The organism is Calidifontibacillus erzurumensis, from assembly GCF_013303125.1.
Classification (GTDB): domain Bacteria; phylum Bacillota; class Bacilli; order Bacillales; family Bacillaceae_J; genus Calidifontibacillus; species Calidifontibacillus erzurumensis.
This window is the reverse complement of the sequence record NZ_JABTTE010000016.1, coordinates 1-57,671: the sequence shown is the minus strand read 5'-3', so window position 1 is coordinate 57,671 and position 57,671 is coordinate 1. Positions and strand designations below refer to the sequence as shown.

The following is a 57,671-nucleotide window of genomic DNA, read 5'->3' as shown; positions in this document are numbered from 1 at the left end:
TTACAACTTCCTTCTGTTAAACCCATTGAAACTTTAGAACAAGCAGAGGTAGAAGTTTTTTCAGGAAAATTATTAATATTATTCAAAGCCGATAACACCGTTTTATCAGTCGATATTTCAAAAAAACCTCAGCGAAAACCAGAAGAAACTACATTAGAAATAAGTTTCAAAGGCCCCCGTGATAACTTTATTGAAGATATAATGACGAATCTTGCATTAATTCGAAAAAGATTGCCAACAACATCATTTGTTTGTGAAAACTTCGAAGTTGGTAGGCGCACGAAAACAAAAGTATTTCTTCTTTACATAAATGATGTCGCAAATAAAGAAGTTCTTAAGTACATTCGAAGGAAAATTGATTCAATTGATATTGACGGACTTTATAGCAGTACACAACTAGAAGAATTAATAGATGAAAATTTTATTTCCATATTTCCTCGTTATACCAGCACCGGAAGACCTGACTATTCTGTACAAGCTTTGCTAAATGGTCGGTTTGTTATTTTGATTGATGGTGTATCCCATGCACTTATTACACCAGTCAATTTATTCTTTTTGTTGAAAACTGCGGAAGACACGGAAACGGGCTTTTTTTATAATTCTTTTGAAAGATTGATAAGGCTTGTTGCAGTTGCAATTGCAGTTCTTTTACCGGCATTTTGGGTTGCTTTAACTTCATTTCATCAAAATCAAATCCCTTTTACTTTATTAGCAACCATTGTCGAAGCAAGAAAAGGTGTTCCACTCCCAACCGCTTTGGAAGCAATTCTTATGCTGTTATTATTTGAGATGTTTAAGGAGGCTGGAATGCGGCTCCCTTTATCAATTGGACAAACTTTTAGTGTGATTGGCGGTCTAATAATAGGAGATGCAGCCATACGAGCAGGATTAACAAGTCCTGCTATGCTGGTGATTATTGCTGCATCAACGATTGCGACCTTTACACTAGTCAATCAAACTTTAACAGGTGTTGTTTCTTTAATTCGTATTTTTATGATCATTACAGCTTCACTTTTTGGTTTTTTAGGATTGTTCGTTTCACTTTACTTTTTGGCAATCATTATTGGTCGAGTTCACTCATTTGGTGTCCCTTACCTGCAAGTTGCATCAAGACTTAGCATAAAAAACATATTTAAATCAATCTTCAAAGTTCCTGAAAAAACAAATAAAAGTCGGCCAAGTTCTTTGCGCCCATCTGATCAAACGAAAAAGGGTGGCTCAACATGAGTTTTTTTAAAAGGGGTTCTCTTTTATTAATAAATTTTTTGATACTTATTTTATTAACTGGGTGCTGGGACGCGAATGAACCTGAAAGAATGATTTACGTTCATGGATTAGGTGTAGATTATAAAGATGACAGATATTATGTTTATTTACAGATTATTAATCCTTCCTCGCTAGCAAAATCTGAAGCAACTGGAGGGGAAGCGAATATTCATGTTGTCGTTGGACGCGGTGATGGAAAAACAATCAATGATGCTTTCTTTGATGTGTATCGTTCGACGTCACGAAGAATTTATTGGGGACATTTAGCTTATATTATTTTTTCAGAAAATGCACTAAAAAAAGACGGTGCGATCGTAGGGACTCTTGGAGTAATTAGCAGATATCATGAAACACGTTATAATACTTGGATTTATGGTACAAAGGAGCCGTTATTTGATCTGTTAAAAACACTTCCTCAATTAGAAATGTCGATTGCTCTATCGCGCCTTACTGATCCAAAAGCAACCTATAGACAAAATTCACTCATTAATCCAATTACTTTAAGGGAATTATTAATTAAATTAAATGAACCTCCTCATCAAGTCCAAATACCTTATGTTAAATTGACCAAAAAAGATAAGTGGCAAACTGACAAAGAGCCTACACAAGTCGTTGAAATATATGGTGCATTTTTTGTTGCAAATAACAATGTAAAGGATTTTATTATTAATGAAATAAATGGAATAAGATGGACAAACAAAGACGCAACAAGACAGGAAATAACTGTAAACCATGGTCCAACTCATGTTAGTCTACTAGTTGACCAAGTAAAAGTAAAATACAAACCAATCATAAAAAACGGCCAGTTCATTCGTTTTCAGATGAACGTTGAAATTATTAGCAGAATAAGGGAAATTGTTAAAAAAGAACCTTTGAAAAAAATTAATAACAAAGTAAGAAAAAGAATTGAAAATGAAATTAAAGAAACTTTTGTTAGAGGACTTGATAACGATTTTGATATTTTTCGCTTATCTGAAAAATTATATCGCCGAAACGTCCGTATTTGGAAAAAAATTGAACAAAACGGAAAAATACCATTAAATGAGGATAGCTTGGAAGTCTACGTCAAAGTAAAAATTATTCATGGAGAAAGAGATCGTAATATACCTATAACTGAAAAACTATCTGATTAAAAGTGAGGGACGGACATGGTGCCGGAGATGGTACAGGAGAGGGGTCTGGCACCACACCACAGATGGTGCCGCAGACGGTACACCAGAGGGATCTGGCACCCTACCCCAGACGGTGCCGCAGACGGCACACCAGAGGGGGCTGGCACCCTACCACAGATGGTACCGCAGGCGGTACACCAGAGGGGGCTGGCACCCTACCACAGATGGTGCCACAGGCGGTACACCAGAGGGGGCTGACACCACACCACAGACGGTGCCGCAGACGGTACACCAGAGGGGGCTGGCACCGCCATGCAGATATTTCTTAAAAAAGAAAGCACCTTAAACCGATTGATGGTCGGCTTAAGGTGCCTTTTATTGCGCATTTATTTATTATATGTTTTTTTCCTTGCACTGCCAGTACTTGTGCTGCGCCCTCTTCCACTCCGGTTGTGGATTGCTTTCATTCGACTCTTTCCTGTCTCACGTCTACGATTATCTCGTTTTTTCTCTTTTACGATAATTGGTGCTTCTTCTGTTAGATGTACAGGCGTAGTATCAGGTTCTTTTGTTAACAATTTGATCGCTGCAGCAACAACTGTTACTGAATCATGTTCATCAAGCAATTCTTCAGCTAAATGCTTATAAAATGAATAATTCTCATGTTGTATAGTATAAAGAATTTTTTCCGCAGTAATTCTCTTTTGACCTTCTAAAGCGTCATCCAAAGAAGGAATAGGTCTGCGGACCATCGTCCTTTTTGTTATTCGCTCGATATTTTTTAGCTGCCCCATTTCTCTAGGGGTTACAAAAGTATAGGCAAGCCCTGTTTTTCCAGCACGTCCTGTTCTTCCGATCCGGTGAACATAACTTTCCGGATCTTGCGGAATATCAAAGTTATACACATGTGTCACACCAGAAATATCTAAACCACGGGCTGCTACATCCGTTGCTACAAGCACTTCAATAGTTCCTGATTTAAACTTATTCAAAACAGAAGTCCTTTTTGCTTGTGTTAAATCCCCATGAATCCCTTCTGCAGCATAACCTCTTGAATTAAGTGCTTCACTTAACTCATCAACGCGTCGTTTTGTCCGACCAAAAACAATGGCTAGTTCTGGAGATTCCATATCTAATAATCGGGTTAATACATCGAACTTCTTCTTTTCATGCATCTCAATATAATATTGCTCAATATTGGGAACAGTCATTTCTTTTGCTTTTACTTTTATTAAGACCGGATCTTTCATAAAATTCTCGCCGATTTTACGAATCGGATCCGGCATTGTTGCAGAAAACAGCAACGTTTGGCGCTCGGTCGGCACTTCTTTAAGGATAGCCTCAATATCACTAATAAAACCCATATTCAGCATTTCATCTGCTTCATCTAAAACAACGGTCTGTATATTATTCAAACGGATTGTTCTCCGATTTATGTGGTCAATTAAACGACCAGGCGTCCCAACAATAATATGCGGTTTATTTTTAAGAGCGCGAATTTGGCGGTTAATATCTTGTCCGCCGTAAATTGGCAATGCTTTAACCCCTTTAAAATGTCCAATTCGATTCAACTCTTCCGCAACTTGGATTGCCAACTCCCGTGTTGGAGCCACAACAATTCCTTGAATTTGAGGATTTTTCACATCAATTTTTTCAACCATCGGAATACCAAAAGCTGCTGTCTTTCCAGTACCCGTTTGCGCTTGGCCAATGACATCCTTCCCTTTTAATGAGACAGGTATCGTTTCAGCTTGGATTGGAGTTGCTTCCTCAAAACCCATTGCTTGAATTGATTTCATTACTTGTTCGCTAATTCCTAATTCATGAAACATTGTCATGTATTCAAAACTCCCTAACTTCTACAATTTTGCATATTAAGTAATGCTATCATATTTCCATATCTTACGCAAATAAAATAAATATTCAGCAATTGGATTTTCCGTGTTATTCTCAAAACACTACTGATAATCTTGTGAACCATACAATTGAGATAAGATCAATTGTAAATTCACACATGTAAAATACTTACAGACAAATCAGAAACTGTGTTAAAATAATAATTATTATATTAATAAAATGAGGGGATTCAAGACTTTATGAAACCTAAAATAAGTCATTATTTAGCATTAGCGATCGGTGCCATTGCTGTCTCAACATCTGCTATTTTAGTTAAACTTTCATCAGCTCCTGCAGCAATTACTGCTACCTATCGTTTATTACTTGCAGTTTTATTAATGCTGCCATTTTTTTCTTCAAATTATTTACAAGAATTGCGATCTATTGAAAAAAAAGACTGGATATACTCGATCATTGCCGGTGTGTTCCTTGCCTTCCATTTTATTTTTTGGTTTGAATCATTAAATTATACATCTGTTGCCAGCTCAGTCGTACTGGTGACACTTCAACCAATTTTTGCTTTTATCGGAACTTATTTTTTTTATAAAGAAAGATTAACCGTTGTTGCTGTATTAAGTGGACTTTTTGCAATCATAGGAAGCATCATCATTAGCTGGGGAGATTTCCAAGTTAGTGGGATGGCCTTGTTAGGTGATTTCCTTGCGATTGTTGCTGCTATAATCGTTACAGCATATTTCTTATTTGGACAAACAGTCCGAAAACGCCTTTCTCTTTATACATATACATTTATCGTTTATTCAATTAGTTCTATTACTTTAATAATTTATGATCTAATCCTTGGCTATTCTTTTTTTTCTTATCCAATGAAAGATTGGATTGTATTTCTCCTATTAGCAATCATCCCAACCTTATTAGGACATACATTATTTAATTGGGCGATCAAATGGTTAAGCACTTCAACGATTTCAATGACTATTTTATTTGAACCAGTTGGTGCATCCATTTTAGCTTATTTTATCCTAAACGAAAAATTGACCGCTTCTCAATGGGTTGGCGGCACTATTCTAATGACCGGATTATTTCTCTTTTTATGGAAAAAAGAAAGTCAGGAAAAACGGCCAAAAAATCTCAACCAAAACGTTCAAACGTGATGGTAATAGCTTGTGTAAAATCTGCCACAACGCTCATATGTGATCCTTTGTCAAAACACGGATGAATTGCCATCAAAAAAGGAGGCCTTTTATGTTAACGGTTATTAAAAACGGAGAAATTTATTCTCCAGACTACCTTGGAAAAAAAGATATTTTACTTGTTGATAAAAAAATCGGCTATATAAAGGATGATATCAGCTTCTCCACATCGTCCATTGATATTAATATTATTGATGCAACAAATAAAATCATAGTCCCCGGTTTTATTGATTCTCACGTACATATCATAGGCGGAGGCGGTGAAGGAGGTTTTCGAACGCGCACGCCTGAATTGCAATTAACAGATGCAACAACTGCTGGAATTACAACCATTGTTGGCGTGATTGGCACTGATGGGACAACCCGAACGACGCCTGCTTTAATTGCCAAAGCCCGGGCTTTAGAAGAAGAAGGAATCACTTGTTTTGTCCATACCGGTTCTTACCAAATTCCTGTTAAAACTGTTACTGGCAAAATTGAAGATGATCTTATTTTAATTGATAAAATCATCGGCGTCGGAGAGATTGCTATCGCAGACCACCGTTCTTCACAGCCAACTTTTGAAGAAATTGCTAAAATTGCTGCAGCTGCACGAATTGGTGGAATGTTATCCGGAAAGGCTGGAATTGTCAATGTTCACATAGGCGATAGTTTATCAATGCTATCGTTACTTGAAGAAGTAGCAGAAAAAACAGACATCCCGTTGCGTCAATTTTATCCAACTCATATGAACCGTAATCCATATTTATTTGAAGCTGGAATTCGTTTTGCCAAAAAAGGTGGATATGTTGATTTTACAACAAGTACCGTTCCAATATTTTTAGAGGAAGGGGAGGTAAAAGCAAGTAAGGCGCTAAAACAAATGCTTGAAGCAAATGTACCAATAGAGCAAATGACATTTTCTTCTGATGGTCAAGCAAGTCTTCCAGATTTTGATAAAAATGGAGAATTAATCGGTTTAAAAATAGGAAAAGTACAGTCATTATATGATGCTGTCGTTGAAGCAATTTTGGTACATAAAATTCCAATAGAAACGGCCATCCGTGTCGTTACTTCTAACCCTGCATCCATTTTGAAATTAAAACAAAAAGGACAAATTAAAGAAGGATTGGATGCTGATCTTGTCATCCTTGAAAAAAATTCACTCGAAATTGACAGCGTCATTGCTATGGGAAAACCAATGATATTAGAAAAAGAGATTGTTGTGAAAGGGACATTTGAATAGCGCGCTCCGAAAGACTACAAAAGTATAAATTTATAACAAGTAAAAAATTGGGGAGCTGGGGAAAAACTGAATAAATTAGATGTTACCAACTCCAAAACAAATATAAAAAATGGCAGGTGAAGAAAAAGAGATTCCACCACCTGCCATTAATATTTTTCTCAAAAATTCAATCCAAATATATTTTGAATTAGTACCCGAATTAGCCTAAGCTCAGACTTAATGCAATGGAGCATTCCAAACTAGCCAAGAGAATCGATCTAATTTTATTGATAGTCCCTTTTTATCAGCTTTATTGATAATTAATTAAACGTTTATTTTAATTCCTCAATCGAATTAATTTCCATATAACTTGGTACTACTAACCCAATTTTTGTACCTTCAAGATTTGGACCTAAATCTTCAAACTTACCTTGAAATTCTGCAAAGTAGTCGGCATGTGTGACCGGCAGCCATGCGGCCACAGAAGCATCAGCACTGCCATCGGCAATACCTGCCCACATCGCACCTGCTTCCAACTGTGTCAGTTTTACATTATAACCGATGTCTTGTAATACTTTTGCAATGACATTCGTGCTTGCAATTTCACTTGCCCAAGCAACATAAGCAAGAGTTATTTTATCACCATTCACCTTTTCAACACCCGCTGTCCACTCGGCAATTGTATCGGCATTTTCTTCAACCCACTTGGCAGCGGCTTCTTCCTCTTTCATACCTTCTTCAATCATGACCATCACGGCACTCATATCATCAGCAGTCCAATAAAATTGGTCTAAGACTTTATAAGCATTCGGATGGTCTTCTTTAAATCCGTTGCGGACAATGGTATGAATGCTTTCTTCGTCTCCATAGACACCTTTCGGATCATCAAGATATTTCAAATCAAATTTGGCAAACTTCCAATGTGGCGTCCAACCGGTCACAATAATTGGTTCTTCTTTATCATAAGCTTTTTTTAGCGCAGCTGTCATAGCAGCCCCTGAACCTTCAACAAGTTTCCAATCGTTCAAGCCATATTCCTCGATTGCTTTTTCAGTCGCTTTCATAATACCGGCCCCTGGGTCGATGCCGATAATCTTATAATCTACCATTTCACCAACTGAAACTTTCGCACCTTCCCCTGACGTACTTCCAGAATTGTTGACAGAAGTCTCATTCTCAGTACTTTGCGAGCCACATGCCGCTAATCCTACTATGAGAACACTAATGAAGAGTGAGCTTAACCATTTTTTCATCAACCATTTCCCCCTTGTTTATTTTTTCCTATATTTTGAGTAATCCGGTCCAAAACAATGGCAATAATGACAATTGCTAGACCAGCTTCAAAACCAACACCTGTTTTAATTTGGGTAACAGCCCGATAAACATCGGCCCCCAGACCTGGCGCCCCAACCATCGAAGCAATCACAACCATCGATAAGGCCAACATAATACTCTGATTGATGCCAGCCATTATAGTTGGCATTGCCAAAGGCAATTGGACTTTTAGAAGGCGCTGTCTTGTTGTTGATCCGAATGCTTCAGTCGCTTCGATAATATCAGCTGGCACTTGCTGAATTCCTAAGACTGTAAGCCGAATCGTTGGCGGCATTGCAAAAATAACCGAAGCAACAACACCCGGGACGACACCGATATTAAAAAAGAAAATTGCGGGAATTAAATAAACAAACGCAGGCATCGTTTGCATAAAATCTAAAATGGGTGTAATAAATTTTCTTGCAGTGCTTTGCTGAGATGCCCATATACCAACTGGAATACCAATAATAACGGATATAATAACGGAAGTAACGACTAACGCTAATGTATCAAGCATTGGTTCCCAATAACCAAGATTGTCAATTAAATACAAGCCGAAGAAAGTAAATAACCCGATCCCTTTGCTGCAAATCTTCCAAGCTATTAAACTTAAAAAAATGATAAATACAAGTGATGGAATCAATGTAAGTGCGGCAACAATTCCTTCAACAACAGCTTCCAATGCTTCTGCAATCCCATCAAACACCGGAGCAAAAGTTTCTGTTAGCCCGTCTACTAAACTGTCAATCCAATCTGCAAGGGGCAATTTCGGCAATAATCCAGCTTCTTTATTTGCCAATTCCACTCACCCCTATTCCTTTATTGTTTTGATTTATTGTTTCTGCGGATTCTAATGTAAGATTGATATATTTTTCATTTCCGGACAATGCACCAAGAACGGCTCCTTTGATTACGATTCCTCGAAGGCGGTTTTCATTATCGACAACTGCCACTGGAATCTCAGCGGTTGACACTGCCTCAAAAAGATCTACAAGCAGAGTTTCTTTCGTTACAGTTTTAACAGATGTATTTAATATTTCCTGAAGATTTTTTCTTTGTTCTACTGCCTTACTTGCTTCCGTAGCTGTTACTGCCCCAAGTAATCTTTGCTTTTTGTCAACAACATAAATACTAGAAATGCCAAGATCTTTCATCATCTGTAATGCAACGCGTGATCCTTTATCGATTTGCACAGACTCAGCTCTTTTCATCACGTGCCCAGCTGTAAGAACTTTACTTAAGTCCACGTCTTCAACAAATCTTTCTACATACTCATTGGAAGGATTCATTAATATTTCTTCCGGTGTTCCTATCTGCACGATGTTCCCGTCCTTCATTAATGCAATCCTGTCCCCGATACGTAAAGCCTCATCTAAATCGTGGGTAATAAAAATAATCGTTTTTTCCATTTTTCCCTGAAGTTCCAACAGCTCATCTTGCATATCTTTCCTGATCAAAGGGTCTAACGCACTAAACGCTTCATCCATTAGTAAAATATCAGGATTATTGGCTAATGCTCTTGCCAAGCCCACACGCTGTTGCATACCTCCACTTAGTTGACTGGGGTATTGGTTTTCATAGCCAAGCAAATCTACTAATTTTAAAGCTTCCAATGCTTTTTGTCTTCTTACTTTTTTTTCTACACCTTGGATTTCCAGTCCATATTCGGTATTTTCTAATACTGTGCGATGGGGCATTAGGGCGAATTTTTGAAAAACCATACCAATTTTTTTTCGGCGAATGTCACGTAATTTTTGTTTATTCATTTTAACAATATTCTCACCATCGATTTCTACGGAGCCACTAGTAGGCTCGATTAACCTGTTCAGCATTCTAACGAGCGTCGATTTTCCACTTCCGGATAAACCCATGATGACAAAAATTTCACCAGCGTAAACTTCAAAATTTGCCTGATTTACTCCTACAGTACAGCCTGTCTTTTTTAATATTTCAGCTTTTGAATAGCCTTCTTTTATTAATTGAAGAGCTTTTTTTGGATTTTTCCCGAAAATTTTCGTTAAATTTTTTACTTTTATCTTAGTTGTCCGTACTTGTCCCATATATTCACCTCACAATACTTTACTTTTTTAGTCTAAACTTTCCAGAACATATCCTCAAAGCCGGTAAACAGCGGTATTCCTTTGTAAAGTTTGTACAGAAAAAACTGTACGTACAATACAAACCTTATTCTCAAAATTCCTCCAATTTCCTACTAAATCCTATTAATTTCTACTCTTTACTTTCAAAATAATAGTGGTAGTCTATAGTCAGTGAAGTAACACTAGAATGGTGGGAAATGAAGAAAATGAAATTAGATCCAAAACAGCAATTAGAACAGGCAAAAGAACGAGTCATTGATACAATTGCACAAAATATGAATTTATACGGTATTACGGATTCAGTCGGAAGATTATTCGGTTTATTATTTTTCAGCAAAAACCCGATGACTCTTGATGAAATGAAAGAGGAATTAGGGATGAGTAAAACGAGTATGAGTACCTCTGTAAGAAGTTTGATGGATTTAAAAATGGTGGATAAAGTATGGAAAAAAGGGGTCCGAAAAGACCTTTACCAAGCTGAAGAGGATTGGTATCAAACATTTATAGATCTATTTTCCATCAAATGGAGACCTGCAATTTCTATGAACGTCTCCGCGATTGAAAAATCAAAGAAAGAATTACAACTTCTACTAGGACAGGAAGATATTGATAGCGACATTCGCACAGAAGCCGAAATGATGATTGAAAAACTTAACGCTTGCTTAGATTACTATCAATGGTTAACACGGCTTGTCGACAGCTTTGAATCCCACGAAATATTTAATTTTATTCCGAAAAACGAAAAAAAGGAAAAATAAAAAAGGTATTGTCCAAAAAGAAACAAAAAACAGCGAAATGAGAAAACGGTGAAGTTTTCCAATTCGCTGTTTTTCCTTTTTCTTAAAAAAGTGTGTCGGAATCCCCGCAATTTAAGGAGATTGTGGACCATTGCCACAAATTCCTTTCGATTCTCTCTTTCTGGTGGCACATCTACGGTATGGTGCCTGACCCCTCTCCGGTACCGTCTCCGGCACCATCTCCAGTGCGGTGCCTGACCCCTCTGCGACACCGTCTCCGGCACCTCTAGGCTATTTCTATGTTACCGCTGGCGGGGTAATTGTATGGTAAAAATAGTTCCCCGTTCGGAACTTTCTTTTAGAAACAAGTCGCCGCCGAGTGCTTTGGCGATCATTTTGCTAAATGGGAGACCTAATCCTAGCCCGCGAATTTTATGTTTCTTATTGCTGCCGCGAAAGAAACGCTCAAAAATAAGAAGCTGTTCCTCTTTTGGAATTCCGCTGCCATTGTCGATAACATCAATGTAAACCGAATTATCACGCCCATAAATATTCAACGTTATTTCGCAATCATCTTGGCATGCCTGTTTCGCATTGTTTAACAGATTCACAATAATTTGCCTTAACCGCAACGGATCTGTTGAAATCCAAAGTTCTTGTTCAGATAATGAAAACTTCATTTTTGGCGAATATTCATGAAGAAGTTCCCATTGGTATAAAATCTCCTCCAAATATTTCCTTAAGTTTATCATTTCTTTTGCAATACGTACTTTACCGGTTGCAAAACTATTAAAATCAAGTAAATCCTCAACCATTTTTTGAAGTCTCGAAACTTCCTTTTGACTAAGCGTCAAAAAATATTTGGCTTCATCACCAGTTACAACTTCATCTTTAACTGCCTGAATCAGACCGCTAATAGCCGTAACCGGTGTTTTTAATTCATGGGTCACCCCTGCCAATAGCTCTGTCCGCAATGATTCCAATTGTTCAAGCCGGGAAGCCATTTCCCGAAAAGAATATAATAGCTCATAGATTTCTTTTTCTTTAATCGTCTCATCTACCGTTATACGATAGTCCCCTTCAACAATTCGATTTGCAGCCGTTGCCATATCGGTGATCGGCCGCGACAATTTTTTTGATAAAAAATAAATGACAGCCCAGCCAAGTGCCGCCAAGCTGCTTAACATAATTACAAGCAACTTTATTTCATCAGGGCTTCGTTTCAGTTCATTTTCTTGCAAAAGAATAAATACCCAGCCAATATGCCTATTATTTTTTACGATTTCTTTTTTCACCAAATAGAAATCTTCTCCATGAGGGAGAGAAATTTTTTGTACATTTTTTATGTTGGAGTATGATATTAATTTATTAAAATCAATACTCGAGTAAATTTGGTCTTTCAAGCCATAGAGAATATTTCTTCCATATTGATCCGTTACGTAAATTAATGGTTTTCCTTCTAATCTTAAAAACCGAAATCTATCTTCCAATATTTTCGGCAAATAAAGACCTAGGGGAACGAACTCGCTTGTATATGCGATCCGCTCAGCAATTTCTTCCGCTGTCATTTCTAAAATCTCAAGACGCCTTTCCGTATTCGAATGGCGGATCCAAACTGTGGAAATCACACCGACGATTAACAAACCGATACATAACGTTAAAAAATACCTTGTTGTCCAATAACGGAGAAGTGTGGGTCGTTCATTTTTCTTTAACACTGAATTGATACCCCAATCCTCTCAAAGTTTTTATCGTTCCTTCTGTTTCTGGCCATCGGTATAATACTTTTCGTATTCTCTTTATCGCTAAATCAACCGCTCGATCGCTGCCTTCAAAATCAATTCCCCATACCTGTTCAATAAGCTGTTCTCTAGTAAAAGTACGGTTCGGATGTTTCGCTAAGAAAAGAAATAATGATAAATCCCGAGGAGAAAATGATAACTCAACACCATTTAATGAAACAGCATGGGCTTGAAAATCTATTTTTAAACTGCCGTAATAAACGACATCCTCATTTTCTATAATTTGGGTAGAGCGACGCAATACTGCATGAACTCTAGCAACAACTTCTTCGCCAATAAACGGTTTTGTCAAATAATCATCAGCTCCATGCTTAAAGCCTTGCAACTTATTGTCAATATCACCAAGCGCTGTCAACATAATAACTGGACAAGAATTTTTTTCACGAATATATTGAAGCACACTCCACCCATTTATATCCGGCAGCATGACATCCAACAAAACTAAGTCGGGTTTATCATGGTCAAATTTTTCTATTGCTTCCCTTCCCGTGAAAGCTTGCAAAACTTTAAAACGTTCTTTTTCAAGATAAGCTTTTAAAACGATCGAAATTGCTGTTTCGTCTTCTACTACCAAAATCGTTTTCATAGCTTTCCCTCTTTTTCATCAAACTCTATTTGACTATTAATCCTATCAACCACTGAAGAACGGGTAATCCTATCTATTTGATATATTTTCCTAGATAAGATTGTATCCCTTCAAAAGGACTGATTAAAAAGCTGGAAGTTCCTTTTTACCCCGCGTTTGATGTTTGTTGAAAACTGTTGAGGAACACCGTTACATAGCCAAATTCCCATAATTACCCAACATTACTACTTGTTCAGTATTTCACAGTAACCATTGTCATGTGAGCATTGTCTTGTCCACCTTTGCACTCCAATTACTGTTTTACCCTTCAATCCAATGGATTGCTCCTCTAAATATTTATAATCAACATCAACAATACCACCACGGGCCATTTTAGGAATCTTGATTGCTCCTCTAAATATTTATAATCAACCCTAATATTTATTCCATTATACTTAAGGATTAAGTCCACTTTATGTCAAAGAAAAAAGAGGCAGCTATTTTCAAAAGTTATTTTGAATTAAAAAGTTGTTCAACTGCAGCCATTACTTTTTCATCCGGCTTAAAATAAATATTATCTATATAATTTGTGTAGAATTCAAAAACTTTTTTCCGGTCTTCATAAAATGTGATGAAATATTCCCAACCTTTCCTTGGCTGTTGATCGAAATCAGGCTTGAAATAAGCATCTTCCATATTTCTTATAAATTCTTTTACTTGCTCTACATCTTCAACTGTTTTTTCTTCTCCTGTTTCACCATTTACAATTTCAATTTTGTTGACATTCGCAAAATCTTGTTTTGCCAATTCAGCTAATGTATAAGGTTTATACTCTATTTCCCTTGGCTTCTCTTGGGAAGTACACCCCGTTAAAATAAGGAATAAAATAGAAGTAATAAAAAGTAAATTTTTTCTGCCTTTAAAAAAACGAATAAATGAAGCCATTTAAACCACACCCCTTTTAATAAATAATTGTTTCCCATTAAATTTACTATTGTTTTTCATTGATTGCAAAAAAATTTTCATAAAAAAGACCATCCAAAAGACGGTGTATCGTTTTTGGATAGCCTTATCAGTTACGCCTGTGTTAAATTTGGAAATCTGCTCCTCCACCGGAAGAAGAACTTTGTGTTTGAAGCTGGGATTGAACTTGACTAATCATTGTTTGAGCTTGGGCAATTTCATTAGCAGCTTGTTTTAAAGCCTCTGCTGCTAAAACAGTGTTTGCAGCTGATTGTTCAATAGCTTGTGTTATTGCATCTTTTGCTAAAGATGTAGCTGCCTCCGCTTGTTTTAATTTGTTCGTATCAATTTGTGCCATACTTTTTCCTCCTATATGTTGTTATTGTACAACATATAGAATGTGTCTAAGTAAACGTATTATTCTTCCATTTTTTTGGAATTCATTAGTGGATGGCTTTCTTTTTAAATCTTCCTCCGCGCACTTCTGCAATATCAGCAACAGCCAAAAAGGCAGAAGGGTCAATTTCTTCAACAATCAACTTTAATTTTGCTTCTTCCAGACGGGAAATGACACAAAAAATAACTTTTTTGTCATCTCCAGTGTAAGCACCTTCCCCTTTTAAATAGGTGACACCACGGCCTAAGCGCGCCATTAAAGCTTTAGCGATTGCATCATCTTTGTCGCTGATAATCCATACCGATTTGGACTGATCAAGCCCTTCAATAACAATATCAATGGTTTTAAAGGCGATAAAATACGCTAATATTGAATACATTGCTCGATCCCAGCCAAAGACAAATCCACCAATACCAAAAATAAATATATTAAAACATTATAATTTCACCAACGGTAAATGGCAGCTGTCTGTTCATAATAATTGCCAGGATTTCAGTACCATCCAATGAACCACCATAACGGATGACAAGGCCTACACCAGCTCCAAGAATGATTCCGCCAAAAACAGTTGCAAGCAAATTATCATCTGTAAATGCTGGTACTGGGTGAAAAAAGATAGTAGCTAAAGACATGACGGTAATACCAAAAAGAGTGGAAACTGCGAAGGTTTTTCCTATTTGCTTATAGCCAATAAAAAAGAAGGGAACATTTAAGAAGAATAAAAATAATCCCAATTTCACACCCGTTACATGAGATAAAATAATTGAAATACCGACGATTCCACCATCCATAATTTTGTTAGGGACAAGAAAAATTTCAAGACCTATTGCCATTAAAAATGCGCCAATAAACAAAAAGAAAACCCTTTTTGCAAATTTGCTTTTCGTTAATTTTTGGTGTTGAATTTGGTTGAAAATTTGTTCTTTAATAGATGGCTCTGATACATTTTCGTTTTTTAATAATTTGTTTTCCATCGCATCACCCTTTCCATTAACCATTTTATTATAGCACAATTCTTTTTCTTCTGAAAAATTCCGATGATTTAGAGAAACACAAATAGGGTGAGATCCATCCAAAAGATTGAAAATCTCACCCAATTGTTTTTCAGTTATTTTCATTGTCGTATTCAAATACATTATTCCATAAACCTTGGTTTCTGCCTCTATTTTTCGCAGTATACATCGCTTGCTCAACCGCTTTAAAAAAATGAAATGGATCTTCCCAAATAAATGGTGTTTTCGTTCCGACACCAAAACTAATCGTTACATATTTAGATATTTTTGACTCACAATGGGGGATTTTCATCATTTCAATTTCTTTGCGAACTTTTTCAGCAACAAACAAGGCACCGTTGGTATTTGTCTCAGGAAGCAAGATTAGAAACGTCCCACCTTCATATCTTGCAAGAAAATCTTCAGGACGGTTTAATAAAGATTTTACCTTATCCGCAATTTTCTTTAAAACTTTATTTCCAGCTTCAAAACCATAACGGGCATTATAAAGTCCTAAAAAATCTAGGTCAAAGACGATTAATGAGAGAGGGTCTTGTTTCCGAATGGCACTTTTCCATTTCCGCTCAAACACATCTTTAAAATAATTAAAATTTGGAAGCTTTGTTAGAGAATCAATATATATGAACGGTTCTAACTCTTCTTGAGTGAAAACTTTTTTCTCAACAGTCAAGCTTCCATTATCATTTTGTTTCACTTTCACTCCCCCTCGCTGAGGACTATAATTTCTATCTCTATTATATAAAATATTTACTAATCAAATCTTGAAAGTTGTATGAACATTCAGACTTTATTTTTTTTGTAACCTTTCACCATTTTTTACGTCAAAACACAATGAAGGAGGGAAAAAAATGAAAAGAAATAAAATAACGTTAATCACTGCAGCTACTTTATTGACAGGTCCTTTATTATTTAGTTCACCTGCATCTGCACAAGATAATCTTACGAATGAATTAATAAAACCAATTTCTGCCGTTGAGGAGAATGACCAACAAGCACAAATTGAAACATCAAATTTTATTAAAGTCTCTGGTATCATTACAAAAATAGACAAAGAATCCGGTTTACCAAAATTAATTGTAGAACATACGGACAAAACATTAGAGACACATTTCCCAATTTCGGATGAAGTGCTGATCTACGATAGCCACACGACAGAAAGACAAAAGAAAGAATATTTACAGGAAGGGCAACGCATTGATGTTTATTATGATAAACACAAACCAATTTTAATGATTTATCCGGCAATCATTCCACCGGAAATCGTCATTGTAAAAGACGAAAAAAATCCTGGTGAAGTAAAGGTTGCCCTATTTGATGAAAACTTCGTTAGTTTGGATAACGAACTAAAATTAAATATTGATGAAAATACTGTGCTGATGAATCAAAAAGGTGAGAACATTAAAATAGAAGATTTAAAAGACAAAGAGTTAATTGTATTCTACAAAGGAACTACAAAGAGCATCCCAGCACAAACAACACCTACGAAAATCATTGCTTTAGACATGAAAGATGAAAATAATCAAGGAGAAACCCCTCTTGAAAAAGTAGAGCAAATCATAAAAGAGGATCATAGGATCAAAAACGGAGTGAAAATGATTCCTTTACGAAAAATAGCTGAATATTTAGGGTATGAAGTAAAGTGGATTGAAAAAATTTCAGAAGTACAAATAAGTAAGGAAAATCAATCCATTCAAATTTCACCTAGAAAAAACGACTACAAATATAATGGAAGAACTCTTGAATTTAAATTACAACCTGAAATTAATCAAGGAAAAATATACGTTTCCGAGGATATTCTTGAAATATTGCGTTAATAGAGAACAAGTTCATTTCCCATTATAGTTGCTGATTGAAATTCAGTTTTGCAGGGGGTGTTCAGAAATGAACATCTCCTTTCCTTGCTTCACAAGTTTATCTAGCAACCATAGATCTTTTACGGAATGTCAAAAAAACATCCATCCGTGGACTTGTGACAGTAACCCAATGAAAATAATTTCAAATGCCTTTTTCATAGAAAACATTCATGAACTTTTGTTTTAAAAATTTTCATGCCTTTTTTTCACAGAAATAAATCAAGTTCAGCCTCAACCCTAATAAATATTTTTATTAAACTAAGTGAACATCACTTCGTAAAGCGGTGTCTAAAAAGTTGTTTGTATAACTCTTAACGCCCTTACCTTTCCTTTAAAACACAAAACAATAGGTTTCAGATTTTTTTATGATAGATACAATTTAGGGGATTTCCTCTTTCGGAAATCCCCTCTCTATTTTTTATTTATAAAGTGTCTCTTTGTCTTACACCATTATTATAAGTATCATTAGCACTTAATTTTGTTGCAGCTTTTAGCATGCTTTCAGATTCCTTCGAAGTTATTAACATTCTAGTAGGGAGTGCAACAGATACTCCTTCAGCTTCTAAAATCTCCATGATTTTGAAGTTAACATCTTGTTTCACTTGCAAATATTCTTCCCAAACGGTTGTTTTCGTAAAGAAATATAAAAATATTTCTAAACTATTGGCATTGTACTGGTCAAATGTAACAAAAATTGTATCGGGGTGGATTCCCGGATGATTTTTTAACATTGTTTCAATTTGAGAAATTGTACGCTCAAGTTTATCTTTAGGTGTATCATAAGCAACTCCCAATTGGAAGGTAATCCGGCGTTTCCCCATTTTGCTCCAGTTCGTAATCGGTTCATTGGCCAACGTTGAATTCGGAACGGTTACTAATGCTTGGGCAAACGTTCTTATTTTCGTGCTGCGAAATGTAATATCTTCAACAGTTCCTTCTACTGTTGGCGTCATGATCCAGTCGCCGATTGAAAATGGCTTTTCCGTAATTATTACTAGACCGCCAAATAAATTTCCTAGTGCATCTTTAGCAGCCAAAGCAACGGCAACACCACCGATTCCCAATCCTGCCACTAAACTATTGACATTATAGCCAAATTCTTGAGCAACGATGCTCAAACTTAGCACAACAATAATAAACCGAATCGTCTTTGATAAAAACGGAATTAATATTTCATCAATTTCAAAATTCAGCTTTTTATTCAATTTCATAATTGCAATTGAACTTGCTGATGCCACATTATAACATCCCCATGCCGTTAACAAAATAATTGACGCTCGAATCGCTCTTACAAACATAGGGGCTTTATGATCTATATATGGAAAAAAGCGGGCCGCCAAGTAAATTCCAATAATCACAAATAACCAACTAATCGGCTTTTCAAATGAACGCCATATATGTGAAAAAAGATCCGTTGGCGTTTTATTCATCAATTTTAAAATTAAATGAAAAATGTATTTCGTAAACACTTTTCTTAGCAAAAGAAACAAGAGAAAAATCCCAATGGATATAGACACTTCATACAAAAATTCATAGTTCATAATTGTTTCCAAAAGCCAAGCCCTCCTTTTTCATCATTTAGTGCGAATTAAAAGTTTTCACGTACTATAATAACTGTTACATAAATAATCTACAAACGAAAAAGCATCAGCAGGAGAAAGTTCCGACTGATGCCCTATTTTCTTTACTATTTTATTATTGTTAGCATATCAATTTTATCATTGTTTTTGCTCTCATTTTGCTTTTGCCCTAAAATGATACTTCGGTCACAAATAGCATCAACATCTTGACGATCATGAGTGACAATAATACAGGTCATATTCGCTGTTTTTAAAATATATCGAAGATCTTCTCGAATCGCTTCTTTTAAATCCGCATCCAAATTGCTAAAAGGTTCATCCATTAAAAGCAAATTCGGTTTCGGTGCCAATGCCCTAGCAAGAGCAATCCGTTGCTGCTGGCCTCCGCTTAATTCGTGGGGAAATCTTAATTCAAACGGCTCCATCTTTACAAGTTCAAGCATTTCTTTTACACGTCCCTTGCGCTCTTTACGCGGAAGCCGATGTAAGCCAAAAAGAATATTATCACGAACATTCATATGTGGAAACAAAGCATAATCTTGGAAAACCATGCCAACTCCTCGATCTTCCGGCTGTATAAATACTTTTTGATCAAAAACAGTTTTTCCTGCAATTTTAATCGATCCCGATTGCGCCATTTCCAAACCTGAAATTAAACGGAGCAATGTACTTTTGCCGCTTCCGCTTTGCCCTAAAATACCGACAATTTCCCCTTTTTTCATAGAAAATGAAAAATCTTTTATTACAGGTTCAGATTTGCGCGAAAACGAAAAGGTAAGTCTACTAATTTCTAAAATGTTCATTTGCTCACCTTCTTTTTATCAATCATTTGATACACAATAACGGATAGGATGCTAATAGCAATAATCATTAACGATGGGATCGATGCTTCTTGAATTTGTTCATCGCTGGCATATTGGTACGCTTTTGTAGACAGTGTGTTAAAATTAAAAGGCCTTAATAACAATACTAATGGCAATTCTTTCGTAATTTCTACAAAAGTTAAAATAAAACCGCTTAGAAGAGCTCCTTTAATCAACGGAAGATCAACTTTGAAAAATGCCTTTGTTACACCATGTCCAAGCATTCTCGCTGCTTCCGTATATTTTGTACCAACCTTTTCAAAACCAACCTCAATTGCATTAAAACCCGTCGCCATAAAACGAATGACATAGCCAGTGATTAGCATACCAATCGACATACTTAAAATAAGCGGAGCTTCTCCAAGCCCCATTTGCGAATATACAGGAGCTAACCACTTATCAAGTGTAATAAATACCGCTAAAACACCAATGGCAATAATAGCACCCGGTATGGAATAGCCAGATGTAACAATTTTTGATAAAACAAAAGAAAATGTCGATTGAGTCCGTGACATATTGGCAACGATCACAGCGAAAATAAGTATGATGATGGTTGAGATGGATGCAACATGAACGGTTTGATAGAGATACGAAAAGAATGATTCATCCCAAATTTTATGAAATGTTAGCTTTGCCCAAGCAATTAGCTGAATAAACGGAATAAAAAAACCAATCATAAAAACAGTGAAACAATACATAAATGCAGCAAATGCACGGAATCCTTTCAGTTTAATTGGCGTAAGAGGCCGTGATTTATTGCTAATATGATAGCGGCGGCGCTTTCGCAACATCCTTTCTATCAAAAATAAACCGACAATAACAACCATGAGCCAAGCCGCAAGCCGCATCGCTGTATCGATATCATACATCGCAAACCAAGTTTGGAAGATGGCGGTTGTAATCGTATGGATGCCAAAATAACTCGTTAATCCATAGTCACTAAGCACTTCATAAATAACTAGAACAATGCCCCCTACAATAGCCGGACGCGACAGAGGCAAAACGACCTTAAAGAATATCGCCAGCGGCTTTCTTCCTAATAGCCGTGCATTTTCAATATAGGCTGTACTTTGATTTTCCAAAAATGACTTCGTAATAATATAGACATACGGAAATAGGAAAAACGAAAAAATAAAAACCGCTCCACGAATCGAAGAAACGGATAACAACTCCGGATCAATTTGATATTGGAACTCGTTTCGGAGTGTTTTTTGTACAAAGCCGGTGTAACTCAACATTGTTTTATAAGTAAAAGCCGCAATATAAGGTGGAATGGCGAGCGGCAATATTAAGGCCCATTTGAAAAAATTTTTCAAAGGAAAATCATAAGCTGCCACAAGCCAAGCTAGTGTCACACCTAAAAATGCAGCAACAATCCCCGTACAAATAACGAGAGTTACAGTATTGAAAACATAATTGGACAATAAAAATTGCTTAATATGAAACCAATTTTCATTTGGTTTTTGAAATAGCGTAAAAAATACAAAAAGGATGGGCAACAGAATTGCTGCTGCGCCCATCATACTAATGATCCACCAACCGTTCAGTTCTTTTTGAACAAAACGTTTAACTGTATCAATCTTCATTTTACTTCCAACCAACTTTATTAAAGATTTCGATCGCTTTTTGATTATGTTCTCCTAAAGTATCAAAGTTAAGTTCCTGCATTTTGAATTCGCCCCAAGATTCAAGTAATTCTGGTTTTTTCGCATTTGGATTAACAGGAAACTCGAAGTTATTTGCAGATAAAAACTCTTGTGCTTCAACACTTGTAATATACTCTATTAATTTTATAGCATTTTCTTTATTTTTGCTATGCTTTGTTAAACCAATACCGCTAATATTCACATGTGTTCCGGTTGTTTCTTGGTTCGGGAAGAATACGCCAATCTGTTCAGCGACTTTTCTTTCTTCAGGATCTTCAGAATTAGCTAATAAGCCGACATAGTAAGTGTTCATAATTGCAATATCGCCTGTTCCAGCAACAATTGCTTTTGCTTGATCACGGTCACCGCCATCCGGTTGACGTGCAAAGTTTTTCACAATTCCAGCCGCCCACTTTTCTGCTGCTTCTTCCCCATTTAATTCGATGAAAGAAGCTAGTAGTGATTGGTTATACAAGCTTGTAGAAGAACGGACTGCAATTTTTCCTGCCCATTTATCCGTTGCTAAATCTTCATATGTAGATAGTTGATCTGGCGTGACGCGATCCTTTGCATAAGCAATAATACGAGCTCTTGTTGCCATTCCAATCCAATAGTTATCAACATCGCGGAATTGTTCAGGCACATTTTCATTGATTACATCAGAGTTTACTGGTTGAAGAACATCGTTTTGTTTCGCATTGGCAAGCACACCACCATCAACAGTAATAAATAGGTCAGCTTGTGTGCTTTCCCCTTCACGCTTCAAACGTTCAATAAGTTCTTCTGCTTTCCCTTGTACAACATTAACTTGAATGCCTGTTTCTTCAGTAAACATTTTAAACAATTCATTGTCTACTTCATAATGTCTAGCAGTAAAAACGTTAACAACTTGGTTTTCACTTGCTTTTTGTTCTGTTTCCTGTTCCTTTTGTTGCGGCTCTTCCGTTGCTTCATTCGTTCCGCAGCCAACAAGGCCAATTGTCAAGAGCGCACTTGCAAGTAAAGGTTTAAGAAATTTTTTAAACTTCATAATTGCAACCACCTTTTACTATTTTTGTGATAATGATAATTGTTTTCAATGAATTTCATTTTCATTTTACTGTGGTTGAACCTATTCGTCAATACATAATCTAAGTATTTTTACTATTTTTAAGTTATAAAAGCTCTTAAGAATATATTGAAAGGATCTTAATTATTTCGTGAAAAAATTATTTTTTTGTTCGGCATTAAAAAAAGAAAACAATTGAATTAAGAGGAACCTTCAAATATGTAATTTTCTATTAAAACTAAGGATCATCCACAAATAAAAAACCAGGCATTGTTATTATGCCCGGCTTTTGTTTTCATTATTGTTCAATATTAATAAACATCACGTTGATAACGTTTTTGTTTTGCCATATCATTTAAATATGCTTCAGCTTGTTCTCTTGTCATGGAGCCTTCTTGTTCAATGATAGTAATAAGCGCTTCATGTACGTCTTTCGCCATGTATTGCTTATCACCGCACACATAGAAGTATGCTCCTTTTTCTAACCATTCAAATAATTCTTTGCTATTTTCTAACATTCTATGCTGTACATAAACTTTTTTCTCTGTATCGCGAGAGAATGCTGTCGTAATTTTTGTTACTACACCTTTTTGTTGATAAGCCTCTAATTCATCTTTATAAAGGAAGTCTGTTGCTTCATGTTGGTCACCAAAGAATAACCATGTTTTTCCTGTTGTACCATTGACTGAGCGTTCTTCAATAAATGAACGGAATGGTGCAATGCCTGTACCAGGACCAACCATAATAATATCAACTTCTTTAGACTCTGGAAGACTAAAGTGTTTATTTGGTTGAACAAATACTGGAATTGTATCGCCTTCTTTAATGCGTTCAGCAACGTATACAGAGCAAACACCTTTACGCTCACGGCCGTGGGCTGTATAACGAACAGCACCAATTGTTAAATGTACTTCTTCCGGATGGGCACTAATGCTGCTTGCAATAGAATAAAGACGTGGCATTAATTTGCGTAATAAACCTATGATGTCTTGTGAAGATGCTTTCCAAGGGCCGAAGTCTTTCAACATATCCAACAAATCACGGCCATAAATATATTCTTTTAATTCTTCAGCATTTTCTTCAGCAACAAGTCGTTTTAATTCTTCGTTATCTGTAAGTTCTGCTGCTTGTTGTAAAAGTTTTCTTGACAATGCAGTAATTTCAAACTGTTTTGTCAAAGCTTCTTTAAGAGGTATTGTTTCACCTTGTTTATTAATTGTTACAGCCTCGTTAGGATCCCAATTCATTTCCTCAATAATGGCTGCTACAAGTTCAGGGTCGTTTTCAGGGATGATACCAAGTGCATCACCTGGTTCATAAGTAAGACCCGAACCTTCCAATGAAAGCTCAAGATGCCTTGTTTCTTTACTAGAACCAGCACCATTTAAGTTAATATTTTTAATGACTTTTGCATAAAATGGATTTGTTCTTGAATAAGCTGGCACTTTTTTTCCCTCATTTGGTTGTTCAGATTTTTTTAATTCTGTAAGCACCACAATCTTCACCTCTCATTGTTGTATACCTATAGCATATCACGAAATAGGAAAAATGGTTGTATTTTTTTTCACAATTTTTTTTATTGAAAATTTACTTCAAAACCAGTTATTTCCCACTTCACCTATTTTATAATAAAAAAAACAAAGCGCTTCAGTGATAAAAAGCACTTTACAAGTGACAGGTTTAATTTACTTTTTATTGAAGATAAACCATTAATTACATTTCTTTTTACAGCATCCTGAAAATGTCTAAAATTAGAAAAAACTTCACCAATCGTGTGCTTATAGTAAAATGGCCCTATAATAAAAATTCTTCGATATCTTGAATTTCTTCATACTTCGGTTTTAAGTAACGGCCAATTTTGCTGCCATTTACGGCGTAAATTTCACCGGAACGTTCAAGATTCCGATAAGCAACTAATTTTACGATAAAATTAGAAACATCATCTACTGTTCCAATTTTCCAATAATCCGAAAGCGTTCCCCCATGTTGTTTTGCTTTTTCAATGTATGGCCGAGTCATATCTGTGACTGCTGCAGGGGACACCCCATTTACTTGAATATTGTACTTTTTCAATTCTTTCGCTAGAGTCCAAGTCATCCCGTTTAAGGCTGCTTTAGCAGCACTATAATTAAGTTGCCCAACCGTTCCTTCCATGCCAGCAAGAGAAGTCATATTAATAATCATGCCGCCTTCCTCTTGATGACGCATGATGTTAACTGCAGCTTTTGTGCATAGAAAAGTTCCTTTCACATGGATATCGATGACTTCATTAAATTCTTCAAGTGTCATTTTATAACTGAGCCGATCGGCAATAGTACCAGCGTTATTTACTAAAAGATCAATTCTACCTGTATGATCAAGCGCGCTATTCACAAGAAGATCTGCTGTTTGCTTATTTGAAACACTCCCGACAACACCACAAGCTTTTCCACCATTCTCTCTAATAAGAGCAACAACCTCATCAACTGTTTCATTGTTTCTTCCATTGATTACAACAAATGCTCCTAATTGCGCAAGCTTTTCAGCAATACTTCTGCCTATCCCTCGGCTAGAACCTGTAATAATCGCAGTACGGCCAACAAAATTCATCATCTCACCTTCTTTAATTCCGCATCACCCGTCACAACCAAGTCTCCATTTTGCTTCTTTCCTGTAAATGAAATTTTTACAATATTTTCATCTTCCAATAACAATTGGCCCGAAATGATGAAAGAATCGCCAACAAATAAAGGATTTCGAAAGGTTGTAGTAAACTTCGATACAAAAAAATGATTATTTAGCCATGGAAGGAATAAACGGGAACAACAGGCCATCGATAGCATACCGTGGACAATTCTCTCCGGAAAACCTGCTTTTTTAGCTTTTATAGGGTCAAGATGGATTCCATTTTTATCGCCCGATATCCATGCATAATTGCGAACGACATCTTCACTAAGGTTTTCAATAACAATTGGTAAAAGCATCCGTTCATTGAACATGATAAATTCACTTCTTTTCATTTTTTAAAATTAAAACGGAGGTGGCTGTCGCGGCTTCATCTCCATTTTTTGTAATAACGAGGCGATGTGTTAAAAATTGCAATAAAAAGTTGCCTTTCTCTTTTTCAGAAACATCGGTTAATTGTATAAAACAATCGTATGTTTGATTTGCCACTAAAGGCTCATTATAGGAAAATGATTGCTTCCCATGAATGAGCGGCAAGTTAAGATCGAGCCAAGGAATTTTTACATATCTCCAAAAAAGAACCGGATATGTTGCAGGAAGAACAAGATCTGGATACCCTGCTTCTCTTGCCTTTTCAACATCTGTATAAATATCAAGAGAAAGGCCAACCGTTTCAGCATACTCTCGAACAATGTTTCTTGGAATTATGATAGAGACCGTTTCTGTTTTTTTGCCGATGAATGAAGAATAATGCACCCATTGACCACCACCCAAATTAAAAAGAGATTAATTCCATAAAACCTTTCATTTTCGACCCGACAGTGAATGATAAAGCAATTCCATAAAACGTTTAATCATTCACTGATTCAAACAAGGCTGCCAGACCTAAGCCCCCGCCTATACCTAATGTTGCAAGGCCTATTTTCACAGAGCCTCTATATATTTCCATTTCCGTGCATAATCTTGTCACTAATACAGCGCCTGATGCGCCATATGGATGACCAAGAGCCAACGCTCCTCCACCAAAATTAACCTTTTCAAGAGGTATGGACAATTCTCGCAACGACGCTAATACTTGTGCAGCAAATGCTTCATTAAATTCAACTATATCAATATCCTCAATACTAAGATTTCTTTTTTTCAATAATTTCTGAACAGCTGGAACAGGACCAATGCCTAAAAGATTTGGATCAACACCTGCGCTGGCTGCATCGATAAACCGCAATTTCGGTTTTAGACCGAAACGTCTACATTTTTCTTCAGACATGATTAAACAAATGGCAGCTCCATCATTGATTGGACAAGCATTTCCTGCTGTAACCGTTCCATTTTCTTTAAAGACAGGTTTTAATGCTTTAAGCTTTTCAAAGCTTGTATTATCGCGCGGACATTCATCCGTTGAGATCCCTCGAACAGGGACAATTTCCTTTAAAAAGCGTCCAGTTTTTATCGAGCGCACTGCTTTCTCGTGGCTTGCTAATGCAAAAAGATCTTGGTCTTTTCTTGAAATGTTGTAATACTCAGCAACATTTTCAGCCGCGATACCCATGTCTGGATCGCCAATTTCCTCTGGAGAAAATCTAGCTCTTGTAAAAATTTTTGGTGCTTGATTCGAATATAACGAAGTCGGTTTTTCAATTTTCCAAGGGGCCAAGCTAGTACTTTCAACGCCTCCAGCTAAGTAAATATCACCTGCACCAGCTTGAATTAGTCTTGCAGCTAAAATAATCGCTTCCAGTCCTGATCCGCATTGTCGATCGACTGTTACCCCAGGAACCGAAACAGGCATCCCAGCTTGAAGTAAAGAAAGCCTTGCCATATTCCCGCCTGGTCCAACGACATTTCCCAATATAACTTCATCAATTTCTTCAGGATTTAACTGACATTCTTCAATAATATTTTTAATGACCGCAGCTGCCAGCTCTTCTGGCGGAACATCTTTAAACATACCGCCAACTTTTCCAATTGCAGTTCTTTTAGCCATTACAATAACCGCTTCATTCATTACGTTCAACTCCTTGGCTGTTACTATCCGCGCTGAAGTGACGATACAGTTTTACTCACAAAAGGGATACTACCTTTTCTCCAACAACTCTTCTAAGTACTTTAGTACTTCTTGTCGTGCAATTTTTCCACTGGTTGTATATGGAAAATGTTCAACTTCAATAAAAAGGCGCGGACATTTATAGGAAGAAAGAGTTTTGCGGCAATAGGTTTTGAGCTTCTCTGGATCAAATTTTTTTCCTATTTTGCACTTCACGAGAGCAACTGCCATTTCTCCCCAATATGAATGGGGAACACCAACGACAACTGCTTCATCGATATCTTCGTGCTTCTCTAAAAACAACTCAATTTCTTCAGGATAAATATTCAGACCACCTGAAATTATCATATTTTTTTCACGGCCAACTAAAAAAAGAAAACCCTTTTTGTCAACATAACCAATATCGCCAACAGTTGCCCATTCTCCATGCAATGTTTTGGCGTTTGCTTCATCATTGTTTACATAGCCATCAAATACCATTTCACTTTTTATATACACTTTACCAATTTCTCCAACTTCAGCGATATTCCTTTCATTCGTCCTTATTTGAATTTCAACGCCAGGGAAAGCTTTTCCAACTGAAAGCGGAGCAAGCAAATAGTCATCATCCGATAAAACGCTAATAAAACTTGTTTCAGAAGCACCGTAAAACTCATACAAACTTGCATTTGGAAAAAATGAGTTTATTTTTTTTCTCGAATTTGGATGCCATTTTGCACCTGAGCTGATTAACATTTTTAAACGTTCAAATTGCTTCTGAGCGCTTTCAAGCTGCTTCATTAAGGCAGATGCCATCGTTGGAACGAGATAGAGAACATCAATCAGTGCCTTATCCAACAAATCGATAACTGTAGGTGCGGAAAATTTATTCATAAGAGAAAGAGTAGCACCTAAATGCAAAGCATGGACGGCCCCATATAGATTAAGAGAATGGTATAATGGACCAGGTGTACAAATAATATCATCTCTAGATATTTGAAAAACTTCATTTCCATTTTCAAAACTTTTTAACCATGATAAATGAGTGCGCTTGTACCCTTTCGGTATTCCCGTTGTTCCGGAAGTAAAGCCAATATAAAATAAATCTTCCGCATTCCTTTTACCGCTTGGCGGTTCGAAGGAAAAGTCATGATCATCTAGTTGTTCGAAATCCGTCCAGCACAAAATTTTCGAAGCAGCAGAACTTGGAACTTTGCCAATCAAATCATCAGCAACTAACACCAAAGCCGGCTCCACCTCTTGAAGAATAGTGCCCAGCTCTCGGCTGCTCCATTTTGGATCTAAAGGCATCGCAATGCCACCAACAGTAATTGTTGCGAAAAAAACCTTCAAAAATCGAGGTTCATTCCCTAATAAAAATGCGATTTTTTTCCCTTTCACATCCGGAATATACGCTCGCAATTTTGACTGTATAACTTTAATTTCATCGTAAAATTGTGAATAAGTGATTGCTTCTCCTTCAAAAACAATGGCGGGCTTTTCAGGATTTTGAAGGGCATATACCGCCAGTGTATCGCCAATATACATAAAGCCACCTTCTCTTCTATCATTCAATAAAAAGAAAGGCCTGTTCATCCAATGAACAAACCTTTATGCTGCCTCTTTTTTGTTTACTTTTTGTATAAGTGGATATGATTTTTTCATTTTCATTGCAATAACAGCTGCAACTAATGCTTTTATTAAGTCACCAGGAATGTATACTAAAGCCGAAATTGCAGCCTCCCCTATGTTTAAATTGGATACATGAGCATAATAAGAAACACCTAGCAAATAAACAACGAAAATACCACCTACTATATTAAATAAAAAGATTTTTAAAGTTGTAAGACTGTTCCAAAATTTTTCTACTAAAAGACCAACGATAAATGCTCCTATAATATAACCTATAATATAGCCTCCACTCGGCCCGACAATTACGCCAAATCCGCCACGTCCTCCGGAAAGTATTGGTGCCCCAATTGCTACCAGAAGTACAAATATGAGTAAACTCATACATCCACGTCGTGCTCCAAGGATGGCACCGGCAAGCATCACTCCTAGTGATTGTGAAGTAATCGGAACAGGTGTAAATGGTAGAACAATAGGCGGCAAAAGTCCCAAAGCAGCTACAATAGCTGTCAATAATGATACATACATCATATCTTTTAGTTTCATTTTCCAAACCCCATATTCAAAATTTTCATTAGTTATACTATATATGAAGCAACAAAATAATGTCAACCTAATTTTAAACACAGTTGACTATTTGTTAACTTTTGGGGTGATTTTTGAAAACTATTTAATTGGACTGTAGACGATCTTTCAATCTACTTTGCCGCCTTTTTCTTTCCTATCTTCTTCTCTATTCTTTTTTCTTGCTGCCAGTTTCCGCGAAAAGGCATTTCTAATTCCATCCACACGGAGCTCTAAAATTGGCTGGGTCATGACATATACAATATTGCTGGATAAAAATAATGTGACAACGATGGCAAATAGCAATAATAAGTAATAAGATCCTGTTTCTTTAATAAAAGAAATAAGTTCTGTTTCCCGAAAATAGCGGATGATAAATCCGTGCAGCAAGTAAATATATAATGTTCTCGCTCCCCATTTTGTAAAAAAATATTCCTTCTTTGGTACAAATGCCAAAAAGCTGAAAATCATCACCATGCTCATACCATAATACAATAGACGTATAAAGGCGCCTTCCCATCCTGCACCAAGTTTTTCATAAGATTTTGAACCGTACATCCATTCTTTTGGCATTTCTACTAGAACAAAATGAATAACAAGAATCATTGCCGCTAAAACAACCGCTGATATGATTTTGCCTTTGTTGGACGTCAATTTAAGAAAATGTTCTTTTTTCATATAAAACCCTAGCAAAAATATTGGAAAAAACACGAGCGTTCTTGAAATGCTTAACACATTACCAATTGCATCGACATAACCGGCAATAAGACCAATGAGAAGGGCAATAAATAAACTATATTTAATTTTTGTAAAAACAAATAAAAGTAAGTGCCAACAGTACAAACTCAATAAAAACCATAATGACCATTGTGGCTTAAGAATCGGAATGACAAGCTCACTTTTGTCGAGCAACACATAATAGTAAAAAGAGTAAATAACTTGAAATAATAAATAAGGCACTAAAATTTTTTTAGTAATTTTTAACACATAGCCCGGCTTTTGAAATCCTTTTGAAAAATAACCTGATATTAAAATAAAAGCAGGCATATGAAACAAATAAATAAAAATATAAATTTCTTCAATGGTTTTCTTTCCAATAAAAGAAGTAATAAAATGTCCGAAAACAACTAAAAAAATGAGTATAAATTTCGCATTATCATAATAATATTCCCGGTTTTTCATATTAATAGGAACCCTCCACAAAAGAACCGCTATCATTAGTATATATTTCCATTTAGAAATCGCAATGGTTTTTCTTTATAGTTTATAGGGTTCCCATTCTTTCGTTTTCATTGTATAAACCTTTTTCACCCATTTATTAAAGTCGCTCATCATTCCAAAAATTGACCATAAAATGTTGTTCAGAATCATGGGCTTTCAATTCATAGCCTTCAGCTTGTAAAAATTCAATAATTGCCGGTAAAATTTCGGCAGTTTCTTTTCGATCATGAAATAAAATAACTGGTGTTATATTTTTTTCGTTCAACTTTTTCACTTGTTTCTTAACAGTATTCAATATTTCTTCTTTCGTAAATCGCCAATCATTACTGTCAACATTCCAGTCCCATACTTGAAAATGGTGTTCTGCTAATACATTTCGAAACGGAGCGGTTAAATAAGGTTTGCTTCCATATGGAACGCGGATTAAACGACTATCGACCCCAGTGATCGTATATAAAGTATCACGCGTTTTTTGCATTTCCTCTAGCAAGCTTTTAGGGTTTTTATACACTATATTTTTCTGATGAGTAACGCTATGAGAACCGATCGCATGGTTTTCCGCTATCATTCGCTTAACTTCCTCTTGGTAGTTCCAAATTTTCGGTTCAATCATAAAAAACGTTGCTTGAACATGATAATTTTGCAAAATATCTAGAATTTGCGATGTACTTGCCGTTGGACCATCGTCAAAAGTCAAATAAGCGGTTTTTCCCTTTTTCTCTAAGGTTTTGTTTACCTGCCATTTTTGTTTTTCTATTTCAATTTGCTCTTTATATTGGCTTAAAAGCTCTTCATATGAATATTGCAAATCGTTATATCGTTCTATCAATCTTACAAGTGGAATATCCTCATAAAAATCAACTTGTAATTGAAAAAATTCAGCCACAAGCCTTAACGGCACGTATGTCCGATTGTCCACCATCTTGATTGGAAGAAATTTTCTCTCCATTCCTTCTGATTCATAAGTATTTTCAAATACATGAATCGTCAACACTTGACCATCTTTATGAACTCTAACTGCATGTTCATTTTGATCGTACATAACATCTGCTCCTAATATTGTGGATAGAGAGCGAAGAGGTACATAAGTTAAACCTTCTAGAACAAAAGGATGATCATCGGAAAAAGCAATAAGTTCATCATTAACAACGATAAAAATCAACTGCGAATTGGAAAAAGAAGCAGCTTTGACAGCTGTGTATAATGGGTTAAACAATAAGAGAAATGAACATAGGATGAAAAAATAAGTGGCTATATTGCGGACTGAGAACATTATTAACCCTACTTTCATGACTATAATAGGTTGCTATATAACTATTTTACTAGAATTCACCCAAAAAGAACAAAAATTGCTGCTATCTAGAAAAATAAATGGGGCTGCCAACCTACGTGGCAACCCCATTATTATACTCATAGAACTTATTCAATCCACTTAACGACATCATCAAACGGTCTGCGTGTTTTTGGATTTGGGTCTTTAACACGGTATCCAAAAGCCGCCATCACGGATAAGGCAAAGCGGCCGCCTTCCAATAGTCCTTCTTCTTCCAATAATTGATTCATTTTCTCTATATTAAAACCTTCAATCGGGCAAGAATCAATGCCAATTAATGCTGCTGCAGTCATCATATTCCCAAGTGCTATGTACGTTTGTTTAGAAGCCCAATCAAACAATGCACGATCCTTCCCTAGCAAATCTAGTTTGTCTGTAGATTCATCGGACAACAACTTAAAATCCGATTTTTGAAATTCTTCCAATCTGCTTAAGTATTTTTCCATATGCTCATCCGGCATCTGTTTAAAAGTTTTAAAATGATTCCTTAAATAGTCAGAATCGTACTTCGTATCGACTTTTGTACGAGCTAAAAATAAAACGAAGTGACTTGCTTCCGGAAGTTTACCATACGCACCCCATGCAGTATTTTTAATTTTTTCACGTAGTTCAGCATTTTGAACAACAACAAAACGCCAAGGTTCAGTCCCAAAAGAACTTGGAGATAACCGGCCCGTTTCTAAGATAAAGCGAAAATCTTCGTCAGAAATTTTCTTGTTTGGGTCAAACTCTTTCGTTGCATGTCTAAAATGAAATGCTTGAAGTACTAGGTCTTTTAATTTGCTTTTTTCATCCATCTTTCTTCACCCCTATTCATTTTTTTCGCCTAACAATTTACATTGGATATTTCTTCTATATTTTCCATTATAACTGATTTACTATCTTACTTTTAATATACAAAAGAAAACATTTCTTTTATGGTAAAATAAAGGCGAAAAAAAGGAAGGAAGGGTGCCGGATGCTAAAAAAATTTACCATCTATACGAAGACGCGCGATCAAATTATTGATATTACGCCACTCGTTCAACAATTTGTGACTGAACAAAATATCCAAGATGGAGCAGCCATCGTCTATTGCCCACATACAACCGCAGGAATTACAATCAATGAAAATGCTGATCCAGATGTAAAAATTGATATGCTGCGCAGGCTTGATGAGGTTTATCCTTGGGACCATGAACTTGACCGCCATATCGAAGGAAATACTGCTGCTCATTTGAAGGCAACAACTGTTGGGGTGTCACAGCATATCATCATTAGTGAGGGGCGGTTATTATTAGGTACATGGCAAGGCATTTATTTTTGCGAATTCGACGGACCGAGGACAAGAAATTTTTTTGTTAAGATTTTATAATGGTTTCCTTTATTCTAATATTCCTAGCAATAAGTATTCCCTTTCTGTAATTCCTCCAGTGGTCGGCAATTGATGGGCTGCTTGGAGGGATTTTACTGCTCTTTCAGTTTCTTTATCAAAAATGCCATGAACTTCCCCATGGTAATAATTCATTAATTTTAGACGCTGTTGCACTAACAATACTAAATTTCCTTTTGATCCAAGCGACAAATTTTTAAATTCTCCTTTGCCAAATCCTGTAATGGGCCCATCGATCTCGACGACAACTCCTTCATCGACTAAGTCATATAATTCTTCCACATCTTTATTCAACATGCGAATGCAGCCGCTGCTTACATTTTTGCCAATAAGCCACGGCTTATTTGTACCGTGGATCCCATAAGTTCCCCATGGAACGTCTAATCCAAGCCAACGGGTTCCAAAGCCTCCTCCCCAGTCTTTTGATTTTTCAGTAATGGTAAAAGTACCAATCGGGGTTGGCAATTCTTCAGTTCCTGGTGCTATTTTATACGTCTTGATAATTTCTTCTCCTTTTAATAAAAAAAGCTGTTGTGTCCAAAGATCAACTTTAATGCGCATTTCCTCTTTAGTTTCTTCTTGGGCTGCTACTGAAATTGAAAAGGGTATAAAAAAGTAAAGAAATAAAAAAAAACTGCAGATGGTTGTCCTCTTTTTATATGTCATGTTACGAAAACTCCTTCAATAACGTTTGTCCTTCGATATACCATCGATCGATCAAACTATCCCTTCTGATTAGAAAAGGGATGACCTTTTTTGTCTTTCCTTTCTTTTTGCTGTGGAACTCCACTTTTACTGGAATTTCAATGGCTAATAAATCCTGAAAGGCTTTATTAGTTAAATTGGGCACCTTAATTAAGCTAATATAAGAAATATCTTTGATCATTTTTTTCCGAAGCTTTGATTGATAGGTATTTTTTGCAATGGTCTCCTTTAATAAAAAATGATCATGATTATTGACCGCAACAGCAAAAATATTTATCAAAGCTAGTGGATCAGTTTTTTCCAAATAATTATCAAATTTTCCTGCAGCTTTTAAGATCATCATTTGATGGGCCAAATCCATTTTGTCTCTTTTATGGGTTGTACTTTCCCAAAAATGAACACAAAAATGGCCAGGAAAACCGTTTCTTAATGCTCCAGCCCCATGTGGCATTCCATGCATCGAAGCAGCTATTATTTGATCATCTTTAAGAATGAGAATTGCTCTTCTATTCCAACTCCATTTATTGTTATATATTTTTTTCATGACCTTTGTATCTTTAAAAGATAGCGGCTGTACATCTGCATGATGGTTCCCCGCTCGTCTTTGCACTTTAAATGAAAGCCCAGTTTCCACATCAATAATTGTAAAAACTGAAAACTTAGGCAATATTTCATCTACTTGATCCCATGGTAATAGTTCTATTTTGAAACTAATGGGGGAGTTTTCGTCCTCAAATTGATCTCCCTTTATTCCGTTGGCAAAAGCATAAGTTGGTACAATCATTGGTACAATAAGAAACAAAATACAACAATATATAGTCCATAAATTCTGTTTCATATGCTTTCCTCCCACCATATAGTTTCTTCGGAGGAAAAACAAATCATGTAGACAATTAGTGGAAATGGGCATTTTCTACAGCTTTAATGGCATCGTTTAAGATTTGAACTATTTTTCGTATTTGTTTTTTGTTTATAATTAATGGTGGGGCAAGGACAATTACATCTTGCCCGTCTAATGTGACTGCACGGCAAATAAGCCCTCGGCTAGCAGCTTCTTTGAAAACGAGTGGAGAGAATAGAACATTTTTCTGTTTATGTTCATCTTTAAAGTCGAGTGCAGCCATTAACCCGAGGCCTCGAACTGCTTTGACGATTTTTCGCTCTTTTTTCAATTTGTTTAAGCCTTCCAACAACTCCTCTCCACGGATTCGAGCATTTTTAACAAGACCTTCTTTTTCAATCATTTCAATATTTTTCAAAGCAACAGCACAAGCAGTTGGATGGCCGCTATACGTATAACCATGCAATAATGGTCCTTTGGAAAGTTCAATCAATTCATGATGAAGCTCTTCTGAAATCATCACTCCTCCAAGTTGGGCATATCCGCTTGTAATTCCTTTGGCAAAACACATCATATCCGGTGCAACCCCGTAATGTTCGATCCCGAACCATTTGCCCGTTCGACCAAACCCTGTAATAACTTCATCGGTAATAAATAAAATCTCATATTTTGTACAAATTTCTCTAATTTCTTTGAAATAGTTTTCCGGAGCAACATGAACGCCTCCAGCTCCTTGAACAGGCTCGCTAATAAACGCAGCAATTGTTTCCGGGCCTTCCGCTTCAATAAACCGCTCTAAAGCAGTGGTATCAAATTGATTAACGAAATAAAAATCAGGTGCCAATGATTTCGTAAATGCCCGGAACTCTTTCAGACCAGTTGCACTTGTTGCCCCAATTGAAACACCATGATAAGATTTCTTCCTTGAAATAATTTTTTTCTTAAAGGGCTTCCCTTTTAAAAGCCAATAATGGCGGGCAAGCTTATAAGCGGTCTCATTCGCTTCAGAACCACCGGAAGTAAAAAAAGTGGCAGTAAGTGGATGCGGTGTCAGCTCAGCAAGTTTTTTAGCCAAGTAGATGGCCGGTTCATGGCTAAAAGTTGCAAAACAAGAGCTATAGGCGAGTTTCTCCATTTGTTTTCGTGCGGCTTTCGCAAGTTTTTTGCGGCCATGACCGACATTGACGTTCCAAAGGGAAGACATGCCATCAATAAGTTTTTTTCCGTTTACATCTTCAAGATATATTCCTTTTCCTTTTTTAAAAATAAACGCTGGACCAAATTGCTGTTGATCACTAATGGCCGAAGTCGGATGCAGAAAATGTTTTTTGTCCATTTCAATCAATTGTTCGATATCCACCTTGTTTTTCGCCATCGGAAAACCACCTCTAGGTTATCTTTCAATCATGTTTATAGTCGTCAGCTTTAGACCAGGATCGTTCGTTTTTACTCATCAAGTCCACACCAATCGATGATTGTAAAAGCAATAATTTCCGCTGCTTCAAAAACTTTTTCAATTTCGATATATTCATTTGGATGATGCGCTTTTTCCGTCACACCAGGGCCAAAAACAACCGTCGGTGTAGCTCCGACTTTTGTTAAAAGTCCTCCATCTGTTCCCCAAGGGGCTGCTTCAACGATCGGAACTTCACCAATGACTTTTTGATAATTTGCAATTAAATCTTTCATGATATCATGATCTGTTTCGATAGCTCCTGGCACCCAACGTGCTCCAAACCATTCAATCGAAACTGGTTGTTCTGCAAAATATGGATCAACATCTTTTAAAGCAAGAAGCCAATTTTCCATTTCACTTTTCGCCTCATCTATTGTTTCATCCGGGGATACTCCGAACCGTCCTTCTAGTTTTACATAATCAGGCACAGAAGAAGGCCAATTACCGCCTTCAATAGTCCCTACATTAATAGGAATTGGAATTGGCACTTTTTCGTAAAGCGGGTCTGATATTCTTTCATTTCTGATTTGCTCTAGCTTCCGAAGATGTTTAATGACAATCATCGCTTTTTCAATGGCACTTACCCCTTCATAGCGTGTACCGCCATGGGCCGAACGCCCTTTTACATGAATGCGGAACCACATCGACCCTTGTTGTTTCGGAAAAATCTTCATATTGGTTGGTTCTGGGATAATGGCCGCATCTGCTTTGTAGCCACGCAAAATAGCCGACAATGTGCCTGAACCGCCGCTTTCTTCCTCTATCACACTTTGGAAAATAACATCCCCTTTTAGCTTAATGCTAAGCGATTGAAGGGCTGCTAACGCCAACAGAAGCGACACATTTCCTCCCTTCATGTCTGTTGCACCACGACCGTAAAGTTTTCCGTCAACAACTTTGCCGCTATAAGGATGATGTTCCCATTGCTCAACATCTCCAGCTGGAACGACGTCGATATGGCCATTTAAAATAAGAGAGCGGCCACCTCCAGTTCCTTTTTTAATACCGACAACGTTCGGACTTCCTTTAAACTCTGTTCGGGGGGATACAAAATAAGGATGATTCAGAAACTCTTCACCGCCCTGCTCCCATACATCAACATCAAGCCCCAAGTCATGCAGTGTTTCGATAACGATCTTCTGCGCAGCTTTTTCATTTCCTTGAGTGCTGTCTGCTTTTACTAATTCAACAAGAAGGTGCACGCCTTGATCGCGATTATTTTTTAACCATTCATGAATTTGATTTTTTACAGTAGATTGGACATCCATTTGCCAACCCTCCAAATCACTTTTCATGTCCCAGCTATACAGGCTTCCATAATAAGCATTTAAATTCTTTTAATTGATCCGTAATGTAAACATCGTCAATGATGTTCTTCCAACAAAAGTATTTAAATCACCTTAAGTTGGTCCGATATTCTTAAAGGTGCAGCTGTATTGGCAATCACATCTTCCGCTGTATAGGGCGCCATCACTTCTTTCAATAAAAGACCTTCATCTGTAACTTCAATAACAGCCATGTCGGTAATAATTAGACTGACGCACGCTTTTGCCGTTAATGGCAATGTACATGTTTTCAAAATTTTCGGCTGGCTATTTTTATTGCAGTGATTCATTAACACAATGACTTTTTTTGCTTTATTGGCAAGGTCCATCGCACCGCCAACTCCGGGCACACGTTTTCCTGGTACGATCCAGTTGGCCAAGTCTCCTTTTTCACTTACTTCCAACGCACCTAGGATGGAAAGGTCTACGTAACCGGCTCGGATCATGCCAAAGGCAGTCGCACTGTCGAAATATGAAGCACCGGGAACAACCGTTACCGGAAAACCACCGGCATTGCAAAGCGTTGGATTTTCCATTCCTTTTTCCGGTGATTTGCCAATTCCTAAAATTCCATTTTCCGCATGAAACATTACATCCATATTCTCTGGAAGATGATCAGCAACAAGCGATGGGATGCCAATGCCTAAATTCACAATCATGCCATCCTTTATTTCTTGGGCAGCCCGTTTGGCAATCCGATGCCTTATGTTTACTCCCATGCCCATCGCCAATCAACCCCTTCACTTTGGACGATCATATTAATAAAAATGCCAGGCGTTATAATTTCTTCCGGATTCAATTCCCCTACTTCAACAATTTCTTCCACTTCCGCAATTGTGCATTTTCCGGCCATCGCTACGAGCGGATTCGTATTTCTTGCACTCGTTTCATAAATTAAATTGCCAAACCGATCTGCTTTTTTAGCGTAAACAATTGAAATATCTGCACTTAGCGCGGTTTCAACTAAATATTGCTTACCGTTAATTAAAATCTTTTGTTTTCCATCTTCTACCATGCTATCTAAACCAATGTCGGTTAAGATGCCACCAAGACCAACGCCCCCTGCCCGAATCCGTTCAACCAAGGTTCCTTGTGGGGAAAACTCAACTTCCATTTTTCCTTCCATCATCAATTGACCGGCAATTGGATTTGAACCGATATGCGATACAATCATTTTTTTAGCTAACCCTCGGCTGACAACACGACCGATGCCTATATCAGGGAAACCTGCGTCATTTCCAATTAACGTTAAATTTTTCACGCCTTTACGAACAATTCCATTAATAATGGTCGGCGGGGAGCCCACTCCACCGAATCCTCCAAACATCAACGTACACCCATCATTGATGACATCAAGCGCTTCTTCCAAACTGACAACCTTATTCATGTAAGGCATCTCTCCTCAAGAAATCAATCCTATTGTTTCTTCTAAAAGATCAACAAGGACATCTATTTCTTGTTTTGTAATGATAAATGGCGGCGCAATAATAATCGCATCACCCTGTACGCCTTCTTTCCCTGCTTGTGCCGGATAGACGAGCAATCCTTTATCCCTTGCGATATCTACAATTTTTTTCGTGATCGATGCTTCTGGTGGAAAAGGTTGTTTTGTTTTTTTATCAGCAACAAATTCAAGACCGATCATCAATCCTTTCCCGCGCACATCACCGATCGTTGAATTTTTTGCTGCTAATGCTTGCAATTTTTGCATTAAATAAGCACCATTTTCTCTTACTTTTTCAATCAATCTATTTTTTTCAATAAAATGAACGACAGCAAACGCAACTGCTGCTGATTGTGGATTGGCACTTAATGTATGGCCGCTCATGATCGAATTAGAACCGTTTAATATCGGCTCCATCACTTTTTCACTGGCTAATGCAGCAGCGATTGGCGTATAGCCAGCACTCAGACCTTTTCCGAGGGCAATAATGTCTGCTTTTACACCCCAATGATCCAGCCCTAATATTTCTCCCGTTCTGCCAAGTCCTGTCATAACCTCATCAGCAATGAACAAAATATTGAATCGATCACAAATTTCTCTAATTCTCTCGTAGTATCCAGGCGGCGGAACAATGACTCCACCCGCCGCCCCAACAATCGGCTCAGCGATAAACGCAGCAACTTGATTGTCACCGATCCGTTCAATCACCGTTTCTAAATCATTGGCACAAAACAATTGACAGTCCGGATGCTTTTGGCGGAAAGGACATCGATAACAATAAGGAGGTGCAACAAGCGGCCAATCTTCCAATAGAGGAACGAAACGCTCACGCCGTTTAACGTGCCCGGACAAAGATAATGCTCCAATCGTGATCCCATGATAACTAATCCGCCGAGAAAGGATGATATTTTTACGATAGTTCCCTTGTTCTTGCCAATGTTGAATGGCAATTTTCAAGGCCGTTTCAATGGCTTCCGAACCGCTGTTTACGAAAAATGACCAATAATCGCTAGCCCCTCCAATTAATTCGTTTAGTTTTATAGCTAATTGTTCGGCTGGTTCTGATGTAAATTGGGACCGGTAAACGAACGAAACTTTTTTAGCTTGGTCGTGCATCGCTTCGATAATTTCCTTATTTGCATGACCGATGCTTGCTGTGACTGCACCAGAGCACCCATCCATATATTTTTTTCCGGTTTTATCAAATAGATAGATGCCATCCCCATGCGTTACTGTTGGGTATTGCTCATTCATCATCGGTTTAATCAATAAAGAGCGCACCATGTTTCTACCATCACCTCACTTTATCTTGAAAAACTTGCAGCGAATGTTTGAATATTAAAACCTAAAATAATTTCTCTTTAACAACCTCGGAATTTTCATAAGAGCATCATAGCTGATCGTCTTTCCAAGTTGTTTCGTATCGATTAATAATAGCTGGTCTTCGATGGCTTCAACGGTTCTTTCCATCTGATAAACCATGTTGCATGATGGGCACTTAATACTAGGTGTTTCAGTAATTTCAATTGCCTTTGAGCCGTCAGGCAGCTCCCAATAAACAGTCGAAGTTGTTTCGATTGCATTTGTTTCTTGGCACCAATCGCATTGCATCTGTTTTACTCAGCTCCTTTCATAGGTTTTATTCATTTTGATTTGTTTCCTTATGAACTGGACCCTCTTCATCTCCTTTATCCATTTTTTCTTTTTTCAACTGGGCTTGATATTTTTTCTCTTTCAGTTCGTCGCGTTTTTCCCGCTTTTGTTTTAATGAAGAGTAGGTAGGACTTTGTTTGAAGATTTCGCGGCGGTTATGGCGCTGCAATGATTTAGGGACTAGGTTGAATTGTTCATCATTCATTAATGACGTGATGCCCGTTTTGGATGGGGTATTGATAAGACCAGGAAACATTTCATTCAAATAAGCATCTGCCCTGCCTGGTACATAATTTTCTGGCTCTGGATAAGTCGTAATTACTCCTTCAAAATTTCTGAGCACTGTTTTCGTTGGACTTTGTGAAAGAATGTAGTTCGGCTGCAAAGCGATTTTTCCACCACCGCCAGGCGCATCGACTACAAATGTTGGCACTGCATACCCTGATGTATGGCCGCGCAATCCTTCAATAATTTCGATTCCTTTTGAAATTGGAGCTCGGAAATGGCCAATTCCTTCTGAAAGGTCGCATTGGTAAATGTAATAAGGTCGAACGCGAATTTTGACCAATTGATGCATCAGCTTTTTCATGATTGGTACGCTATCATTTATACCTGCTAAAATGACAGATTGATTGCCGACTGGAACTCCAGCATCAACAAGCATTTCACAAGCGCGCTTTGATTCTTCCGTAATTTCAATTGGGGTGTTAAAATGCGTATTTAACCAAATTGGATGATATTTTTTCAAAATATTGCAGAGGTTTTCCGTAATTCTTTGCGGGAAGACAACTGGAGCTCTTGTACCGATTCGAATAATTTCAACGTGAGGAATATCTCTTAAGTTTCTTAATATATATTCAAGAATGTTGTCATTAATGAGTAGACCGTCACCGCCAGATAGCAAAACATCCCGCACTTCCGGTGTATTTCGAATATAATCAATCGCTCTATCGATTTGTTTTTTTGGAACACCCATGCCAATTTGTCCTGAAAACCGGCGGCGTGTGCAAAAGCGGCAATACATGGAGCACTGGTTCGTAACAAGGAATAGCACTCTGTCAGGGTAACGATGGGTTAGCCCCGCTGTCGGTGAATCTTCATCTTCTTCCAGCGGATCTTCTAAATCATATTTCGTTTTGTAAATTTCTTTTCCAATCGGTACAGATTGCATTCTTATTGGACATCTCGGGTCAGTTGGATTCATTAATGATGCATAGTAAGGAGTTATGTTAAGCGGAATCGTTTTTGTGGATATTCTTACACCTTCTTCTTCCTCAGGTGTTAAATCAATGACCTTTTTTAAATCATCAAGCGTGCGAATTGTATTTGTCAATTGCCACATCCAATCATTCCACTGTTCTTCAGAAACATCTTTCCACAATTCAACTTCTTTCCAATGTCTTTTCGGTTTATATAAATCAAAATTCATTTCGTTTCCCCCCACACGAATTTGTAAATTATTTTTGCAAGATTTGTGCCAGTGATAATAATTGAATTGAAAAATGGGCGTTTATAATAAAATTTCAATTTCATTCTGTTAGAGGAAACGATGAAAATTAGCCAGATACCCACTGTTAGTTTTTTTATTAGAGATTATAACTAGCTTCTGTTTTGCTTAAGAAATGAAAGTTGCTAAATTTCCGGCACTTTAGACGAGTTAAAAACATTTTTGGATGCCGAAAATTTAGCACTATGCATAAAAATTGGCAACGTTACTTTGTAGTTAAATCTTTCACCCAAACGTTCATATCCTCAAATTGATCACTAAAAATATAACAGTTATTCGTTAACCGTCCACTATACTGATACCCAAGCTGATATAGCGCCGCATTCATCCCATAGGAAAGAGCCCGTGCCAAAGAATAGGCACAATAGATTCCGTCATTAACTAAATCTTTTTCAAGTTGTAAAAGAAGTTTTTTCATTAATCCATATTTACGGTGCTCAGGCAGTGTTGCACAATCTGTTAATTCTGCATTATGGTTTGTTTTATTGATTTCTGCTGAAGCGGCACTAACAATTTGCGTATTTTCCCCATCCTTTTTTTCTACTAAATAAAAGACTGTACCGCTGTTGATCATTTTCTCAACATATTCCGCTTTATCCATTGGAGTCGGATAAACAGGAAAGACGCGCCCATACAATTTTGCCAGTTCAGTTGAATCATTGTTTGTTGCTTTACGAAAACTGTAATTTTGAGGGAGGTTTGCTTCTTCGGTCTTTTTTCCTTTAGCAAAAATGTCTTGAATAATGTTATTCTCCTCAATCCACTTTCTACTAATACACCGTTCGTCTGTCCGATAATAGGTCATAATGTAATTATCAGAACCATTAAAAAAGCCATCGATCGTCCCTTCTAATGTAAAACCTTTAGAAAGAAGCTTCCGCCAATGTTCTCGTCTTGTATAAAAAATGAGTTTCGTAAATGAGTATGTTTCCATCATTTCAAACAATACTTTAACTATTCGCTCCATATTGCCGCGATAATCATCGACACGAAGGCGTTCATTAAAATAATCAACATAAAGCTGTAACGTATAATGGGGTGTGTTTAAAAGTTTCGTTTCATAATGTGGTTTCATGGAGTGTTTTTCCTCCTTTCAATTTTAGTTAACGTTTGCATCACTCTTGGATTTAGCCATACACACTAATCTCGCTAAATTTAAAAAGATGATGATTCTTGCAATCCGTACTTTTTCATTTTATATTGGAGCGTTTGTCTAGGGATTTTTAATAGGTCTGCTGCTCTTGATATATTTCCACTTGCTATCGATAACGCAGCATTTATCATTTGCTTTTCGGTTTCTTCAAGTGCTTCACGCAAAGGCCTAAGCAGTACCGTTTCCTTCTCTTTATGAGTAGTTTCCTTTGTAATCATTGCCGGAAGATGTTCAAACCGTATTAAATCTCCTTCTACAACGTTCATGGCATACTCAATCGTATTTTCCAGCTCCCGTACATTTCCAGGCCAGTTAAGACTTTTAAGATATTGGACTACTTTTTCTTCCATCGAAGTTACAGATTTGAACAATTGTAAATTATACTTTTTTATAAAATGATTAGCTAGTAAGACAATATCCTCTCTTCGTTCTCGAAGCGGAGGCAGTTCAATTAAAAACACATGTAGACGATAAAACAAATCTGAGCGTAACAATTGTTTCTCCAAACATTCCAACGGGTGAATATTCATTGCCACGATCACCCGCACATCTACTGCATAAGACTCTGTGCTTCCAACTCTCCTGATAACTCCATCTTCTAAGACTCGCAATAGCTTCGTTTGAAAATCGGGTGGCATCGTTTGAATTTCATCTAAAAAAAGTGTACCTCCATGGGCCAATTCAAATAATCCAGCACGGTCAACTGCACCTGTAAAGCTGCCTTTTTTTGTACCAAATAAAATACTTTCTAATAATGATTCTGGTAAAGAAGCACAGTTCTGGGCAATAAAAGGACCGTTTCGCCTTGGAGAAGCGTTATGGATAGCCTGCACGAGAAGCTCTTTACCCGTTCCTGTTTCGCCATAAATCATTACTGGCGAAGAACTTTGGGAAGCCCATTTCGCTTGTGCAATAACTTTTTTCATAAGAGGAGAAGAGGTTATAATATCGTCCCAATGATATTTCGCACCAGATGTGGCTTTCGGTTTATTTTTCTGATTGGCGACTTTAGCTTGAAGTTCATAAAGTTTCTGAGACAATTGTTTTACCCGCGTTAAATCTTTAGCAATCTCAATGGCTCCGGCAATTTTGCCTCCTACTTTAATTGGGAGCGTTGTATTAATCGTATCAATGAACTGGCCTTTATTGTTTTTGTACGTTTGCATTTCTTGATATATCGGTTTTCCTGTTTCGATCACTTTCAGAAGCGTACTAGTTTCCTTGCTTAATGAGGGAAAAACATCAAGCACATGCTTTCCTAGCACTTCCTCTATTTCAACCCCATCAAGACGAGCCGCAACTTGATTATAATAAATGGTGATTCCATCAGAATTGACTGCATGAATCGCTTCATCAATACTTCCCAAAATCGCTTCAAGCATTTGTTTCGTTTCAAACGATTTTAAAAACAACTGGAAACACCTCTATTATTAAAAATTTCAATTGTCTCGGAAACACTAATTTTTCAATCAAAAATACGTCTTCAAGTTCATTTATGAAATGATGGTTCTCCTATATGTATATTTTAGAGCTGCATTCTTTAATACTTTTATAGAAAAAGCCATTCTGTATTTCTAATTTCTATAAGTAATCAATAAGTTCAATTTCTACAGCGGTTTGGGTAATAGACATCTAATGTGAAATGCTATACTGAAAATTTTTTAGTAAAATACACTCAATGATAGAAGGCGTATGTCCGTAATAGCTAATCTCGCTAAATTGAAAATGAAAGAAGTACTATTTCGATAACGTGACTTTTTTTATCTTGTATGGTATATAGTTACTAACAAACATTTGTGCTGAAAAATTTATCCATTTAATTCTAAAATGAAATGGGGTACGAACATGATCGAGAAAAAGTCAGCAAATGAATCCCGCACCTATCAGACAAAACTTGTTTTGCCATCAGATGCAAACCATATGGGAACTATTTTTGGCGGAACTGTCCTGGCTTATATTGATGAAATTGCTGGTATTACAGCAATGAGACATAGCAAAAGCGCAGTCGTTACAGCTTCCATCGATACAGTCAATTTCGTTTCATCTGCAAAAGTTGGCGACATTCTATTTCTGGAAGCAAGCGTCATCTCAACAGGTAGAACATCAATGGAGATTTTTGTAAAAGTGGAAACTGAACATCTAGAAACAGGAGAACGAACATTAACAACAACTTCAATTTTGACGATGGTTGCAGTTGATGAAAATAAAAAACCAATTCCAGTTCCTGGCGTCATACCTGAAACAGAGGAAGAAAAAAGGCTTTTTAGTGAGGCTGAAAAGCGGAGGAAACAAAGATTATCAATAAATGGATAGTCTCAAACTAAAGCGATAGGGCTGACCTTCAAGATGAAACAGCCCCCTGTCAAGAAAACTGAGGAAATAAAAAAATGATTTAAGCGGCTTTAGCTCTATATTATTCTATAGGGCTAAGGCCGTTTAATCATCGTTGGTATCTATTATGATTATAAAAATGGATGTATTCATTTATCACTTAAGATAGTTTCTCATATGTTTCTTTCTGTGATTAGCAGCGATACCTTTCCTAGTCCCAGAAGCCCAACGCAGGAATACCGTTCTAATATGACCCCTTCCTATATGTTTGAATACAAGGATGATTTCTTCCCTTCATTTGGGAACATTATTCGAATTACTTTTCCAAATAGCTCTTTAAGGCATCTAGATCTTTGGCACAGGCTTTTTTGAAAGTCCCTGCCATCATCCTTCCGAAAAATTTTGTCAAACCTGTAAGCCCTTTGATTTCACCAAATAAAGTAACTTTTACATGATCACCAGAATCTGTGATTAAGTACGTATACACAAATTCCCCTTTACCAGTTGTCCCTTTAGTTCCATCACAACGAAGGACTATTTTTTCAGCTTCACGAAGCTCGACTACCTCAAAATGTTCAGTTGCTTCATGTCCGAACATTTTTCTTGTTTCCTTCCACTCGCTCCCTACCCGCATTGGTCCTTCATCCAATCGCTCGATACGGACTAAACCTTGCATCCAGTTCTTAGCAGCATCAAGATCAAGCAGTCCTGCATACACCTTTTCTTTTGGTACATCCATCGTTCTTACTACTTCAAAATGAATACTCAACTTTTCCTACCTCCATTGAATGTCATATTCGCTGCTTAATTAATCATCCCCGATCATAAAATTTATGAAATTGAATGGAAAGAAATAATTAGTACAAATTTTATTTAACGGGAAGCCATATTTGATTCAGTACTCTTGCCTAAATGAATCAGGAGGATTAATATAAACCTCTATAGCTGGGTTTTCAGTACTTTAATCACTACGACGGATCCATTCGACATAAATTTATTCCAAATCTCGACCTTAAGGGGAGAATATCAAATAAAAAACAAATCTATTACCAGAAACGAAATGGGGGGCTATTCAGAAAGTTACCTTTTCACCGACTGAACGCCCCTCTTCCCATCTTTATACATTTGAATATCTTATCTAGATCATAAAACTTAGAAAAACTAAATGTTCCCATATATTATTCTTAGCTTTATACACACAATTTTTAAATAAACATTTAATTAAAGGATGCTTCGAATAAGTCCAGCAACTTCATCTGCTGTACTCATTGTTAATGCCTGCTCTGCAACAACGGCTAGTTCTTTTTTTGATAACTTCGAAATTTGGCTTCTTGCCGGTAAAATAGATGTAGCACTCATACTAAATTCATCAAGACCTAAGCCGAGTAAAATGGGGATTGCTATTTCATCGCCAGCCATTTCACCGCACATGCCAACCCATTTTCCTTCTTTATGCGCCGCATCAATGACCATTTTCACTAATCGTAAAATCGCTGGATTGTATGGCTGATAAAGATATGAAACACGTTCATTCATACGGTCGGCTGCCAATGTGTATTGGATTAAATCATTTGTTCCAATTGAAAAGAAATCAACTTCTTTTGCAAAACAATCCGCCATCACTGCTGAAGATGGAATCTCTACCATCATCCCTACTTCAATTTGGCCAGAAACAGAAATATTTTTTTCCTTTAGACGTTCCTTTTCTTCATTTAGTATAGCCTTTGCTTTTCGAAATTCATCTATTGTCGCAATCATTGGAAACATGATTTTTAAGTTTCCATAAATGCTTGCACGTAGTAGTGCACGAAGTTGAGTCCGAAACATTTCTTTCATGTCTAAACATAAACGAATCGCACGGAAACCTAAGAACGGATTCATTTCCTTTGGTAGAGATAAATATGGCAGCTCTTTATCACCGCCGATATCTAATGTACGGACAACAACCGGCTTTCCCTCCATCCGTTCCAACACAGTTTTATAAGCTTCAAATTGTTCATCTTCCGTTGGAAGTGTTTCACGGCCCATATATAAAAACTCAGTTCGATATAATCCGATCCCTTCTCCTCCATTTTCCAGCACACCTTTGACATCATCAGGGGAACCAATATTGGCAGCCAATTCTACACGATATCCATCCCGAGAAACAGTTTTTTCATTGACAAGTTTTGCCCATTCAGCTTTTTGAACATCATAATTAGCTTTTTTCTTCTCATATTGTTTAATCATATCATCAGATGGATTTACAATAACTTTTCCATCAAGTCCATCTACAATGACCACCATGCCTGTTTCTATTGCTGTAGTAACAGTTTTCGTGCCGACAACTGCCGGAATTTCCATCGACCGGGCCATAATGGCAGAATGTGATGTCCTCCCGCCGATATCTGTTGTAAAACCTTTAACAAGTTTGCGGTTTAATTGCGCCGTATCGGATGGTGTTAAATCTTCTGCAATTATAATGACTTCTTCAGTAATCATGCTCGGACTAACAATTTCCGTTCCTAATAAATGAGCTAGAACTCGTTTTGTCACATCACGGAGATCAGCCGCACGTTCTTTCATATAATCATTATCCATCGCTTCAAACATGGAAATAAACATTGCGGCTACTTCTTGCAAGGCAAATTCAGCATTTACTTGTTCAACTGTAATCTTTTCTTTGATCGGTTGGATGAGCTCTGGGTCACTTAAAACAAGGAGATGGGCTGCAAAAATTGCTGCTTTATCATCACCTAGTTGTAGGCGTGTATGTTCTTTAATGGCTTCTAAATCTAATTTTGCTTTATTAATGGCTTCTTCCAAACGTAATACTTCCGCATTTACATCTGTTATTGTCGTTTTCTCTACATGAAGGTCTGGATTTCGCATCCGGAATGCTTTCCCTATAGAAATTCCTGGAGATGCTGCAATCCCCGTAATGATTGTAGTCATTTTTGGTAAATCCCTCACTTATATATGAAATCGTAATCAAATTCTCTTGAAAAGCTCCTCCACAACGACGGAAATATACGAAAGGTAAAGATAGCTTTTATGCCACCTTTACCTTTTCAATTATTCTTCAATCTCTGAAAATCAAGCAAAGAACGCTAAAATTTCTATAATCTTTTCAATTATTCTGCAAGCCCTTCACTTTTCATAACTTCACCAACTTTGGCAATGGCTTGTTCTTCATCATCTCCGTTAGCCGTAATAGTTACAGTTGCCCCTTTTGGAACACCGAGAGACATGACACCCATTATTGATTTTAAATTAACTTGCTTCCCTTTATATTCAAGCATAATATCTGATTTAAACGGCATAACAGCACTAACTAATGCTGTTGATGGTCGTGCGTGTAGTCCTGAATCACTAGTAATTGTAAAATTTTTTGCAACCATGAGTGTTCCTCCTCTTAAAAATGCCCTTACATGAGGGAATAAGATTCCCTTTGGCAATTATTGCTGTCTACTTAAGACCTAGTTACCTATTTATTATTGAATTGATTATTGTTGTACCGGTTTTTTCAAGATTCCTAATAAGATTGCAGTTACAAACGAACCAATGATGACAGCCAACAAATATAGAAGCCAGTTGCCATCAACTAACGGCATGACGAAAACTCCGCCGTGTGGTGCCCGAAGGCCAATTCCGAACATCATCGATAATGCACCTGTTACAGCAGATCCAGCCATGATGGATGGAATAACGCGAACCGGATCCGCTGCTGCAAATGGAATGGCTCCTTCTGTAATAAACGACAACCCCATAATATAGTTCACTTTTCCAGCTTGTTGATCTTGTTTACTAAACTTTTTCCTAAAAATCGTTGTTGCCAAAGCAATTCCTAGAGGCGGTACCATACCTGCTGCCATGACCGCTGCCATCGGCTCGTATACACCATTAGCTAAAAGCCCTGTACCGAACACATAAGCTGCTTTGTTAACAGGTCCTCCCATGTCAAAAGCCATCATGAACCCTAAAATAATACCAAGAAGAATTGCGTTGGCTGTACCTAATCCGGATAACCACTCTGTAATGGCAGTATTTAAGGCACCAACTGGTTTATTGACGATATAAATCATAATAAACCCAGTAAACGCAATGCCTAATAACGGGTAAAGCAAAATGGTTTTAATGCCTTCAATGGCTGAAGGAAGGCCTGCTAATAATTTTTTCAAACCAACTACTAAATAACCAGCTAAAAATCCAGCGACAAGACCTCCTAAAAATCCGGCACCGCCGCTTGTAGCCAACATGCCGCCAACCATTCCCGGTGCAAAGCCTGGACGGTCTGCGATGCTCATTGCAATAAATCCAGCTAATACGGGAACCATAAGAGCAAAGGCATTTCCCCCGCCAATTGTCATCAATGCTTCTGCAATTGGGTGATAAGTAGGGTCATCTGGGTTAAAAGCATTAAAACCAAACATAAAGCTGACCGCAATTAAAATACCGCCTCCAACAACAAATGGAAGCATATTGGATACACCATTCATTAAATGTTTATAAATGGCTGCCCCAATTCTTCTGCCTGTTGCTTCCTTTTCTTCATCATCCTTTTCATTTCCACTACTTTGATAAATAGGAGCATCCTGCTTTAAAGCTTTCTCTATTAATTCCTTAGGCTTACGGATACCTTCGGCTACTGCTGTTTCAATCACATGCTTGCCTCGAAAACGCTCCATATCTACTTTCGTATCAGCAGCTACAATGACAGCGAGAGCGTTGTCAATATCTTCTGAAGTTAACACATTTTTTGCGCCGCTCGATCCTCTCGTTTCAACCTTTAAATCTACGCCCATTTCCTCTGCTTTTGCTTTTAAAGAATCAGCGGCCATGTACGTATGGGCAATACCAGTTGGACAAGCCGTTACAGCGACGATAAATGGTTTCTTTCCATCATTAGATTTCTCTTCCTCTTTATCATCTTCATCATAACGGTTCAAAATATCGATTACTTCATCTTCTGAGCTTGCCTTAAGCAACTGTTTTCGCACTTCTTCTTTCATTAAAATGACAGCAAGTCTCGATAATGTTTCCAAATGAGTATTGTTGGCACCTTCTGGAGCGGCAATCATAAAGAAAAGATGGGCAGGTTTACCGTCAAGTGATTCAAAGTCGATGCCAGCCGTTGATCGTCCAAAAGCGATTGCTGCTTGTTTGACCACTTTTGTTTTCGCATGAGGAATAGCGATCCCTTCACCAATACCTGTTGTGCTTTGTTCTTCTCTATTTAAAATTGCTTCTTTAAATGCAACTTTATCTGTTAATTTACCAGCCTGGTCTAACACTGTTACTAACTCATCAATGACGTCCAATTTTTTCTCACTTTTTAACGAAAGGTTGATCGTTTCTTTCGTTAATAGCTCTATAATTCTCATCATTGTCACTCCTTTATCATTCGACTCTTTCCAAAACGACATGTGGAAGCAAACTTTCTACTTTTTCAGCTGTACATAGACCGATCGAAAAAGCTGTAGCGCTTCCAGCTGCGACACTGTAACGGAAAGATTCCTCAATAACTCCCGTCTTCTCAAATGCTGCTAAAAAACCAGCGACCATTGAATCGCCTGCCCCTACCGAACTTTTAACCTCTCCTTTTGGAACAGAGGCAATGAAAACTTGGGTCTCATTTACAAAAACGGCGCCTTTTTCAGCGAGGGAAATAATAACATTTTGCGCACCTCTATTGACCAGCTCTTTACCGTAGGGAATAGCCTCTTTACAACTTGAAATTTCCGTCTGGAATAAATCACCAAGTTCATGGTGATTTGGCTTTATTAAAAACGGATTGAATGGCAAAATGGTTCTTAACAAGTCTCCCTCGGCATCAACAACAAACTTCGTTCCATTTTCATTGCATATTTTCACCAATTCTTCATACGTATCTGTTGGCATAGAAGAAGGAATGCTGCCTGCAAGGACTAATAAATCGTCACTTGTAAGTTTGCTGATTTTTTTCTTCAATTTTTTAATATGCACCGATGTAATCTGTGGCCCTCGTGCGTTGATTTCAGTCTCTTTTTCGGATTTCAACTTTACATTAATTCTTGTATCTTCACTTATTTCCACAAAATCAGTGTCTATATTTAGATTTTTAAGATATTCCTCAATAAATGCGCCTGTAAAACCACCTAGAAATCCTAGAGCCTTGCTGTTAACAGAAAATCTTTTTAAAACTTGTGAAACATTAATCCCTTTTCCGCCAGGAAATTTAGATTCCTTTTTCGTTCGATTGAGTTCTCCTAATCTTACTTGATCCAGTTCTACAATATAATCAAGCGATGGGTTTAACGTTAAAGTATGAATCATTTAGAAGTTACCACCTTTATGTTTGCCTTACTGTAAAAATCTTCTTGCAATTCTTGATCCAAATCCGTCGTAATAATAGTTGCTTCATTTAAATCTGCAATCTTGGCAAACGCAATTTCTGAAAACTTCGTTTCATCCGCTAACACATAAGCTTCACGGGCTAACGATAAAGCCATTTTCTTAATCATTGCTTCTTCCTGGTCTGGTGTTGTAAAACCAAATTCAGGATGAATACCATTCACACCTAAAAAACATTTATCGAAACGGTATTGCTCCAAACTTTCGATTGCTCCACGGCCAATCACCGCTCTAGTTGTCGGTTTGACAAAACCACCAATTAAATATGTTTTTATATTTTTCCCAAGTAAATCATTCACGTGCATAAGCCCATTTGTTACAACGACAATGCTAGGGGGTAAGAATGGAATCATCTCATATACTGTTGAGCCAGCATCTAAATAAATGCTGTCACCTTCTTCTACTAAACTTGCAGCATATTGAGCGATTTTCCGTTTTGCTTGAACGTTTTTGGATGATTTTTCAAACATCGTAGGTTCTTCAAGTTTCCCTTGAAGCCTCGCAGCACCACCGTGAACTCTTTTTAAAAATTTTTTTTGTTCCAAATGGGTCAAATCTCGGCGGATCGTTGATTCCGAACAATTTGTTAGCTCCACTAACTCTTGCAGCTTGACTGTATTTTTTTGTTTCAATACATCTAAAATCAATCGATGGCGTTCGTGTTCTAACAAACACACCACCTCCTAAAACGTTTTCAACTTTGAATTTATATTTATATTTTACATTCAAAAACTATAAAAATCAATCAATTTCAGTCATAAACACCCAAAACCAATCATAACCAATCAATAAAAATAAAAAAAGAATGGAAAATAATATTTCCCATCCTCGACCTTTTCATTCTGAAGAAATGAGCTTTAAGCCAACGACTGAACCGATAATCATCATAATGAACAAAATCCGTTTCCAATCTTTTGGCTCTCCATGGAATATAATCCCTAAAATAGCTCCTCCTGAAGCACCAATTCCTGTCCAAATCGCATAGGCAATTCCCATTGGCAAAGACTGCATTGCAATGGCAAGAAATAAAAAACTTCCTCCAAAACAAAGAACTAACATTAACATAGATTTCCAATTACGTTTTCTGTTCCATTGATTAATCATTAAAACGCCAAACACTTCAAACAAACCTGCAATGGTCACTGAAAGCCAAGCCATCTCCTACCCCTCCTCTTTCACTTCTTCCTTCGTGACAAGTTTTAAGCCAATAACTCCGGCTAGTAGCGTCAAAATTAATGTGATTTTTCCTAGGTGAAACGTTTCACCAAAGAATAAAATGTCACAAAGGACGGTGCCTGCTGTACCGAGCCCTACAAAAACCGAATAAACTGTGCCAACTGGCAGCTTTCGTCCAGCTTTTATCATAAAGTAAAAACTTAGCCAAATCGAAATAGCTGTACCGATCCATCCCCAAAAATTTTCCGCATGTTTCATTCCAATCACCCAAAGTACTTCAAAAAAAGCACCGATATATACAAGCATCCAGTTTTTATTCATTCCCATCCCCCACTCTCAAGCAATAAACGGTTTCAACAATAAAACGTATTAACACAAAATAACAAAAGCAACGTTTAACATGTCATGTACGCCCTTTACGTATTCTAATAGCAAAATAAAAAACCCGAAGAGAATACTGTTTTTCAGCATCTCCCGGGCTTTTATCCCTCCGTGTCACAGCTTAGCTGTGTGCTTTCTCTCGGACCAGTCCAACAAAATTTCTCCATATATTCACAGACAATCTTTGTTGCGGAACCCTAGAAAGCAATTAAGAATATTTTACTAATGATGATTGCAAAAATCCACTCATTTAACTTTAGCCACAGCTTTATGCCGTTTTAGAAAAAGATAAAATAATAACGTTAATGATTGAACAAATAAGTAAACAGGAAATGAATAAAGCGGAATCCATTCCTTAAATGTAAAAACACCGAACCAAACGGTTATCCATTCAAATATAACACTAATGAGCGACCAACCAACTATATAAAATAAAATTGATAGACCTTGAATATTGAACTTCTCATAGAAAAAAACAAATAAATATGCAATAGGGCCATATAGGAAATATGTAAAAAAACCAAAAAGCTCATATTTGTCACTATCCATAATATCATAATAATCAATCATCGGTTTGGCCAGTATTTGGTCAGCCATTCTGGCAATCGCTGCAGAAAACAAAATTAATAAGATAATAATGCTCCATGGTATAAATTTTGAGCGAAAAAAGAGAATGGAATATGAAATGATGACCATGATGATTACAAACCATTCATTCTTATCAAAAACAACCGGGAGAGGAAGCAATGTGCTCATGGAACACCCCCCTCTTTTTTTAGAAGCCTCCTAAAAAGCTTTTGTGCAATAAATATGAAACCAGCCAAGAAGAGCCATACTAAAGCAGACATCCAGCTATTCCAATCGTTTGTTTTGAAAACTTCAAAACGAAATAATACATATTCTCCTAGAAACAAAAGTGAAATAAAACAAAGAAAGAGAAACAAATAATTCATAAAGTTCCCTTTTACCCCATACCAACGATCTATTAACCATAAAAATGCAAAAGGAACATAAATATTTCCATTTATTAGATATGTAATTATGCAAATAGCCTTTTCACAAAGTTGCCAATGTTCAACGTTTACAATCATGATTGTTTGATAGGTCGAATAAATAAAGACTACAATAAAAAATAAAAAAAATTGTTCATAAATATGCAAATTTCTCTTAGTTGAAAAATAAGCAATTATTAAAAGCAAAGTCAAAATAGAAGTAATTGCCAGAGACAATCATAACCACTCCAACGATTCCAGCATAAAATTTCTATTATTCATTTATTACTATGGTTCCGCTTTTTAGAAATTTTATGAATATAAAAATCTTCTCACTAATATATGAACTGCTGAACGTTGTCTCATTTAGAAAAACTATTATTGGCCGACCGTTTCAACTCGTACCGTTTATTTTTTATACGAACATTATTTTCTGATAAAAAGAGGCCGGCTAGTGTTAGAACCGTTCCTAAAGCAGCCATTCCAGTCATAGGTTCATGCAGTACAATCATCGAAGTTATAACTGTCACAACAGGAACCATGTAAATATAAACACTTGTTTTTACAGCTCCTACAATCTTCACAGCATAATTCCAAGTTACAAAGCAGAGGGCAGAAGCTCCAAGTCCTAAAAATAAAATATTAAATATTTGAACCGGGTTAGCAAAACGTGATAGTTCAAAACTAAAGTCAGACAGAAACAGCGCTGGAATCATAAATAAAACCCCATAAAAAAAGACTCTTCTTGTAATTTGAATCGTATTAAACCCGAAACTACTAATTTTTTTCATGATGACCGAATACACAGCCCAAACAATTGTGGCGCCTACTGCCAACAAGTCACCTAATGGATTAATCTGAAAATTCGATGCTCCATTAAAGCTGATCAACGTAATGCCAGCCATTGCTACAATAAATCCGATAAAGAAATTAGCCCGAAGCGGCTCTTCTTTTAAAAATATTGAAGCAAAAATCGCTGTAAAAAACGGTGATAATGAACAAATCACCCCAACATTTGAAGCCATCGTAAAAGTTAAAGCGATATTTTCCAAAAGGTAATACAAAGTCACACCGCATAAACCAGCACCCGCAAATAGAAGTTCACTCTTCCGATCCTTCACTTTAAAAACATGAGGATATATAAGAAACAACGCCAAGAGTCCCATTGTAAAACGGTAAAATAGAATCTCAATGGGAGTAAAATCTTCAAGTAAAATTTTTGTTGAAATAAAAGTCGTCCCCCAGATTAAAATTGTAAGCAATGCTGATAAATGTCCAATCGTTCCTTTATTATCTATCATCTATTTTTCTCTCCTCATCTATCTGGACCATTTTGTTCCATTTTAAGACTGAACACGCAAATTGTTCAATCTTTTTACTTTATACAACTTTATTCTTCAAATGAATTATAGAGATTAAAGGAATATTTATGCAAAAAATTGTTAAGTTGAACCACCTTTTACAAATCATTTATAATGAAACCATCTTTGAATTAGGGGGCTCAATTTATGAAAAAACATATATCAATCATTGGCGTTCCGATGGACTTAGGACAATCAAGGCGCGGAGTAGATATGGGGCCAAGCGCAATTCGTTATGCCGGTGTAATTGAGCGTCTCGAGAAACTAAATTACATAATCGAAGATAAAGGTGATATTGAAATTGGCAGATCAAATGTTGATGAAGGAACTACAAATTTAAAACATTTGAAAGCGGTAACAGAAGCGAATACGAAACTGGCAACTGTTGTGGATAAAGTAGTTGAATCAGGTTCATTTCCACTAGTATTCGGTGGGGACCATAGCATTTCGATAGGAACTCTTGCAGGTATATCGAAACATTATCAAAACTTAGGAGTCATTTGGTATGATGCCCATGCAGACTTAAATACTGAGGAAACTTCTCCGTCAGGCAATATTCATGGCATGCCTTTGGCCGTCAGCTTAGGTCTTGGACATCCGTCATTAACAAACATTTTAGGATATGCTCCTAAAGTAAAGCCTGAAAATATCGTTATTATCGGTGCCCGTTCAATCGATCCGGGTGAAAAAGACTTGATCCGCTCAAAAGGAATAAAAGTCTATACGATGCACGAAATTGACCGGCTTGGTATGACAAAGGTTATGGAAGAAACGATTCAATATTTAAAAGACAAAACAGACGGCGTCCACTTATCGCTTGATTTAGACGGATTGGACCCTAGTGATGCTCCAGGAGTTGGAACACCAGTATTAGGTGGTATTAGTTACCGCGAAAGCAACTTAGCTATGGAAATGCTTGAAGAATCAAAATTGATTACATCAGCTGAATTTGTTGAAGTAAACCCAATCCTAGATGAAAGAAACAAGACCGCTTCTGTTGCAGTTGCATTAATGGGGTCTCTTTTCGGAGAAAAACTTTTGTAAAAAATCATACAAGGGGGACAATCCCCCTTTTTTAATGAAAAATAACACCTGCAAAATCCCCTTTTAGCACTTCTTTTCCATGCTGATTTTTGCATAAAAAAGAAGCTTGAATAGCTGTTCTGTTATTTTCTTGCCTTTCATATTTTTCAATTTTTACTTCACAATTGATTGTATCTCCTGTATACACCGGTCTAAAAAACTCAAAATTCATCGTACGAGCCAATACGTTATGATCCCCGCCAATTTTTGTCGGCAACGTTGCCGTTAACAAGCCTTGAACAACATACCTCCCTTGTGCATCGGGAGTTATATGATGGATCCCCCTATCACCTGAAATTTCAGTAAACAACTCAACATCCCTTTCTGTAAAGGTACGTTGAAACGTAAGAATATCCCCTACTTTTAATGACATAAAATCTCCCCCAAATTTATCATCAACACAATTCCAAATAATCTGAATATTAAACTAACAAAAATATAATGTTCCTTCAATGAAAACTCCATAATAATAGAAAATACTAATTAAGAACAAGAAGTATTTATATAGATCTTGTCTGTATAGATTATGGATTTAATATGCTGTATGAAAAATCTATTTTTTAATTACGATAAAGT

54 protein-coding genes, 1 pseudogene and 1 riboswitch (1 of these 56 running past the window's edge) are annotated in these 57,671 nt (G+C 36.9%); of the genes and pseudogenes, 9 read left to right on the top strand and 46 right to left on the bottom strand.

What is annotated here, in order from left to right; genetic code table 11:
* Window positions 1-1,227, top strand: the 3' portion of a protein-coding gene (locus HR057_RS11890) for a spore germination protein (protein WP_173731660.1). Its footprint begins 258 nt before the window's first position; 1,227 of the gene's 1,485 nt are visible here — the last part of the coding sequence; its start codon lies off the left edge, out of view; the stop codon is at window positions 1,225-1,227.
* Window positions 1,224-2,399: a Ger(x)C family spore germination protein gene (locus HR057_RS11885; protein ID WP_173731659.1), complete on the top strand. Its 1,176-nt coding sequence runs from the start codon at window positions 1,224-1,226 to the stop codon at window positions 2,397-2,399. Before HR057_RS11890 ends, HR057_RS11885 begins: the two co-directional genes overlap by 4 nt.
* A gap of 365 nt (window positions 2,400-2,764) precedes the next feature.
* Here the strand turns inward: HR057_RS11885 and HR057_RS11880 are convergent, their stop codons facing one another.
* Window positions 2,765-4,216 carry a DEAD/DEAH box helicase gene (locus HR057_RS11880; RefSeq protein ID WP_173731658.1) on the bottom strand — a complete coding sequence of 484 codons (1,452 nt, stop codon included), beginning with the start codon at window positions 4,214-4,216 and terminating at the stop codon, window positions 2,765-2,767.
* Window positions 4,217-4,474: 258 nt separating this feature from the next.
* Between HR057_RS11880 and HR057_RS11875 the strand changes: the two genes are divergently transcribed.
* Both HR057_RS11875 and iadA read left to right on the top strand, forming a co-directional pair.
* Entirely contained in the window at window positions 4,475-5,386 is a 912-nt protein-coding gene (locus tag HR057_RS11875; RefSeq protein WP_173731657.1) for a DMT family transporter, read from the top strand.
* A 91-nt stretch (window positions 5,387-5,477) separates the two neighbouring features.
* A complete protein-coding gene (iadA, locus tag HR057_RS11870; RefSeq protein WP_173731656.1) occupies window positions 5,478-6,650 on the top strand; it encodes a beta-aspartyl-peptidase in 1,173 nt (390 codons plus the stop codon).
* A 311-nt stretch (window positions 6,651-6,961) separates the two neighbouring features.
* Here iadA and HR057_RS11865 read toward each other — a convergent pair whose 3' ends face one another.
* The 3 genes from HR057_RS11865 to proV are packed head-to-tail and all read right to left on the bottom strand — an operon-like array spanning window position 6,962 to window position 10,003.
* Window positions 6,962-7,882, bottom strand: coding sequence for a glycine betaine ABC transporter substrate-binding protein (locus tag HR057_RS11865; protein WP_173731655.1), 921 nt, complete (start codon window positions 7,880-7,882; stop codon window positions 6,962-6,964).
* Window positions 7,882-8,742 (bottom strand): ABC transporter permease, encoded by an 861-nt coding sequence (locus HR057_RS11860; protein WP_173731654.1) that lies wholly within the window; start codon window positions 8,740-8,742, stop codon window positions 7,882-7,884. The genes HR057_RS11865 and HR057_RS11860 overlap by 1 nt, the downstream gene beginning before the upstream one ends.
* Window positions 8,732-10,003: a glycine betaine/L-proline ABC transporter ATP-binding protein ProV gene (gene proV, locus HR057_RS11855; protein WP_173731653.1), complete on the bottom strand. Its 1,272-nt coding sequence runs from the start codon at window positions 10,001-10,003 to the stop codon at window positions 8,732-8,734. Before proV ends, HR057_RS11860 begins: the two co-directional genes overlap by 11 nt.
* A 245-nt stretch (window positions 10,004-10,248) precedes the next feature.
* Between proV and HR057_RS11850 the strand changes: the two genes are divergently transcribed.
* A complete protein-coding gene (locus tag HR057_RS11850; RefSeq protein ID WP_173731685.1) occupies window positions 10,249-10,800 on the top strand; it encodes a GbsR/MarR family transcriptional regulator in 552 nt (183 codons plus the stop codon).
* 281 nt (window positions 10,801-11,081) lie between these two features.
* On the opposite strand, the gene HR057_RS17325 is transcribed toward HR057_RS11850, so the two are convergent.
* The 6 genes and pseudogenes from HR057_RS17325 to HR057_RS11820 form a co-directional block, all read right to left on the bottom strand.
* Window positions 11,082-12,497, bottom strand: a complete 1,416-nt coding sequence (locus HR057_RS17325; RefSeq protein WP_173731652.1) for an ATP-binding protein — start codon at window positions 12,495-12,497, stop codon at window positions 11,082-11,084.
* Window positions 12,481-13,167 carry a response regulator transcription factor gene (locus HR057_RS11840; RefSeq protein WP_173731651.1) on the bottom strand — a complete coding sequence of 229 codons (687 nt, stop codon included), beginning with the start codon at window positions 13,165-13,167 and terminating at the stop codon, window positions 12,481-12,483. The genes HR057_RS17325 and HR057_RS11840 overlap by 17 nt, the downstream gene beginning before the upstream one ends.
* A gap of 489 nt (window positions 13,168-13,656) precedes the next feature.
* The gene (locus HR057_RS11835) at window positions 13,657-14,091 is read right to left on the bottom strand and encodes a hypothetical protein (protein ID WP_173731650.1); all 435 of its coding nucleotides are present in this window, start codon (window positions 14,089-14,091) and stop codon (window positions 13,657-13,659) included.
* Between the two features lie 142 nt (window positions 14,092-14,233).
* Complete coding sequence (locus HR057_RS11830) at window positions 14,234-14,467, bottom strand: hypothetical protein (RefSeq protein ID WP_173731649.1); 234 nt, start codon at window positions 14,465-14,467, stop codon at window positions 14,234-14,236.
* An 85-nt stretch (window positions 14,468-14,552) separates the two neighbouring features.
* Window positions 14,553-15,480: pseudogene (locus HR057_RS11825) on the bottom strand (YitT family protein).
* 130 nt (window positions 15,481-15,610) lie between these two features.
* A complete protein-coding gene (locus HR057_RS11820) occupies window positions 15,611-16,213 on the bottom strand; it encodes a diguanylate cyclase (protein WP_329955879.1) in 603 nt (200 codons plus the stop codon).
* A gap of 154 nt (window positions 16,214-16,367) precedes the next feature.
* On the opposite strand from HR057_RS11820, the gene HR057_RS11815 reads away from it, so the two are divergent.
* Window positions 16,368-17,333 (top strand): copper amine oxidase N-terminal domain-containing protein, encoded by a 966-nt coding sequence (locus tag HR057_RS11815; RefSeq protein WP_173731648.1) that lies wholly within the window; start codon window positions 16,368-16,370, stop codon window positions 17,331-17,333.
* 461 nt (window positions 17,334-17,794) lie between these two features.
* On the opposite strand, the gene HR057_RS11810 is transcribed toward HR057_RS11815, so the two are convergent.
* From HR057_RS11810 to HR057_RS11745, 14 genes are all read right to left on the bottom strand, one after another.
* A complete protein-coding gene (locus HR057_RS11810) occupies window positions 17,795-18,913 on the bottom strand; it encodes a mechanosensitive ion channel family protein (RefSeq protein WP_173731683.1) in 1,119 nt (372 codons plus the stop codon).
* 146 nt (window positions 18,914-19,059) lie between these two features.
* Window positions 19,060-19,755: an ABC transporter ATP-binding protein gene (locus HR057_RS11805; RefSeq protein ID WP_173731647.1), complete on the bottom strand. Its 696-nt coding sequence runs from the start codon at window positions 19,753-19,755 to the stop codon at window positions 19,060-19,062.
* Window positions 19,752-21,401 carry an ABC transporter permease gene (locus HR057_RS11800; protein ID WP_173731646.1) on the bottom strand — a complete coding sequence of 550 codons (1,650 nt, stop codon included), beginning with the start codon at window positions 21,399-21,401 and terminating at the stop codon, window positions 19,752-19,754. The genes HR057_RS11805 and HR057_RS11800 overlap by 4 nt, the downstream gene beginning before the upstream one ends.
* A 1-nt stretch (window position 21,402) precedes the next feature.
* On the bottom strand, window positions 21,403-22,491 hold the full coding sequence (locus HR057_RS11795) for a Fe(3+) ABC transporter substrate-binding protein (RefSeq protein WP_173731645.1): 1,089 nt from the start codon (window positions 22,489-22,491) through the stop codon (window positions 21,403-21,405).
* 329 nt (window positions 22,492-22,820) lie between these two features.
* Window positions 22,821-24,002, bottom strand: a complete 1,182-nt coding sequence (locus HR057_RS11790) for a sulfite reductase subunit alpha (protein ID WP_407926124.1) — start codon at window positions 24,000-24,002, stop codon at window positions 22,821-22,823.
* A gap of 301 nt (window positions 24,003-24,303) precedes the next feature.
* The gene (locus HR057_RS11785; protein ID WP_173731643.1) at window positions 24,304-25,098 is read right to left on the bottom strand and encodes an SDR family NAD(P)-dependent oxidoreductase; all 795 of its coding nucleotides are present in this window, start codon (window positions 25,096-25,098) and stop codon (window positions 24,304-24,306) included.
* Window positions 25,098-25,487 (bottom strand): MaoC family dehydratase, encoded by a 390-nt coding sequence (locus tag HR057_RS11780; protein WP_173731642.1) that lies wholly within the window; start codon window positions 25,485-25,487, stop codon window positions 25,098-25,100. Before HR057_RS11780 ends, HR057_RS11785 begins: the two co-directional genes overlap by 1 nt.
* Before the next feature lie 7 nt (window positions 25,488-25,494).
* The gene (locus tag HR057_RS11775; protein WP_173731641.1) at window positions 25,495-25,929 is read right to left on the bottom strand and encodes an FAS1-like dehydratase domain-containing protein; all 435 of its coding nucleotides are present in this window, start codon (window positions 25,927-25,929) and stop codon (window positions 25,495-25,497) included.
* 94 nt (window positions 25,930-26,023) lie between these two features.
* Window positions 26,024-27,178 carry a thiolase family protein gene (locus tag HR057_RS11770; RefSeq protein ID WP_173731640.1) on the bottom strand — a complete coding sequence of 385 codons (1,155 nt, stop codon included), beginning with the start codon at window positions 27,176-27,178 and terminating at the stop codon, window positions 26,024-26,026.
* Between the two features lie 69 nt (window positions 27,179-27,247).
* Window positions 27,248-28,744, bottom strand: a complete 1,497-nt coding sequence (locus tag HR057_RS11765; protein WP_173731639.1) for an AMP-binding protein — start codon at window positions 28,742-28,744, stop codon at window positions 27,248-27,250.
* Between the two features lie 63 nt (window positions 28,745-28,807).
* The gene (locus HR057_RS11760) at window positions 28,808-29,371 is read right to left on the bottom strand and encodes a biotin transporter BioY (protein ID WP_173731638.1); all 564 of its coding nucleotides are present in this window, start codon (window positions 29,369-29,371) and stop codon (window positions 28,808-28,810) included.
* Window positions 29,372-29,518: 147 nt separating this feature from the next.
* Window positions 29,519-30,571 carry an acyltransferase family protein gene (locus tag HR057_RS11755; protein ID WP_173731637.1) on the bottom strand — a complete coding sequence of 351 codons (1,053 nt, stop codon included), beginning with the start codon at window positions 30,569-30,571 and terminating at the stop codon, window positions 29,519-29,521.
* 136 nt (window positions 30,572-30,707) lie between these two features.
* A complete protein-coding gene (locus tag HR057_RS11750) occupies window positions 30,708-31,883 on the bottom strand; it encodes a polysaccharide deacetylase family protein (RefSeq protein WP_173731636.1) in 1,176 nt (391 codons plus the stop codon).
* Window positions 31,884-32,029: 146 nt separating this feature from the next.
* Window positions 32,030-32,740 carry an NAD(P)H-dependent oxidoreductase gene (locus HR057_RS11745; RefSeq protein ID WP_173731635.1) on the bottom strand — a complete coding sequence of 237 codons (711 nt, stop codon included), beginning with the start codon at window positions 32,738-32,740 and terminating at the stop codon, window positions 32,030-32,032.
* A 161-nt stretch (window positions 32,741-32,901) separates the two neighbouring features.
* Between HR057_RS11745 and HR057_RS11740 the strand changes: the two genes are divergently transcribed.
* The gene (locus HR057_RS11740; RefSeq protein WP_173731634.1) at window positions 32,902-33,297 is read left to right on the top strand and encodes a secondary thiamine-phosphate synthase enzyme YjbQ; all 396 of its coding nucleotides are present in this window, start codon (window positions 32,902-32,904) and stop codon (window positions 33,295-33,297) included.
* A 9-nt stretch (window positions 33,298-33,306) separates the two neighbouring features.
* Here HR057_RS11740 and HR057_RS11735 read toward each other — a convergent pair whose 3' ends face one another.
* The 11 genes from HR057_RS11735 to HR057_RS11685 all read right to left on the bottom strand — a co-directional run bounded on the left by HR057_RS11735 (window position 33,307) and on the right by HR057_RS11685 (window position 44,811).
* On the bottom strand, window positions 33,307-33,981 hold the full coding sequence (locus HR057_RS11735; protein WP_173731633.1) for a L,D-transpeptidase family protein: 675 nt from the start codon (window positions 33,979-33,981) through the stop codon (window positions 33,307-33,309).
* A gap of 1 nt (window position 33,982) precedes the next feature.
* Window positions 33,983-34,858: a hypothetical protein gene (locus tag HR057_RS11730; protein ID WP_173731632.1), complete on the bottom strand. Its 876-nt coding sequence runs from the start codon at window positions 34,856-34,858 to the stop codon at window positions 33,983-33,985.
* Between the two features lie 55 nt (window positions 34,859-34,913).
* Window positions 34,914-36,236, bottom strand: coding sequence for an aminotransferase family protein (locus tag HR057_RS11725; RefSeq protein ID WP_173731631.1), 1,323 nt, complete (start codon window positions 36,234-36,236; stop codon window positions 34,914-34,916).
* Window positions 36,237-36,307: 71 nt separating this feature from the next.
* Window positions 36,308-37,585 (bottom strand): peptidase, encoded by a 1,278-nt coding sequence (locus tag HR057_RS11720; protein ID WP_173731630.1) that lies wholly within the window; start codon window positions 37,583-37,585, stop codon window positions 36,308-36,310.
* 122 nt (window positions 37,586-37,707) lie between these two features.
* On the bottom strand, window positions 37,708-38,367 hold the full coding sequence (locus HR057_RS11715) for a 3-oxoacid CoA-transferase subunit B (RefSeq protein ID WP_173731629.1): 660 nt from the start codon (window positions 38,365-38,367) through the stop codon (window positions 37,708-37,710).
* Window positions 38,352-39,029: a CoA transferase subunit A gene (locus HR057_RS11710; RefSeq protein WP_329955878.1), complete on the bottom strand. Its 678-nt coding sequence runs from the start codon at window positions 39,027-39,029 to the stop codon at window positions 38,352-38,354. Before HR057_RS11710 ends, HR057_RS11715 begins: the two co-directional genes overlap by 16 nt.
* A 15-nt stretch (window positions 39,030-39,044) precedes the next feature.
* Window positions 39,045-40,370 (bottom strand): aspartate aminotransferase family protein, encoded by a 1,326-nt coding sequence (locus HR057_RS11705; RefSeq protein WP_173731627.1) that lies wholly within the window; start codon window positions 40,368-40,370, stop codon window positions 39,045-39,047.
* Between the two features lie 54 nt (window positions 40,371-40,424).
* Window positions 40,425-40,697, bottom strand: a complete 273-nt coding sequence (locus tag HR057_RS11700; RefSeq protein ID WP_173731626.1) for a YokU family protein — start codon at window positions 40,695-40,697, stop codon at window positions 40,425-40,427.
* Window positions 40,698-40,725: 28 nt separating this feature from the next.
* On the bottom strand, window positions 40,726-42,168 hold the full coding sequence (gene kamA, locus HR057_RS11695) for a lysine 2,3-aminomutase (protein ID WP_173731625.1): 1,443 nt from the start codon (window positions 42,166-42,168) through the stop codon (window positions 40,726-40,728).
* Between the two features lie 283 nt (window positions 42,169-42,451).
* The gene (ablB, locus tag HR057_RS11690) at window positions 42,452-43,321 is read right to left on the bottom strand and encodes a putative beta-lysine N-acetyltransferase (RefSeq protein ID WP_173731624.1); all 870 of its coding nucleotides are present in this window, start codon (window positions 43,319-43,321) and stop codon (window positions 42,452-42,454) included.
* 80 nt (window positions 43,322-43,401) lie between these two features.
* Window positions 43,402-44,811 (bottom strand): sigma-54 interaction domain-containing protein, encoded by a 1,410-nt coding sequence (locus tag HR057_RS11685; RefSeq protein WP_329955877.1) that lies wholly within the window; start codon window positions 44,809-44,811, stop codon window positions 43,402-43,404.
* Between the two features lie 433 nt (window positions 44,812-45,244).
* On the opposite strand from HR057_RS11685, the gene HR057_RS11680 reads away from it, so the two are divergent.
* Complete coding sequence (locus HR057_RS11680) at window positions 45,245-45,712, top strand: acyl-CoA thioesterase (protein ID WP_173731623.1); 468 nt, start codon at window positions 45,245-45,247, stop codon at window positions 45,710-45,712.
* A gap of 334 nt (window positions 45,713-46,046) precedes the next feature.
* On the opposite strand, the gene HR057_RS11675 is transcribed toward HR057_RS11680, so the two are convergent.
* The 10 genes from HR057_RS11675 to HR057_RS11630 all read right to left on the bottom strand — a co-directional run bounded on the left by HR057_RS11675 (window position 46,047) and on the right by HR057_RS11630 (window position 55,952).
* Window positions 46,047-46,499 carry an SRPBCC family protein gene (locus HR057_RS11675; RefSeq protein WP_173731622.1) on the bottom strand — a complete coding sequence of 151 codons (453 nt, stop codon included), beginning with the start codon at window positions 46,497-46,499 and terminating at the stop codon, window positions 46,047-46,049.
* 452 nt (window positions 46,500-46,951) lie between these two features.
* Window positions 46,952-48,664, bottom strand: coding sequence for a phosphoenolpyruvate--protein phosphotransferase (ptsP, locus tag HR057_RS11670; protein ID WP_173731621.1), 1,713 nt, complete (start codon window positions 48,662-48,664; stop codon window positions 46,952-46,954).
* A 179-nt stretch (window positions 48,665-48,843) separates the two neighbouring features.
* Complete coding sequence (locus HR057_RS11665) at window positions 48,844-49,110, bottom strand: phosphocarrier protein HPr (RefSeq protein ID WP_173731620.1); 267 nt, start codon at window positions 49,108-49,110, stop codon at window positions 48,844-48,846.
* 105 nt (window positions 49,111-49,215) lie between these two features.
* A complete protein-coding gene (locus HR057_RS11660) occupies window positions 49,216-51,093 on the bottom strand; it encodes a PTS fructose transporter subunit IIABC (protein ID WP_173731619.1) in 1,878 nt (625 codons plus the stop codon).
* 16 nt (window positions 51,094-51,109) lie between these two features.
* Window positions 51,110-52,024, bottom strand: a complete 915-nt coding sequence (pfkB, locus tag HR057_RS11655) for a 1-phosphofructokinase (RefSeq protein WP_173731618.1) — start codon at window positions 52,022-52,024, stop codon at window positions 51,110-51,112.
* Window positions 52,021-52,773 (bottom strand): DeoR/GlpR family DNA-binding transcription regulator, encoded by a 753-nt coding sequence (locus HR057_RS11650; RefSeq protein WP_173731617.1) that lies wholly within the window; start codon window positions 52,771-52,773, stop codon window positions 52,021-52,023. The genes pfkB and HR057_RS11650 overlap by 4 nt, the downstream gene beginning before the upstream one ends.
* A gap of 166 nt (window positions 52,774-52,939) precedes the next feature.
* Window positions 52,940-53,260, bottom strand: a complete 321-nt coding sequence (locus HR057_RS11645; protein ID WP_173731616.1) for a DMT family transporter — start codon at window positions 53,258-53,260, stop codon at window positions 52,940-52,942.
* Between the two features lie 3 nt (window positions 53,261-53,263).
* On the bottom strand, window positions 53,264-53,599 hold the full coding sequence (locus tag HR057_RS11640) for a DMT family transporter (RefSeq protein ID WP_173731615.1): 336 nt from the start codon (window positions 53,597-53,599) through the stop codon (window positions 53,264-53,266).
* Window positions 53,600-53,747: 148 nt separating this feature from the next.
* A riboswitch (guanidine-I (ykkC/yxkD leader) is annotated at window positions 53,748-53,871 on the bottom strand.
* Between the two features lie 34 nt (window positions 53,872-53,905).
* Window positions 53,906-54,415 (bottom strand): hypothetical protein, encoded by a 510-nt coding sequence (locus HR057_RS11635; RefSeq protein ID WP_173731614.1) that lies wholly within the window; start codon window positions 54,413-54,415, stop codon window positions 53,906-53,908.
* Between the two features lie 598 nt (window positions 54,416-55,013).
* A complete protein-coding gene (locus tag HR057_RS11630) occupies window positions 55,014-55,952 on the bottom strand; it encodes a DMT family transporter (protein WP_173731613.1) in 939 nt (312 codons plus the stop codon).
* Between the two features lie 207 nt (window positions 55,953-56,159).
* Here HR057_RS11630 and rocF point away from each other — a divergent pair, with 207 nt between their 5' ends.
* Window positions 56,160-57,056, top strand: a complete 897-nt coding sequence (rocF, locus tag HR057_RS11625; RefSeq protein WP_173731612.1) for an arginase — start codon at window positions 56,160-56,162, stop codon at window positions 57,054-57,056.
* 31 nt (window positions 57,057-57,087) lie between these two features.
* On the opposite strand, the gene HR057_RS11620 is transcribed toward rocF, so the two are convergent.
* Window positions 57,088-57,468: an FAS1-like dehydratase domain-containing protein gene (locus HR057_RS11620; RefSeq protein ID WP_173731611.1), complete on the bottom strand. Its 381-nt coding sequence runs from the start codon at window positions 57,466-57,468 to the stop codon at window positions 57,088-57,090.
* Between the last annotated feature and the right edge of the window lie 203 nt (window positions 57,469-57,671).

What these genes read in the sequence shown, in the direction of transcription:
- HR057_RS11865 (WP_173731655.1), bottom strand. Translation starts at nt 7,882, where the DNA reads ATGAAAAAATGGTTAAGCTCACTCTTCATTAGTGTTCTCATAGTAGGA.
- HR057_RS11735 (WP_173731633.1), bottom strand. Translation starts at nt 33,981, where the DNA reads ATGACATATAAAAAGAGGACAACCATCTGCAGTTTTTTTTTATTTCTT.
- HR057_RS11700 (WP_173731626.1), bottom strand. Translation starts at nt 40,697, where the DNA reads ATGCAATGCGATTGGTGCCAAGAAACAAATGCAATCGAAACAACTTCG.
- HR057_RS11730 (WP_173731632.1), bottom strand. Translation starts at nt 34,858, where the DNA reads ATGAAACAGAATTTATGGACTATATATTGTTGTATTTTGTTTCTTATT.
- HR057_RS11715 (WP_173731629.1), bottom strand. Translation starts at nt 38,367, where the DNA reads ATGGGCATGGGAGTAAACATAAGGCATCGGATTGCCAAACGGGCTGCC.
- rocF (WP_173731612.1), top strand. Translation starts at nt 56,160, where the DNA reads ATGAAAAAACATATATCAATCATTGGCGTTCCGATGGACTTAGGACAA.
- HR057_RS11765 (WP_173731639.1), bottom strand. Translation starts at nt 28,744, where the DNA reads ATGTATATTGGCGATACACTGGCGGTATATGCCCTTCAAAATCCTGAA.
- proV (WP_173731653.1), bottom strand. Translation starts at nt 10,003, where the DNA reads ATGGGACAAGTACGGACAACTAAGATAAAAGTAAAAAATTTAACGAAA.
- HR057_RS11785 (WP_173731643.1), bottom strand. Translation starts at nt 25,098, where the DNA reads ATGAATTTTGTTGGCCGTACTGCGATTATTACAGGTTCTAGCCGAGGG.
- HR057_RS11770 (WP_173731640.1), bottom strand. Translation starts at nt 27,178, where the DNA reads ATGAATGAAGCGGTTATTGTAATGGCTAAAAGAACTGCAATTGGAAAA.
- pfkB (WP_173731618.1), bottom strand. Translation starts at nt 52,024, where the DNA reads ATGATTCATACTTTAACGTTAAACCCATCGCTTGATTATATTGTAGAA.
- HR057_RS11835 (WP_173731650.1), bottom strand. Translation starts at nt 14,091, where the DNA reads ATGGCTTCATTTATTCGTTTTTTTAAAGGCAGAAAAAATTTACTTTTT.
- HR057_RS11885 (WP_173731659.1), top strand. Translation starts at nt 1,224, where the DNA reads ATGAGTTTTTTTAAAAGGGGTTCTCTTTTATTAATAAATTTTTTGATA.
- HR057_RS11810 (WP_173731683.1), bottom strand. Translation starts at nt 18,913, where the DNA reads ATGAACTATGAATTTTTGTATGAAGTGTCTATATCCATTGGGATTTTT.
- iadA (WP_173731656.1), top strand. Translation starts at nt 5,478, where the DNA reads ATGTTAACGGTTATTAAAAACGGAGAAATTTATTCTCCAGACTACCTT.
- HR057_RS11630 (WP_173731613.1), bottom strand. Translation starts at nt 55,952, where the DNA reads ATGATAGATAATAAAGGAACGATTGGACATTTATCAGCATTGCTTACA.
- HR057_RS11780 (WP_173731642.1), bottom strand. Translation starts at nt 25,487, where the DNA reads ATGTTCAATGAACGGATGCTTTTACCAATTGTTATTGAAAACCTTAGT.
- HR057_RS11755 (WP_173731637.1), bottom strand. Translation starts at nt 30,571, where the DNA reads ATGAAAAACCGGGAATATTATTATGATAATGCGAAATTTATACTCATT.
- HR057_RS11710 (WP_329955878.1), bottom strand. Translation starts at nt 39,029, where the DNA reads ATGAATAAGGTTGTCAGTTTGGAAGAAGCGCTTGATGTCATCAATGAT.
- HR057_RS11850 (WP_173731685.1), top strand. Translation starts at nt 10,249, where the DNA reads ATGAAATTAGATCCAAAACAGCAATTAGAACAGGCAAAAGAACGAGTC.
- HR057_RS11840 (WP_173731651.1), bottom strand. Translation starts at nt 13,167, where the DNA reads ATGAAAACGATTTTGGTAGTAGAAGACGAAACAGCAATTTCGATCGTT.
- HR057_RS11635 (WP_173731614.1), bottom strand. Translation starts at nt 54,415, where the DNA reads ATGAGCACATTGCTTCCTCTCCCGGTTGTTTTTGATAAGAATGAATGG.
- ablB (WP_173731624.1), bottom strand. Translation starts at nt 43,321, where the DNA reads ATGAAACCACATTATGAAACGAAACTTTTAAACACACCCCATTATACG.
- HR057_RS11805 (WP_173731647.1), bottom strand. Translation starts at nt 19,755, where the DNA reads ATGAACATTTTAGAAATTAGTAGACTTACCTTTTCGTTTTCGCGCAAA.
- HR057_RS11725 (WP_173731631.1), bottom strand. Translation starts at nt 36,236, where the DNA reads ATGGCGAAAAACAAGGTGGATATCGAACAATTGATTGAAATGGACAAA.
- HR057_RS11740 (WP_173731634.1), top strand. Translation starts at nt 32,902, where the DNA reads ATGCTAAAAAAATTTACCATCTATACGAAGACGCGCGATCAAATTATT.
- HR057_RS11620 (WP_173731611.1), bottom strand. Translation starts at nt 57,468, where the DNA reads ATGTCATTAAAAGTAGGGGATATTCTTACGTTTCAACGTACCTTTACA.
- HR057_RS11680 (WP_173731623.1), top strand. Translation starts at nt 45,245, where the DNA reads ATGATCGAGAAAAAGTCAGCAAATGAATCCCGCACCTATCAGACAAAA.
- HR057_RS11760 (WP_173731638.1), bottom strand. Translation starts at nt 29,371, where the DNA reads ATGAAACTAAAAGATATGATGTATGTATCATTATTGACAGCTATTGTA.
- HR057_RS11830 (WP_173731649.1), bottom strand. Translation starts at nt 14,467, where the DNA reads ATGGCACAAATTGATACGAACAAATTAAAACAAGCGGAGGCAGCTACA.
- HR057_RS11800 (WP_173731646.1), bottom strand. Translation starts at nt 21,401, where the DNA reads ATGAAGATTGATACAGTTAAACGTTTTGTTCAAAAAGAACTGAACGGT.
- HR057_RS11745 (WP_173731635.1), bottom strand. Translation starts at nt 32,740, where the DNA reads ATGGATGAAAAAAGCAAATTAAAAGACCTAGTACTTCAAGCATTTCAT.
- HR057_RS11705 (WP_173731627.1), bottom strand. Translation starts at nt 40,370, where the DNA reads ATGGTGCGCTCTTTATTGATTAAACCGATGATGAATGAGCAATACCCA.
- HR057_RS11720 (WP_173731630.1), bottom strand. Translation starts at nt 37,585, where the DNA reads ATGGATGTCCAATCTACTGTAAAAAATCAAATTCATGAATGGTTAAAA.
- HR057_RS11815 (WP_173731648.1), top strand. Translation starts at nt 16,368, where the DNA reads ATGAAAAGAAATAAAATAACGTTAATCACTGCAGCTACTTTATTGACA.
- HR057_RS11750 (WP_173731636.1), bottom strand. Translation starts at nt 31,883, where the DNA reads ATGTTCTCAGTCCGCAATATAGCCACTTATTTTTTCATCCTATGTTCA.
- HR057_RS11665 (WP_173731620.1), bottom strand. Translation starts at nt 49,110, where the DNA reads ATGGTTGCAAAAAATTTTACAATTACTAGTGATTCAGGACTACACGCA.
- HR057_RS11640 (WP_173731615.1), bottom strand. Translation starts at nt 53,599, where the DNA reads ATGAATAAAAACTGGATGCTTGTATATATCGGTGCTTTTTTTGAAGTA.
- HR057_RS11660 (WP_173731619.1), bottom strand. Translation starts at nt 51,093, where the DNA reads ATGAGAATTATAGAGCTATTAACGAAAGAAACGATCAACCTTTCGTTA.
- HR057_RS11795 (WP_173731645.1), bottom strand. Translation starts at nt 22,491, where the DNA reads ATGAAGTTTAAAAAATTTCTTAAACCTTTACTTGCAAGTGCGCTCTTG.
- HR057_RS11875 (WP_173731657.1), top strand. Translation starts at nt 4,475, where the DNA reads ATGAAACCTAAAATAAGTCATTATTTAGCATTAGCGATCGGTGCCATT.
- HR057_RS11645 (WP_173731616.1), bottom strand. Translation starts at nt 53,260, where the DNA reads ATGGCTTGGCTTTCAGTGACCATTGCAGGTTTGTTTGAAGTGTTTGGC.
- HR057_RS11880 (WP_173731658.1), bottom strand. Translation starts at nt 4,216, where the DNA reads ATGACAATGTTTCATGAATTAGGAATTAGCGAACAAGTAATGAAATCA.
- kamA (WP_173731625.1), bottom strand. Translation starts at nt 42,168, where the DNA reads ATGAATTTTGATTTATATAAACCGAAAAGACATTGGAAAGAAGTTGAA.
- ptsP (WP_173731621.1), bottom strand. Translation starts at nt 48,664, where the DNA reads ATGACTACAATCATTACGGGGATTGCAGCATCTCCAGGAATTTCTATA.